The sequence below is a fragment of the Paraburkholderia sediminicola genome (genome assembly GCF_902859805.1).
GTDB lineage: Bacteria > Pseudomonadota > Gammaproteobacteria > Burkholderiales > Burkholderiaceae > Paraburkholderia > Paraburkholderia sediminicola.
This window is the reverse complement of the sequence record NZ_CADIKC010000008.1, coordinates 172,278-229,948: the sequence shown is the minus strand read 5'-3', so window position 1 is coordinate 229,948 and position 57,671 is coordinate 172,278. Positions and strand designations below refer to the sequence as shown.

46 protein-coding genes (2 of these 46 cut by a window edge) are annotated in these 57,671 nt (G+C 61.6%); 33 read left to right on the top strand and 13 right to left on the bottom strand.

The features are described 5' to 3' along the window. The 4 genes in view from R8871_RS26220 to R8871_RS26205 are tightly spaced (at most 58 nt apart) and all read right to left on the bottom strand, a layout consistent with a single transcriptional unit that may run on beyond the window. Window positions 1–195 carry the start of an LLM class flavin-dependent oxidoreductase gene (locus R8871_RS26220; protein ID WP_175053064.1) on the bottom strand. It extends 828 nt beyond the left edge of the window, so only the first 195 of its 1,023 coding nucleotides appear in the window; the start codon lies at window positions 193–195; its stop codon lies beyond the left edge, outside the window. Window positions 196–234: 39 nt separating this feature from the next. Further along, window positions 235–600: a VOC family protein gene (locus tag R8871_RS26215; protein ID WP_175053063.1), complete on the bottom strand. Its 366-nt coding sequence runs from the start codon at window positions 598–600 to the stop codon at window positions 235–237. Window positions 601–658: 58 nt separating this feature from the next. Continuing rightward, entirely contained in the window at window positions 659–2,320 is a 1,662-nt protein-coding gene (locus R8871_RS26210) for an AMP-binding protein (RefSeq protein WP_175053228.1), read from the bottom strand. A 37-nt stretch (window positions 2,321–2,357) separates the two neighbouring features. Continuing rightward, window positions 2,358–3,146: an enoyl-CoA hydratase/isomerase family protein gene (locus tag R8871_RS26205; protein ID WP_175053062.1), complete on the bottom strand. Its 789-nt coding sequence runs from the start codon at window positions 3,144–3,146 to the stop codon at window positions 2,358–2,360. A gap of 329 nt (window positions 3,147–3,475) precedes the next feature. Between R8871_RS26205 and R8871_RS26200 the strand changes: the two genes are divergently transcribed. From R8871_RS26200 to R8871_RS26180, 5 genes are all read left to right on the top strand, one after another. Further along, a complete protein-coding gene (locus R8871_RS26200) occupies window positions 3,476–4,483 on the top strand; it encodes a zinc-binding alcohol dehydrogenase family protein (RefSeq protein ID WP_175053061.1) in 1,008 nt (335 codons plus the stop codon). Between the two features lie 258 nt (window positions 4,484–4,741). Next, window positions 4,742–5,422, top strand: coding sequence for a TetR/AcrR family transcriptional regulator (locus R8871_RS26195; RefSeq protein WP_175053060.1), 681 nt, complete (start codon window positions 4,742–4,744; stop codon window positions 5,420–5,422). A gap of 193 nt (window positions 5,423–5,615) precedes the next feature. Continuing rightward, window positions 5,616–5,900 carry a DUF4148 domain-containing protein gene (locus R8871_RS26190; protein WP_175053059.1) on the top strand — a complete coding sequence of 95 codons (285 nt, stop codon included), beginning with the start codon at window positions 5,616–5,618 and terminating at the stop codon, window positions 5,898–5,900. A gap of 264 nt (window positions 5,901–6,164) precedes the next feature. Beyond that, window positions 6,165–6,764: an NAD(P)H:quinone oxidoreductase gene (gene wrbA, locus R8871_RS26185; protein ID WP_175053058.1), complete on the top strand. Its 600-nt coding sequence runs from the start codon at window positions 6,165–6,167 to the stop codon at window positions 6,762–6,764. 169 nt (window positions 6,765–6,933) lie between these two features. Then, a complete protein-coding gene (locus tag R8871_RS26180; protein ID WP_175053057.1) occupies window positions 6,934–7,911 on the top strand; it encodes an alpha/beta hydrolase in 978 nt (325 codons plus the stop codon). A 45-nt stretch (window positions 7,912–7,956) separates the two neighbouring features. Here the strand turns inward: R8871_RS26180 and R8871_RS26175 are convergent, their stop codons facing one another. After that, on the bottom strand, window positions 7,957–8,874 hold the full coding sequence (locus tag R8871_RS26175) for a LysR substrate-binding domain-containing protein (protein WP_175053056.1): 918 nt from the start codon (window positions 8,872–8,874) through the stop codon (window positions 7,957–7,959). Between the two features lie 214 nt (window positions 8,875–9,088). Here R8871_RS26175 and R8871_RS26170 point away from each other — a divergent pair, with 214 nt between their 5' ends. Beyond that, window positions 9,089–9,787: a pirin family protein gene (locus R8871_RS26170; RefSeq protein WP_175053055.1), complete on the top strand. Its 699-nt coding sequence runs from the start codon at window positions 9,089–9,091 to the stop codon at window positions 9,785–9,787. Between the two features lie 48 nt (window positions 9,788–9,835). Beyond that, complete coding sequence (locus tag R8871_RS26165) at window positions 9,836–10,258, top strand: DoxX family protein (RefSeq protein ID WP_175053054.1); 423 nt, start codon at window positions 9,836–9,838, stop codon at window positions 10,256–10,258. Window positions 10,259–10,359: 101 nt separating this feature from the next. Here R8871_RS26165 and R8871_RS26160 read toward each other — a convergent pair whose 3' ends face one another. Continuing rightward, entirely contained in the window at window positions 10,360–11,244 is an 885-nt protein-coding gene (locus tag R8871_RS26160) for a LysR family transcriptional regulator (RefSeq protein ID WP_175053053.1), read from the bottom strand. Window positions 11,245–11,346: 102 nt separating this feature from the next. Between R8871_RS26160 and R8871_RS26155 the strand changes: the two genes are divergently transcribed. From R8871_RS26155 to R8871_RS26110, 10 genes are all read left to right on the top strand, one after another. After that, entirely contained in the window at window positions 11,347–12,216 is an 870-nt protein-coding gene (locus tag R8871_RS26155; protein ID WP_175053052.1) for a pirin family protein, read from the top strand. A gap of 331 nt (window positions 12,217–12,547) precedes the next feature. Next, window positions 12,548–14,269, top strand: a complete 1,722-nt coding sequence (gene poxB, locus R8871_RS26150) for a ubiquinone-dependent pyruvate dehydrogenase (RefSeq protein WP_175053051.1) — start codon at window positions 12,548–12,550, stop codon at window positions 14,267–14,269. A gap of 134 nt (window positions 14,270–14,403) precedes the next feature. Then, window positions 14,404–14,643 (top strand): YtcA family lipoprotein, encoded by a 240-nt coding sequence (locus tag R8871_RS26145; RefSeq protein WP_200619118.1) that lies wholly within the window; start codon window positions 14,404–14,406, stop codon window positions 14,641–14,643. Window positions 14,644–14,664: 21 nt separating this feature from the next. Next, a complete protein-coding gene (gene mdtN / locus R8871_RS26140) occupies window positions 14,665–15,756 on the top strand; it encodes a multidrug transporter subunit MdtN (RefSeq protein ID WP_175053049.1) in 1,092 nt (363 codons plus the stop codon). Beyond that, window positions 15,753–17,969, top strand: coding sequence for an FUSC family protein (locus tag R8871_RS26135; protein ID WP_175053048.1), 2,217 nt, complete (start codon window positions 15,753–15,755; stop codon window positions 17,967–17,969). The genes mdtN and R8871_RS26135 overlap by 4 nt, the downstream gene beginning before the upstream one ends. Before the next feature lie 6 nt (window positions 17,970–17,975). Further along, window positions 17,976–19,649, top strand: a complete 1,674-nt coding sequence (locus R8871_RS26130) for an MdtP family multidrug efflux transporter outer membrane subunit (protein ID WP_246287727.1) — start codon at window positions 17,976–17,978, stop codon at window positions 19,647–19,649. Window positions 19,650–19,893: 244 nt separating this feature from the next. Then, window positions 19,894–20,298: a MucR family transcriptional regulator gene (locus tag R8871_RS26125; RefSeq protein WP_246287725.1), complete on the top strand. Its 405-nt coding sequence runs from the start codon at window positions 19,894–19,896 to the stop codon at window positions 20,296–20,298. Window positions 20,299–20,412: 114 nt separating this feature from the next. After that, window positions 20,413–21,003: a helix-turn-helix domain-containing protein gene (locus tag R8871_RS26120; RefSeq protein ID WP_246287724.1), complete on the top strand. Its 591-nt coding sequence runs from the start codon at window positions 20,413–20,415 to the stop codon at window positions 21,001–21,003. Between the two features lie 2 nt (window positions 21,004–21,005). Continuing rightward, on the top strand, window positions 21,006–21,404 hold the full coding sequence (locus R8871_RS26115) for a DUF3331 domain-containing protein (RefSeq protein WP_175053046.1): 399 nt from the start codon (window positions 21,006–21,008) through the stop codon (window positions 21,402–21,404). A gap of 192 nt (window positions 21,405–21,596) precedes the next feature. After that, window positions 21,597–23,357, top strand: coding sequence for a LuxR C-terminal-related transcriptional regulator (locus R8871_RS26110; RefSeq protein ID WP_175053045.1), 1,761 nt, complete (start codon window positions 21,597–21,599; stop codon window positions 23,355–23,357). Here R8871_RS26110 and R8871_RS26105 read toward each other — a convergent pair. Then, window positions 23,354–26,413 (bottom strand): ATP-binding protein, encoded by a 3,060-nt coding sequence (locus R8871_RS26105; protein ID WP_175053044.1) that lies wholly within the window; start codon window positions 26,411–26,413, stop codon window positions 23,354–23,356. The genes R8871_RS26110 and R8871_RS26105 overlap by 4 nt on opposite strands. A gap of 236 nt (window positions 26,414–26,649) precedes the next feature. Between R8871_RS26105 and R8871_RS26100 the strand changes: the two genes are divergently transcribed. From R8871_RS26100 to R8871_RS26070, 7 genes are all read left to right on the top strand, one after another. Beyond that, complete coding sequence (locus R8871_RS26100; protein WP_175053043.1) at window positions 26,650–29,751, top strand: ATP-binding protein; 3,102 nt, start codon at window positions 26,650–26,652, stop codon at window positions 29,749–29,751. Window positions 29,752–29,954: 203 nt separating this feature from the next. Continuing rightward, window positions 29,955–31,664, top strand: a complete 1,710-nt coding sequence (locus R8871_RS26095) for a thiamine pyrophosphate-dependent enzyme (RefSeq protein WP_175053042.1) — start codon at window positions 29,955–29,957, stop codon at window positions 31,662–31,664. 239 nt (window positions 31,665–31,903) lie between these two features. Beyond that, entirely contained in the window at window positions 31,904–32,803 is a 900-nt protein-coding gene (locus R8871_RS26090) for a LysR family transcriptional regulator (protein WP_175053041.1), read from the top strand. A gap of 138 nt (window positions 32,804–32,941) precedes the next feature. Beyond that, window positions 32,942–33,616, top strand: coding sequence for a histidine phosphatase family protein (locus R8871_RS26085; protein ID WP_175053040.1), 675 nt, complete (start codon window positions 32,942–32,944; stop codon window positions 33,614–33,616). Between the two features lie 22 nt (window positions 33,617–33,638). Then, the gene (locus R8871_RS26080; RefSeq protein ID WP_175053039.1) at window positions 33,639–34,658 is read left to right on the top strand and encodes a phosphotransferase; all 1,020 of its coding nucleotides are present in this window, start codon (window positions 33,639–33,641) and stop codon (window positions 34,656–34,658) included. A gap of 43 nt (window positions 34,659–34,701) precedes the next feature. Then, window positions 34,702–35,466, top strand: a complete 765-nt coding sequence (locus R8871_RS26075) for an SDR family oxidoreductase (protein WP_175053038.1) — start codon at window positions 34,702–34,704, stop codon at window positions 35,464–35,466. Window positions 35,467–35,545: 79 nt separating this feature from the next. Further along, a complete protein-coding gene (locus R8871_RS26070; protein ID WP_175053037.1) occupies window positions 35,546–36,790 on the top strand; it encodes an acyl-CoA dehydrogenase family protein in 1,245 nt (414 codons plus the stop codon). A gap of 51 nt (window positions 36,791–36,841) precedes the next feature. Here the strand turns inward: R8871_RS26070 and R8871_RS26065 are convergent, their stop codons facing one another. The 4 genes from R8871_RS26065 to R8871_RS26050 all read right to left on the bottom strand — a co-directional run bounded on the left by R8871_RS26065 (window position 36,842) and on the right by R8871_RS26050 (window position 43,563). Beyond that, window positions 36,842–38,116, bottom strand: a complete 1,275-nt coding sequence (locus R8871_RS26065) for an MFS transporter (protein WP_175053036.1) — start codon at window positions 38,114–38,116, stop codon at window positions 36,842–36,844. Between the two features lie 51 nt (window positions 38,117–38,167). Then, a complete protein-coding gene (gene poxB / locus R8871_RS26060; RefSeq protein ID WP_175053035.1) occupies window positions 38,168–39,889 on the bottom strand; it encodes a ubiquinone-dependent pyruvate dehydrogenase in 1,722 nt (573 codons plus the stop codon). 319 nt (window positions 39,890–40,208) lie between these two features. After that, a complete protein-coding gene (locus R8871_RS26055; RefSeq protein ID WP_175053034.1) occupies window positions 40,209–40,601 on the bottom strand; it encodes a DUF3331 domain-containing protein in 393 nt (130 codons plus the stop codon). Window positions 40,602–40,917: 316 nt separating this feature from the next. Next, a complete protein-coding gene (locus R8871_RS26050; protein WP_175053033.1) occupies window positions 40,918–43,563 on the bottom strand; it encodes a PAS domain-containing protein in 2,646 nt (881 codons plus the stop codon). 675 nt (window positions 43,564–44,238) lie between these two features. Between R8871_RS26050 and R8871_RS26045 the strand changes: the two genes are divergently transcribed. From R8871_RS26045 to R8871_RS26035, 3 genes are all read left to right on the top strand, one after another. Next, window positions 44,239–45,636, top strand: coding sequence for a sensor histidine kinase (locus tag R8871_RS26045; protein WP_175053032.1), 1,398 nt, complete (start codon window positions 44,239–44,241; stop codon window positions 45,634–45,636). A 298-nt stretch (window positions 45,637–45,934) separates the two neighbouring features. After that, complete coding sequence (locus tag R8871_RS26040) at window positions 45,935–46,570, top strand: response regulator transcription factor (RefSeq protein WP_175053031.1); 636 nt, start codon at window positions 45,935–45,937, stop codon at window positions 46,568–46,570. A 43-nt stretch (window positions 46,571–46,613) separates the two neighbouring features. Beyond that, on the top strand, window positions 46,614–46,979 hold the full coding sequence (locus tag R8871_RS26035) for a response regulator (protein ID WP_175053030.1): 366 nt from the start codon (window positions 46,614–46,616) through the stop codon (window positions 46,977–46,979). 21 nt (window positions 46,980–47,000) lie between these two features. Here R8871_RS26035 and R8871_RS26030 read toward each other — a convergent pair whose 3' ends face one another. After that, window positions 47,001–47,678 carry a TetR/AcrR family transcriptional regulator gene (locus R8871_RS26030; RefSeq protein ID WP_175053029.1) on the bottom strand — a complete coding sequence of 226 codons (678 nt, stop codon included), beginning with the start codon at window positions 47,676–47,678 and terminating at the stop codon, window positions 47,001–47,003. A 63-nt stretch (window positions 47,679–47,741) separates the two neighbouring features. On the opposite strand from R8871_RS26030, the gene R8871_RS26025 reads away from it, so the two are divergent. The 3 genes from R8871_RS26025 (at window position 47,742) to R8871_RS26015 (ending at window position 52,866) form a co-directional block, all read left to right on the top strand. After that, a complete protein-coding gene (locus R8871_RS26025; RefSeq protein WP_175053028.1) occupies window positions 47,742–49,874 on the top strand; it encodes an alpha/beta hydrolase fold domain-containing protein in 2,133 nt (710 codons plus the stop codon). Between the two features lie 25 nt (window positions 49,875–49,899). After that, on the top strand, window positions 49,900–51,642 hold the full coding sequence (locus R8871_RS26020; protein ID WP_322789526.1) for a long-chain-fatty-acid--CoA ligase: 1,743 nt from the start codon (window positions 49,900–49,902) through the stop codon (window positions 51,640–51,642). Between the two features lie 141 nt (window positions 51,643–51,783). Next, a complete protein-coding gene (locus R8871_RS26015) occupies window positions 51,784–52,866 on the top strand; it encodes a porin (protein WP_246287722.1) in 1,083 nt (360 codons plus the stop codon). A 55-nt stretch (window positions 52,867–52,921) separates the two neighbouring features. Here the strand turns inward: R8871_RS26015 and R8871_RS26010 are convergent, their stop codons facing one another. Beyond that, a complete protein-coding gene (locus tag R8871_RS26010) occupies window positions 52,922–53,689 on the bottom strand; it encodes a ParA family protein (RefSeq protein WP_175053026.1) in 768 nt (255 codons plus the stop codon). Window positions 53,690–53,952: 263 nt separating this feature from the next. On the opposite strand from R8871_RS26010, the gene R8871_RS26005 reads away from it, so the two are divergent. The 3 genes in view from R8871_RS26005 to R8871_RS25995 are tightly spaced (at most 46 nt apart) and all read left to right on the top strand, a layout consistent with a single transcriptional unit that may run on beyond the window. After that, window positions 53,953–55,596 carry a fatty acid--CoA ligase gene (locus R8871_RS26005; protein ID WP_175053025.1) on the top strand — a complete coding sequence of 548 codons (1,644 nt, stop codon included), beginning with the start codon at window positions 53,953–53,955 and terminating at the stop codon, window positions 55,594–55,596. A 22-nt stretch (window positions 55,597–55,618) separates the two neighbouring features. Continuing rightward, the gene (locus tag R8871_RS26000) at window positions 55,619–56,089 is read left to right on the top strand and encodes a MaoC family dehydratase (protein WP_175053024.1); all 471 of its coding nucleotides are present in this window, start codon (window positions 55,619–55,621) and stop codon (window positions 56,087–56,089) included. A 46-nt stretch (window positions 56,090–56,135) separates the two neighbouring features. Beyond that, window positions 56,136–57,671, top strand: the 5' portion of a protein-coding gene (locus R8871_RS25995) for an alpha/beta fold hydrolase (protein WP_175053023.1). The gene runs 171 nt beyond the window's last position; the window shows 1,536 of its 1,707 coding nt (coding positions 1–1,536); it begins with the start codon at window positions 56,136–56,138; the stop codon falls past the right edge of the window.

Sequence of the window (57,671 nt, the reverse complement as noted above, 5' to 3'; positions counted from 1 at the left end):
GGTGCGCTGCGCGGCAGCGGCAAGAAACACGCTTTGCGAGGGGCAAGCGCTCAGCGTAGTCGCATGGTGTTCCGACATGTGATAAGCATGGAAACCGAGCCTGTCGTAAAGCTCGATAATCTGCATCCTGTCTTCGTACTGCTTATGAATGGGCAGCCCATTGCGATCGTTTTGGTCGAATATACCGAATTTCATGGCTTTTTCCAGTAAGTGCGAAATGTGTGATCTTCTGACTTAACGAGTCGAAGATTTGCTGAATACCTGAAAGATGTTCTCTTCCGGATCCAGGTAGGTGGTAACGACGCCGTGCGTGCCCATGTCGCGCTGCGCGAGTTGCTGGCCGCCCGCCGACAGGATTTTCTGCCGGACCTCGTCCTGGGCCTCACCGGCGACCTGGAAGACGGGCACAGCCCCAACGGCTCCTTCTGCCGCTTCCTCTACCGAACTCAGTGCAAATGCGCTGCGTGGCAGACGAAATTGAGTCCACTTGTTCTCGTCGCGAAACTGGACAGGCATCCCCAGCGCCGACGCATAGAAATCTTCCAGCCTGGCCATATCCTTCGCGACGAAGTAGATGGTTTGTACGTCAACTTCTGCCATGGCGGCACTCCGGTAAATGGTTGTAGCGGGATTGATGTGATCTCATCGCTGAGACGCGTCACGCCGTGTGTTGTTCTTTCAGATCAAGCTCGTCGCTCATGATTTGCCGGATCACGTACTTCTGGATTTTTCCCGTCACGGTGGTCGGAAACGAGTCGACAAAGCGGATGTATTTGGGAACCTTGTAATGCGCTATCCGGCCCTTGCAAAAGTCGCGGACTGCTTCGTCGTCGAGAACCGACTCCGGCCTGACGACGATCCATGCGCAGAGTTCTTCGCCGAAATGCGGGTCCGGTACACCGACCACCTGCACGTCGAGCACGCCTGGGCAGGAGTACAGAAACTCTTCGATCTCGCGGGGATAAAGGTTTTCACCGCCGCGGATGACCATATCCTTGATGCGCCCGACGATGTTGACGTAGCCGTCCGGATCCATCGTGGCGAGATCGCCCGAATGCATCCAGCCTTCGGCGTCGATTGCGTCGCGCGTGCGGTCGGGCTGGTTCCAGTAGCCGAGCATGACTGAATAGCCGCGGGTGCAGAGTTCGCCGGTCTGGCCGCGCTCCACAGTCCGGCCGGTGAGCGGGTCGACAATCTTTACGTCGAGGTGAGGCAGCACCTGGCCGACCGTGGATACCCGCCGTTCGACCGGCGTATCCGTCATGCTTTGGCAGCTCACAGGGCTCGTTTCCGTCATGCCGTATGCGATCGTGATCTCGGGCAGATGCATTTCACCGACAACCCGCTTCATGATCTCGATAGGACAAGGCGAACCGGCCATGATGCCGGTGCGCAGACTGCTCATATCGAACTCTGCAAAGCGCGGGTGATTGAGTGCCGCGATGAACATGGTCGGCACGCCGTACAGCGCCGTGCATTTTTCCGCCTGTACGGTCTCCAGAACGGCTTCTGCGTCGAAGCGTTCGGCGGGGTAGACGATCGTCGAGCCATGGGTCAGGCAAGCCAGATTGCCCATGACCATACCGAAGCAGTGGTACATCGGAACCGGAACGCAGACTCGATCTTCGTGGGTGAGCTTCATGCACTCGCCCACGAAGAAACCGTTGTTCAGGATGTTGCGATGACTCAGCGTCGCGGCCTTGGGAAGCCCTGTCGTCCCGCTGGTGAACTGGATGTTGACGGCATCGTCCGGGCGCACCGTGCGGCGCACTTCCTGAAGCTTTGCGCTGTTTGCATCGCCGGAGCGGAGCAGGTCGGAGAAGCGTTGCGCGCCGGCTTCGTCCTGACAGTCCGCATCGTCGATCCACCAGATCGTCTCGAGGCTCGGCAGTCGCGCTTTTCCCAGCTCCCGCAACATGTTCAGGTACTCGCTCGACCGGTAGCGGACCATCGTCACGATGGCCTTGCATCCTACGAGGTTGAGCGCATGTTCCAGTTCCGACGTCCGGTAGGCCGGATTGATGTTGACGAGTATCAACCCGGCCTTCGCCGTGGCCAACTGCAGCAATAGCCAGGCGAGGTTCGTGTGGGACCAGATTCCGATCCGCTCGCCGGGCTTGAGTCCCGACTCTAGAAGCGCGGCCGCAAGCCGGTCCGACTTTTCACGAAGTTCACTGTAGCTTAGCTGCACCCCCTCATGCCGGCTGACTGCCGCGACGTGCTCGCCCATCCTGCTGGCGATCTCGTCAAATGAATCGCCAATGGTTTTGTCGATCAGTTCCGGAGAACGCGTTCCGCTCTGATATGAAAGTGTGTTCATCAGTGTCTTCCGTGCAATGGGCCTGACTGACGGCTTCTTATTTGCCGACAAATACGACCGGAGTCGGTTCTTCGCCTCGAGCGAACGCTTCTGCACGTGCCGTTCGCCCCTTCCTGGCGTCTTCCGTCATGTGCAGCCCCATGGTGAGATCGAGGATCAGCGAGTCGGCACCGGGCACGCCGCCGCCTGACCATGCCTTGAGGAGGGCGCGAATCGCGCCATACGAGCGCGTCGGGCCGTTCGCAAGCTTGATGGCGAGGTCATCGGCAACGTTCTCGACCTCATCTTCACCGACGACGAAGGCGGCAACGCCGAGCCGACCGGCGGTCGCACCGGACATGGGTTCGCTCAGCATCGCGTAGCGCGCGGCATATGCACGACCCGCTCTTTCCGCGAGGCGCTGCACGCCGCCCGCGACAGGCGCCGAGCCGACGGACGCTTCAATGCAACGGAAGGTGGCGTTCTCCGCCGCGACGATGAAATCGCAAGCGAGAGCGAGTTCGAATGCGCCGCCGAATGCCGCGCCGCGCACGGCGGCAACCGTCGGGATCTGGAGGGCTTCGATTGACCGATAGGTATGGTGAATCTGCGAGATGAACGTCCGCCAGTCATCGAAACCTTTGTCGATGAAATCGAGGACGTCGCCGCCTTTGCTGAAATCGGGGCCTTCCGCACGGATCAGGAGCGACCGGATATCGGTCTTGCTGGCTTCCCGAACGGCTTTCTCGAGGCAGTCGGCGAAATCAGCGGCAATGAGATTGGAGGGCGGGTTGGCCAATACGATATGGCCTACGTTCTGACGACGTTCAAAGTAGATGCTTTCCATTGAAAGGAATCCTTAATAAATGATGGCGATCGTAAAAACCACGATGTCTCCTGCCAGGCGCTGCACTGCGTATATTCAACAATAGTGAATGCGTGCAGCATTGTTGTATATTAGGATGTCGGCGGAGGTGTGTCAACCATTCGCTGATGACGTTCTGCCGTGCGCAATGGTGCATTGCCATTCAGGACACTGGCGAACGAGCGTTGTGGATATAGGATTCCAGGCGAGTCAAACCGCCGACTATTGGCTATTTCAGTGCCCGGCGATTTGAGCTGCGCTTCGCGCGGCGTGGCCGAAAGAGTTCGGCATGGACGACATTGGAGAATGTAATGAAGGCGATTGGCTATAAGGCAAAGGGTGGCGTCGAGGTTTTGACCGAGCTTGAACTTCCGATGCCGGAACCTGGCCCACGCGATTTGCGGGTCGCCGTGAGAGCCGTGTCGGTGAATCCTGTCGATGTGAAGCGCCGTCGCTGGGAAGATCCTTCGCAGAGTCCGCTTCCCAGAGTGTTGGGCTACGACGCGGCGGGCGTGGTCGTTGCGGTTGGAAGCGAGGTCACGCTCTTCAGGCCGGGCGACGAGGTCTTCTATGCGGGCGCGATGGATCGCCCGGGGACCAACTCGGAGTTCCACCTCGTCGACGAGCGGATCGTCGGGCCCAAGCCCACCTCATTGTCATTCGCCGAGGCGGCGGCCTTGCCGCTCACCTCGATAACTGCATGGGAAATGCTCTTCGACCGCATGAAGGTGCCGCGCGGCTCGCGCGCAACCGGCGGCACGCTGCTCGTTCTGAACGGAGCAGGGGGCGTTGGCTCCATGTTGATCCAGCTGGCGAACCGCCTCACGGGCCTTACTGTCATCGCCTCTGCGTCACGGCCCGAAACTGTCGAGTGGGTGAAGAAGCTAGGAGCGAAGCACGTTGTCGACCACAGCAAGCCTATCGACGAAGCGCTGCACGCAATCGGCTTCGATGGCGTGGACTATATCGGGGCGATCACGTCGATGCCCGGTAGCGCCCCCAGTCTGGCCCGTGCGTTGAACCCCCAAGGCCATATCACGCTGATCGACAACTTTGACGACAGCATTGCGCCGTTCAAGCCGAAGAGCATCACGGTTTCGTGGGAGATGATGTTTACCCGGTCGCTGTTCCAGACAGCGGACATGGATGCCCAGCACCGCCTGCTGAAAGAAGTGTCGGAGATGGTTGATGCCGGCCTGCTGCAGACGACGCTCACGCACGTGGAAGGTCCCTTGACGGCAGCGAACCTTCGCCGCGCACACGAACGGATCGAAACAGGAAAGGCTATCGGCAAGACCGTGCTGGAAGGCTTCCAGTAAAGATTGTCGAGTGTCTCCTCCGTTGGCGCGCTCAGGGCCGCTTTCAGCGCCGCTTCATGATTGCGGGGGTGTTAACCAGTCTTGACATTATATTTTCCATTCGTATAGTAATGTGCTGGGCGTGCATCGAGCGACACGGCTTACGAGGCGATGCTTCCAGAGTCGATCACGCGGGATTCGCAAAAATGCTTTGTTAGAAGAACCGCTGCAACAGTCTTTGATGCCGGTTCGGCTGCTGACACAGAGGATGGCTAAACGATGTGGAAAGCATTGGTGAATGAATTTGCTCAGCAAGATGAACGTGAGGCCGACTCGTTGCGAGTTGCGCGGTCCGCGATCCGTCGAAAGAACGGTAGACGTCCGGAGGCTGCAACGGGCGATCTCCGGAACACCATTCTTGAAGCCGCAGTAGCGCTTTTCTATCGCGAGCCGGTCGAGTCGTTGAATCTCGATCGTCTTGCCGATCAAACGGGGCTCGGTAAGCGGCATATCTATCGGGTTTTCGGCTCGCGCAAGGCATTTCTACAAGCTTATGCAGACCTGCTTTGCGATCGTCAGCGTGCGCAATGGCGGGAAGCTGGACATCGATCCGGCGACGAGCCTGTTCAACACATGCTCGAGCTCTTTATCGACGTTGCCGTCAAGCTCGCTTCTGATAGTCATCAGCCCGGGCAGCCGCAATTGCCGACGATACAGTTCTCGGGCGAGGATCATCCTGTCAACCTATCGCGTCTCAAGCTTGGCCGAGAGTTTCGAGCACTATTGATGCGACTGGCTATTGCCGCACACGCGGTGGATGCCGAGGCGTTGGTGGATACGTTGATGATGCTTTGGGAGAATGCAACAGGCAACGTCAGATCAGGCAGCGACGCCCGGCGGATCGCTCAGCGTTTGCCGACCCTGGTCGACCACATCATCAGGAGCTACGTGATGCAGTAAGCACGCAGGGTGGAGGTCGCATCATCCGCTCTTGCATGCTCAGCGGCGACGCCGGCCGATTGTTGCTGCGTCAGCAACAGAGAGTTAAAAAACTGGTACTTACCCTAACGATTTTTGCCCTTTAGACTGCGTGCAGCCTTGGCAGCGAAGCTGCTCTGTAGCGCAACTAAAACAATCGTTGAGGTAGGTCACCATGAAGTCGTTCACCAGGATGGTTCTTATTGCTGCTCTTATTGCAGCACCCGTGGCATCGTTCGCACAGTCCAGTCAGCCGGTAAGCCGCGAGCAGGTGCGCGCCGAGCTGGCCCAGCTCGAGAAGGCCGGCTACGACCCGCATGACTGGCTTCACTACCCCGAGAACATCCAGGCAGCTGAAGCAAAAGTCGCGGCGCAGAATGCCGCAGCCCAAGCCCCTGTTTCGGGTTACGGTGGTAGTGCTGACGGAACGTCCCGTTCGGGCGCAGCAAGCGGTCTGTAATGTCGATGTAAAAGCGCGATTCTCGAAGATCGCGTAAGTTGCGGCTGAGGCTTTCCACCTACGTAGGTGGGAAGCCTCAGCCGTTTTGCTTTATGGGCGTCTGGCAGCCATCATCCGGATGCGTTGACCAATTTTTGTCGTTCTGCAGAAAGCAACGTTTCATTGCAACCGCGGAGCTATGCGCCTAAGCATTCCGGTCGTAGCCTTCAGGTCGAGTCGTTATTTCCCACAGCGGTACCACGCAGATATAGGAAGGAGATCGAAATGTCGAAAGTTCTGGTTCTATATTATTCCTCGTATGGCCATGTCGAAGCGTTAGCGGATGCCGTTGCCGAAGGTGCGCGTTCCACAGGAGCCATGGTCGACGTCAAGAGGGTGCCGGAGACTGCGCCGGCGGACGTGGCCAAGGCCGCCTACTTCAAGCTCGACCAGCAGGCGCCGGTTGCGACCGTCGCCGAACTCGCCAACTACGACGCTATTGTGGTTGGCACGCCAACCCGATTCGGACGCATGTCGTCGCAGATGGCGTCATTCCTGGATCAGGCCGGCGGCCTGTGGATGAGCGGTGCATTGAATGGCAAGGTCGGCGGTGCGTTCACGTCGACAGCGAGCCAGCACGGCGGCCAGGAAACGACGCTGTTCTCGATCATTACCAATCTGCTGCACTTCGGCATGACGATCGTCGGCCTGCCGTATAGCCACCAGGGGCAGATGACGCTGGACGAAATCGTCGGCGGCGCGCCCTATGGCGCCACGACGATTGCCGGCGGGCAAGGCCAACGTCAGCCGAGCGCAATCGAGCTCGCCGGCGCTCGTCACCAGGGCGAACTGATCGCCAGAACGGCCAACAAGCTGTTTGGCTGAGCGTCAGGCCTGTTCGCACCGTTGGCGCGTGCATGAGACGGCCAGGTGGAAATCCGCCTGGCCGACACGGATCTGGAAAGCGAATGCACCGGGATACGGGATACAGCGGTCGTTCGACATTGGCCGGGAACCGGCGCCATTGACAACCATTTATTCGAAAGAGCTGAGCATGCAACGTTCGACAACTGAAGATGCGTTGAAGCATTTCGTCGTTACCCATCCGCTTGACCCGGAAGACGCGACGATCACCGCCGCCACGCGAACCATGGCGAGCCCCAGGAAAGGAAAACTGAGGGGCATCGAAGCACGCGAGCCTTTCGATGCCATGATGGAACGCGTTTCGCCACGCGATGACGTGAGCTTCGAAGCCGACACGGTTGGCGGCATTACGGGCCTCTGGGTTCATCCTGCGCATGCCCGGTCTGACGAAGCGATCCTCCATCTGCATGCCGGATGGTTCAACCTGGGAAGTGCCAAAGCCTTCCGTCACCTGGTTGGGCACATCGCCGCGAGGGCGGGAGCGAGCGCATTTATCCCGGACTATCGGCTTGCGCCCGAGCACCGTTTCCCTGCGGCTGTCGACGATGTGCTGGCGTCTTACCGCGGCCTGGAGGAAAGGGGAATCCGCCGGATTGCCATCACGGGCGACTCTGCCGGCGGCAATCTCGCCCTGGTACTCGCCGCACGCGTCTCTGCCGACGCGGCTTCCGCAAAGTCGGCGCTTGTTGGCGTGGCCGCACTATCGCCGGTTACCGATCTGACGCTCTTGAGCGAGACGTATGTGACGCGCGCGGATGCCGATCCATATTTCACCCTGCCGCAAGTCGCGGAACTGGTGCATGCCTATCTGGGGAGTGCCGACCCGAAGCTTCCGCTGGCGTCGCCTCTTCACGGGCAGCTTTCCGGCTTGCCGCCCGTTCGCGTTCACGTCGGAGACGACGAAGTCTTGCTCGATGATTCGCGCAGCTATGTCGAGCGTGCGATTGCCGCCGGAACCGATGCCCGGCTCGATGTCTGGATGGGGATGCCGCATGGCTTCGCCGGCAGCATTGGAAGTCTGAAGGCGTCGGCACAGGCGCTGGATGCCATCGGCGAATTTCTCACGGAGAAGCTGCTGGCAGGCGCCGACCCGGATACGGCACGCTGAAACCGCGCAGAAGGGCGGCCTCGTTGCGGGCCACTGCTCGCCGCGCTAGCGCCACCGGTTCTGACCTTCGAATCCTGCCACGAGCGCATCAAGCAAATGACGCACGGCCGGCACCATGCCCCGTCGCGTGGGAAAGATCGCATGCACAAGGCCCGGCGTGCTGGCCAGACCAGGCAGCAGGTGCTGCAGGCGCCCGCCCTGAATATCGGTCTCAACCAGTTCTCTCGGCAGCATGGCCACGCCGACGCCGGATATCGCCGCCATCCGAAGGCTCGCGAGGTCGTCGGTGGCGAGGCGAGGCTGGTGCGCCCATGAGGTCACGCGCCCCTCAGCGTCGACCAGATTCCACACAAATCGCTCGTTGCTGCTCGCCATGGAAAGGGTGGGCCATTCCTTGACCGATTCGATCGAGCCAGGCACCGGATAGCGCGCGGCCAGTTCGGGACTGGCAACCAGAATATGGATCGACAAACCCAGCTGACGGACGGCGAGATCGGTGTTCTCCAACGGCGGCAGCCTGACGCGAATCGCAAAGTCCAGGCCTTCCTCGACGACATCCACGCGGCGGTTGGTTGCATCGAGTAGCACCTGGACATCAGGGTTGTCTTGCACGTATCGCGCGATGATCGTAGAGATGCCGGACTCCAGCAAGGCCACCGGGCAGGCGATGCGGACAGTGCCTTGCGGCTTGGAACGCGTGCGCTCCACGATCTCTTTCGCGGCCTTGGCTTCCGCCACCAGCGCAAGGCAATGCTGGTGGAACTGCCGCCCGGTTTCCGTCAGGGAAAGGCTCCGGCTGGTGCGATTGAGCAGCCGAACGCCAAGCTCTTCTTCCAGTGCGCGAACACGCCGGCTGAGTTTCGACGTCTGCAAACCGAGGCCGCGCGCAGCCGCCGTGTAGCTCCCACGCTCGACCACCTCTGCGAAGAGCCGAAGATCATTGAGGTCAGTGATTGCGTTCATAGACGGCTTCAACTCCTTCTAATCGTTCTACTGGCGGCAATGAAACGTTTCATTGTAGGAGATATGCGTGGGTTCATTGCGAATATAGCATTCATCCCATCAACTGCATCACTTGTATCGGCGCCGAATTCGGTCGGTCGCACAGGTGACAAGCGTCGCATGGGCGGTGGCAGGAAACGGCTGCAAGAAACGATAGCGAGAAACGGAGTCTGAAATGCTTACACACAGGCGTTGGGAATCACTGGACACGGCGAACCGGGATTGGCTGCGCGCGAAATACCATTTCGCGGTGAGCGCCGACGGCAATCCCGATCATGCGGCCCTCGGTCCCCTGATTGTCTGGAACGACGACGAGATCGCGGTCGGCAGCGGTTTCCCCATGCACGGGCATCGTGACATGGAAATCGTTACCTATGTGCGCCAGGGCCTGCTTGGGCATCGCGACACGGTGGGATCCGAAGGAACGATCCACGCAGGCGATGTCCAGGTCATGAGCGCCGGCACGGGCATACGCCACGCCGAGTTCAACAAGGGCGACGTGCCGCTCAAGGTCTACCAGATCTGGCTGCTGCCTCGCAAGGCCGGTGGTGAACCCGCATGGGATACCAAGCCGTTTCCAAGAGGCGACCGGTCGGGGCGCTTTGTGACCCTTGCCAGCGGGTTCGCCGGCGACGAAGGCGCGCTGCCGATTCGCGCCAATGCGCGTGTGTTCGGCGCAATGCTGAAGGCAGGCGAAAGCGTTCGACACGAGTTGAGTCCGGCGCGCCGCGCCTATCTCGTCGTGGCCTCGGGACGCATCGAAGTGAATGGCGAGCCCGTTGGGCCGCTGGATGGCGTGGCGATCACGAAAGTCGCCGCGGCACAGATTTCTGCGCTTGAAGATTCCGAGCTGGTGATGGTGGACGCCGGCTAATTCCCTTTCTCTTAATCCACCTGCTTAAATTTATCTTAGGAGTTAGTCATGGAACGTTTTAAGTTTCTTCCGTTGTTGGGTCGTATTCTGATCGGTGCACCGTTTGTTATGAGCGGGCTGGGCAAACTCGCGGCGTATAGCGCGACGGTTGGCTACATCGCGGCCATGGGTCTGCCCGTGCCGCCACTCGCGTTCATTCTTGCCGTGCTGACTGAGCTGGGCGGCGGCCTGCTGCTGCTGTCGGGCTACCGGGCTCGCACTGTGTCGTTGGGCATGGCGGTTTTCTGTGTGGTCACGGCACTGTTCTTCCACCATAACTTCGCCGACCAGAACCAGATGATTCACTTCCTCAAGAACGTGATGATGGCCGGTGGTCTCCTGCAAATCACCTGGTTCGGCGCCGGCGCATTCAGCCTGGACGCGCTCACCGGCCGCACAGCTTTGCGTGTTGCGCCTGCGAACGCGAGCTAAAAGTCTGATCCGCTGAGACGACCGGCCAACCCGCTGACCGGCTGGCTCGTCTCACCGGTTTCGGCGCTCGCTGCAACGCCAGCGGGGCGCCGCCATATCGCTTACTTCCCCAACTGTGCAATGAAGGCGCGAGCGGCCGGCCCCGGCGGCGCGTCCTTGCGGTAGACAACCTTCATCGGCATCGCTACATCGCGCGGCAGGCCTTCAATGCGAATCGCCACCAGGGTGCCACTGTCGAGATCTTCCTTGACCATGTGCAGGGGCATATGCCCCCAGCCCAGACCGGCCTTCAGAAAAGCATACTTGGCCCCCAGATCCGCGAGCCTCCACGTCGAGGCGGACAGCACGCCGAACTCTCGTCCCTCGGACAACGCGGTTCGGTCGCTGAGTACGAGTTGCACGTGCTTCTTGATGGCGGCCGCGGAAACGACGCCCCGGTTATTTGCGAGCGGATGAGCAGGGCTGACAACCGTCACCAGTTTCAGCTCGCGCAGGGATTCGACCTGTAGTTCATCCGTCACGATCGGCAGCGTGCCGATCACGCCAATGTTGCAGATCCGGTCGACCACCAGCTTCATCACGCCGCCCAGCGCTTCGACGTAGAGCCGCAGCGGCGTGTGCGGATAATCCTTCTGGGATTGAGCTGCCGCGCGCGTCAGACTATCCATGGGATACATCACGTCCATCGCGACGGAGAGTTCGGGCTCCAGACCCTCTCGCATCGCGCGCGCTCGCGCCTTGAAACCATCGATCGTGTCTGCCACGGAACGGGCGTCGAGCAGCAAGCTCTTGCCCGCGTCGGTGAGCTGCGGGTAGCGGGCCGTGCGATCGAACAGCTTCACTTCCAGTTGTGCCTCGAGATTCGCAAGGGTCTGGCTAACCACCGATTGCGCGCGCCGGAGCTTGCGTCCGGCTGCTGAGAAGCTGCCTTCATCGACCGCGGCGATGAAGGTCCGAAGCTGGTCCAGCGTTACGCCGTCAAGCATATCCATCGCTCCAAACGATATCTGAAATCTAAAAATATAGGCTTTTCAGATGGAGTGCAAGCTCTTACCTTACGTGTATCGCGTTTTTCTTAAGGCAGAGCCATGAACACAGACACAGCCGTACTCACCCCGATTCCCGAAACAACGCTGGCCTCGCGCCGGGTCGCATTCCGCACCACTGGCAGTGGGCACGGCGGCATTACGCGTCTGGCCAGTCCCTCCGATATCGGCGAGTTGATCAAGCCTTTTGTGTTCCTCGATCACGCCGTGGTCGTGCCGACCGGCAAGCCGATGTTCGGGATGCACCCGCACTCGGGCCTCGCCACACTCACCACCGTGCTGAGCGGCGGAATTTCCTACGCGGACACGACTGGCAAGAGTGGCGAACTTCACGCCGGCGGCCTCGAATGGATGAAGGCCGGCAACGGTGTCTGGCACGACGGAAACGTATTGCCGGGTGAAGCCGTACGCCTCTTTCAACTCTGGGTCGCGCTGCCGCCCGCGCAGGAGAACTCGCCGGCGGAAAGCCAGTACATCGCGCCGGCCGAGGTTCAGCGGGATGGGCCGGTTCGCGTCATCATCGGCCGCCACGGATCGGCGACGAGCGATATCCGCGCGCCTGAAGGCATCAACTACTTCCATGTTGAACTGAACGCGGGGCAGACGTGGCGCTACGTGCCGCCTGCCGGACACAACGTCTCGTGGCTGGCGATCGACAAGGGGAGGCTCAACGCATCCGAGCCGATCGAGGCAGGGGAGCTCGCCATATTCGAGGAATCCGCCGACGGGGCGCCCATCGAGTTGCATGCCGAACAAGCCACCTCGTTCGTCATCGGCTCCGCGATCAAGCATCCCTATCCGCTGGTGCTCGGCCACTACTCGGTGCATACGAACGCTGATGCTCTTGCACAGGGCGAGGCTGAGATTCGCCGCATCGGTCGCGATCTGGCCGCGCAGCGCCGCGCGCGGTAAGCGCGGATACCGAAGGAACGCGTGCCCGCCGTAGAAGTGGATCCCCGTAGCGGCAGGTAAGCCACGGTATCCCCGGCGGGCACGATTTCCTTTCGAAATCGTTGCGCCGCCGGTTCACGCGATTTCGATACGTCACCGTGCGAATCCTAAAGCACGCCCGGACGAGCCGCGACACCATGGTCGAAGTCAAACCGTGGCCGCCGGCACATGTGCCTGCACGCCCCGTCACCGGGAGAAGGAGGCGCATCGTGAATTACCCCCACGCTCATTCAGTTTCGCTGCCCCCCAAGGGGGCGGCCAGGTCCGTTGCGGCACGTCGGCAGGAGGCATCATGACCACGGCAGCGGACTATCTGGTCGATGCCCTGGCACAGGCCGGCGTAAAGCGCATTTACGGCGTCGTCGGCGACTCGCTGAACGGCATCTCCGATTCGCTCAGGCGCTCCGGCGAGATCGACTGGATTCACGTGCGGCACGAGGAGGGCGCGGCCTTCGCGGCCGGTGCGGAAGCGCATCTCACCGGTCAACTGGCGGTATGTGCCGGCAGTTGCGGACCGGGCAATCTCCACCTGATCAACGGACTATTCGACTGCCACCGCAGCGGTGTGCCTGTGCTCGCGATCGCCGCGCACATTCCCAGCTCGGAAATCGGCATCGACTACTTTCAGGCGACGCATCCGGAAATCCTGTTCAAGGAGTGCAGCCATTACGTGGAACTGGTGTCGCACGTCGACCAGTTGCCGCAGATCCTGACCCGCGCAATGCGCGCCGCGGTCGGGCGGCGCGGCGTGGCGGTTGTCGTGATTCCGGGCAACGTCGCGCTGTCGCGGACTACGGCCAAGGTCGCGCCCTGGCTGGTGCCGTCGGCGCCGCCCGTGCTGCGTCCGGCGGACGAAGAGATCGCGCGCCTCGCCGATGTGTTGCACGCGGCATCGCGTGTGACGCTGATGTGCGGCGCGGGCTGCGCGGGCGCGCACGACGAAGTGGTCGAGCTCGCGAAGCGCCTGAAGGCGCCGATCGTGCACTCGCTGCGCGGCAAGGAGCACATCGAACATGACAACCCCTACGACGTCGGCATGACGGGCATGGTGGGGTTCGCATCGGGCTACGCCGCGATGAAAGCGTGCGACATGCTGCTTCTGCTCGGCACCGATTTTCCCTACCGGCAGTTCTATCCGGAGGACGCCACGATCGCACAGATCGACGTGCGTCCCGAAGCGCTCGGCAACCGCTGTTCGCTCGATCTTGGTCTTGTCGGCACGGTCAAGGACACGCTCGCCGCGTTGCTGCCGATCCTCAAGGAAAAGACCGATTCGTCGCATCTCGACAGCGCACTCACGCATTACAAGCAGGCGCGCAAGGATCTCGACTCGCTCGCGGAGAGCAATCCGTCGAGCACGACGATCCATCCGCAGTATGTGACGCGGCTCGTGAGCCAGCTCGCGGCCGACGACGCGATCTTCACCTGCGACGTCGGCACGCCGATCGCGTGGACGGCGCGCTATCTGAAGCTGAACGGCCGGCGCCGGCTGATCGGTTCGTTCAATCACGGCTCGATGGCGAACGCGATGCTGCATTCGATCGGTGCTCAAGCCACCTATCCTGGCCGCCAGGTGATCTCGATGTCCGGCGACGGCGGCTTCACGATGATGATGGGCGACTTCATCACGCTGGTTCAGGCGAAGCTGCCGGTGAAGGTGATCGTGCTGAACAACGGCACGCTGGGTTTCGTCGAGATCGAAATGCGTGCGTCGGGCTTCGTCGATACCGGCACCGACCTCATCAATCCGAACTTCGCGCGCATGGCCGAAGCGATGGGCGTGAAGGGCATTCGCGTCGAGAAGCCCCAGGAACTCGAAGGCGCGATCGCGGCAGCGCTCGCCCACGACGGACCCGCGCTCGTCGATGTCGTCAGTGCACGGCAGGAACTGATCATGCCGCCGAAGACCACCGTCGATGAAGCCTGGCATTTCGGCCTCTTCATGATGAAGGCGGTGATGGATGGACGCGGCGGCGAGCTGATCGATCTCGCGAAAGTGAACCTGACGCGCTGAAGCCTGGCATCCGGAATGTCCGGTGCGCCAGGATCGCGCGTGCAGTTGAGTCGTAATGCTTCATTGCCTGCCATCAGGGAGAGACGGCGATGTGGAGTGGTGTGCGCCGTAGGCGCCATGGATGGGCGGTTCTGATGTCGTGCGCGACGCTGACGCTGACTGCGTGTAGCGACGCGCCGTCGGTCGGCGTGCTGGGTGCGTATTTTCCGGACTGGCTGTTTTGTATCGTGGGTGGCGTGCTGCTGGTCGTATGCGTGCACGTGCTGCTTTCGCGAAGCGGCCGCGGCGCCTGGCTCACGCCGCCCGCGATCGTCTATCCGGCGTTGACGGTGCTGTTTTCCATCGCGCTCTGGGTAGCAGGCTTCAACCTTTAACTTCTGATCGACCGTGTGACCATGACTGCTGCTCAAAGCACGGACGCAGGAAAGCAGCGTCCGCGAACCTGGCCCGCCATCCTGCTGATTGTGCTGGCCGTGATCGCGATCATCGCCGTGATCTGGCGCGTAGATACCGTGCCGCGCACCGACGACGCCTATGCGTACGCCGATACGATCGGCGTCTCGCCCGAAGTCAGCGGCAAGATCGTGACGCTCGCGGTGCGCAACAACCAGGCGGTGAAGCAGGGCGATCTGCTGTTCGAGATCGACCCGCGGCCGTATCAGTTCGCGTTGCAGCGCGCCCAGGCGGCGCTCGCACAACTCGATGCGCAGATTCCGCTGACGCAACGCACCGTCAACGCGCAAGTCTTTAGCGCCGACGCCGCCAGGTCGGCGGTCGTGCGCGCGCAGACCTCCGCGAAGCAGACGGGAGACACGCTGGCGAGAATGGAGCCGCTGATCGGCAAGGGCTACATTTCCGCCGACGACCTGGACCGCGCGCGCACCGCATACCGCGCCGCGCAGGCCGAGCTCGCGGCCGCGCAGGCACAGGCGCGCCAGGCGGAGGCAGGCGTCAGCAGCGTCGCCGCGCTTGTCGCGCAGCGCGCGGTGCTGACGGCTGAAATCTCGACGGCGCAGCTCAACCTGGAATACGCGAGCGTGCGCGCGCCGTTCGATGGCCGCGTCGTCGAGTTGCGAACGTCGGTCGGGCAATTCGTGTCCGCGCAAAAGCCCGTCTTCACGCTGATCGATACGCGGCATTGGTACGTGATCGCCAATCTCCGTGAGAACGAGCTCGGCAACATCCGGCCCGGCACCCGCGCGACCGTGTACCTGATGAGCAATACGCGCATCCGTTTCAGCGGGTCGGTCGACTCGATCGGCTTCGGCGTCGATCCGCAGGACGGCAGCGGCACCGCGAACGGTCTGCCGAGCATTCAGCGCAGCATCAACTGGGTGCACGTCGCACAGCGCTTTCCAGTGAAGATTCTGGTCGATCATCCCGATCCGGAGATGTTCCGGATTGGTACGTCCGCGGTTGCGGTGCTGCAGCCCGAACGTCGCGACAATCGTGACAATCGTGCGACAGCCAATGGAGCGCCGTCATGAGCGGGCTCGACGGCGTCGGGCGTCATCTCGCCTGGCCGCGCCCGCTCGAACAACTGGCAGGCTTCCTGCGCGCGGAGCTTGGCGGGTTTCCGGGGCGCGCCAACGTGGCCATGCGCAGCGTGCTCAGCTGCGCGATCGTGACTGTCGTGTCGATGACCTTGCAGGTGCCGGAGCTGGCGTTGTCGCTGATCGCGGTGTTCTTCGTCACGCAGTCGAACATCGTGCTGACGCGTCTCGTCGCATTGCTGGCCCTGATCGGCACGACCTGCGCGATCGCCTGCATTATCGGCGTCTACCAGCTGACGTTCGACTACCCGCTGCTGCGCATCATCGTCGCAAGCGCCATCTTTTTTTGCAGCGCGTATCTGATGCGAGCCGTGGCGAAACTGGGGCTGGTGTTCTTTCTCGTTTCGCTGATCGTGATTTACGCGCAGACCTTTGTCGATCAGACCGATAACGCGGAAGCGTTGGTGCGTAACTGTCTGTGGGTGTGGGTGGCGGTCAACTACGCAGTTGTATTGGCGTTAATCATCAACACGCTGTTTTTGCCGGCCGAACCGGAGCAGCAGTTGCGCGCCGCCATGCAACAGCAGCTCGCGTCGGCCCGTGCGCGGCTCGCGGTCATGATCGACGCGAATGCGCCGGCCGTGCGCATCGGCTCGCTCGATCTCGAGCGCGGCGCACTCGCGTTGCAGAAGCTGTTGCGCTTTTCGACCATGCGTCACCACTACAGCGAGGAAGATGCCTCGGCATGGTTGGCCTGCGTGACCGTGGTATCGCGTATCTTCGAAGCTGCGGCGGTGCTGCCTGAGCATGCAGTCGCGCACGACGCGGGGCAGATCGATGCCATCCGCGTGGTGCAGGACGAACTCGTGTCGCTCGATCACGCGATCGGCGACAACCTGCAATGGCGGCATTGGGGCGCATCGCGCGAGGCGCCGGTGTTGACCTCCATACCCGCGCTCGACGCGATGCAACGTGCGCTCAACGTGTTCTCCGAGGCCGCGCGGGGCGCCGTCGCTTCGCCGCCGGATGACGCGGCCGCCGGCAGTGCAGCGGAGCAAAGGGAAAAAGCAGAAAAAGCGGACAAAGCAGAAAAAGCAGAGCAGGCGACGAAAGCGCCAGCGCATTCCGCGCAACCCGAACCGGACGTCTTCGCGAATCCGCGTTACGCGCGCTTCGCGCTGCGTACGCTGTTCTCTGTACTGATCTGCTACGTGTTCTACAACGCGGTGAACTGGCCGGGTATCCACACGATCATGCTGACATGTCTCGTCGTCGCGTTGCCGAGCCTTGGCGCGTCGAGCCGCCAGGGCGTGCTGCGGATCACCGGTGCATTGATCGGCAGTGCAGTGGCGCTGTTCATGGTCGCGTTCGTGATCCCACACCTGGAAAGCGTGACGGGGCTGTTGCTGATGAGCCTGCCCGTGATCGCAATCGGCGCCTGGGTGGCAGCGGGATCCGAGCGGATCAGCTATGCAGGAATCCAGATCATGTTCACGTTTGCACTGGCCTTGCTCGAATCGTTCTCGCCACCGTCGGATCTCACGGAGATCCGCGACCGGATCGTCGGCATCATCCTGGGTGTCGGCGTGGCCACCTTCATCCAGCTGTCGTTGTGGCCGGAACGCGAATCGGATGGCCTGCGTGCGCAACTGACGTCGATATTGCGCAAGATCGCCGCACTGGTGCGTATCGAGGCGACGACGGTACAGCGCGGCCCACGCGCGACGGATTCTGCAGCGGTGGTTGAAGCGTGGGCCATGGTCGCGGATTGCGAAATGGCGCTCGCGCGTGTCGCGCTCGAACCCGACTGGCGTGAGGGAGAAACAACACGTATTACCTTGCTGTCGCAGACAGTGCTCGCGCAGAGCCGGGCGATGCTTGTCGCGCTCGCAGCGTTTCACCATGAAGCGATGATCAATGCGTCGGCAGGCGCACAGATGGAGCGCGCAGCGAAGTTCCAGTCGGATGTCGCGGATGCGCTGGAGCGATACGCGTCGCAGCTCGCGGCTGAGCGACCGGCCGCTATGACGCCGGCACGGCTCGACCCGAGTGGATTGCGCACCGCGCTGCCGCCTGCCGGAGCAGCGGAGACGTCAGGCGGGCAAACGCTGGAGCGGCTCGCGCAACGGATCGATGCGGCACTCGCAGGGTTGCCACGCTGGTTGCCTGACGAGCGTGCGTCCGGCGAATTCGCGAGTGCGGGGTGATCGGCGATGACGCACTTCGCTTACATCCTGCGCCGCGTGCTGCGCTTACCGAGCTTATCGAGCCTGTGCCGCCTTGCGCGCATGCCGATCACGCGACTGGCCATTCGATTGGGCATGCAACCCGGCTCTCGACTCGCCATTCGTCTAGGCACGCAACCTGGCACGCAACCCACCACACGCTTGGGCGTACGTCCAGCCACACGACTACTCGATTTCCGGCTCGCGTCGCTCGCACTGCCGTTGCTCACCTTGTGCGTCACCTCGTGCGCGATCATTCACCACGATAGTCCGCCGGCCGCGATGATCGCGCCGCAGCAGATCCGTCTCGCCGACGACATCCATCTGGCCAACGAAGGCTGGCCATCGGCGCGTTGGTGGGAGCAGTATCACGATCCGCAGCTCAATACACTCGTCGACCTGGCGCTCGCCCACGCGCCTTCGCTCGCCATTGCGCGCGAGCATGTCGCGCAAGCCCACGCACAGGTCGAGCTGATCCAGGCGGCAGCTGGTCTGCAGATGTCCGCGTTGGCGGAAGCCGATCGTGAGCATGTCTCGGACCACGGGTTCCTCAGTGCGTACGCGTCGCACGATCCGGCGATCGGAGCCTATGGGCCGTGGTATTGGACGGGCCTGATAGGCGTCGACGCGCACTACGACATCGACATCTGGGGCAAGCAGCGCGACCTCGTGCGTGCGGCGATCGGCGAGCAGAACGCGCGGCGCGCGGAGGCGGCGCAGGCCGAGCTCGAACTCTCGGCAGGCGTCGCGCAGCTCTACTACAGCATCCAGATCACGTACACGAGCATTGATCTGTTGCGGCAGCTTCGCGAAGTGCGTGCCTTCGAACTCGACACGCGTTCAGCGCGGCACGGGCGCGGCCTCGAAGCGCTGACCCAGACCGCGCAGGCACGCTCGCAGGTGCTCGCGATCGACCAGCAGATCGCCTCGAGCGAGGAGCAGATCGTCCACGCACGCGAAGCGCTGCGCGCGCTGGCGGGCGTCGGTTCCGACGATCTGCCGGCAATCGCGCCGGTGCCCTTGCCGGCGCCATCGGGTTCGCTGCCGTCCACGCTGTCGTATGAGCTGCTCGCGCGGCGTCCGGATCTGCAGGCAATGCGCTGGCTGGTACAGGCTTCGTTCGACAAGATCGATGCGTCGAAGGCCGCGTTCTACCCGAGCTTCGACATCACCGCGTTCTTCGGTTTCAACGCGCTGCGAATGCGCGACCTGTTCCTGCATTCGAGCCAGCAGATCAACCTCATTCCCGGCCTCACGCTGCCGATCTTCGACGGCGGTCGCCTGAACGCGAACCTGCACGGCGCGCGCTCGGCCAGCAACACGCTGATCGAGCAATACGACCAGGCCGTGCTCGACGCGGTGCGCGACGTCGCGCAGGGCGGCAGCGCGATCGACGACCTCGATCATCGAGCGCACCTGCAGCGTGACCGGATCGACGCGTTGCGCTTCGCGAGCGACAGTGCCGAGGCGAGCTACCAGATCGGCCTCGGCGACAGGATGAGCGCGATGCAGGCGAAGGCGCCGGTCATCGCCGGGCGCCTCGAACTCGTGCAACTGACCGGCGACGAGATCGAGGCGGGCATCGTGCTGACTCGCGCGCTGGGTGGCGGCTATCGCAGCGACGACCTGCCGGGGGCGTCGGCCAGCACGAACAAGCCCTAGGCGGCGAGCACGCCGGCTTCTTTAATGCTGGCGGTTGCCCGCGCGAGCGTGTCGACCCGCCGTCGGGGGATGACTCGCTGTGCTTGCTGATGCAAACGCCGATGCAAACGCCAACGCTAACGCGACCGATGACCCGTCTGCCATGGAGCCAGGTCATGAAGAATCATGATGCTTCGGAAATCCGCACGCCACTTCGGGCCACGCCGCTGTTCCACCCGGAGCAATTGATCCGTCGAGGCGGATCGTGACGCAGGACATCAATCTGATTGAGCTCACCGCCGAAATCGTGGCGAGCTTCGTGTCGTGCAATCCGTTGCCTGCGGCCGATCTGCCGGAATTCATCTGGAGCACCTACGCGGCGCTGGCCGCATTGCACACGACGTCGGTACCGGCCGCGCGGCAGCGGGCGGCGGTGCCGATCGAGGAATCGGTGCGCGACGATTATCTCGTCTGTCTCGAAGACGGACGCAAGCTGAAGTCGCTCAAACGCTACCTGCAGCGCCACTTCGCGATGACCCCCGACGAATACCGCGCGAAGTGGGGCTTGCCCGCCGACTACCCGATGGTCGCGCCGGCCTATTCCGCGCTGCGCTCGTCGATTGCGAAGCGCCATCCCGCGGGCGCCATCAAGCCGCGTCGCGGCGCCTAAGATCGTACGAGCGAGGGATGGCGCTCCCGTCGTCCTCACCCAATGAGGGGATGTCGCGCCGCCGCCAGACTGCGCAAGATAGAGGCCGTCGACTTACGCCCCGCGGAGGCGCACATGTTCAGGCAGACACCGAATGCAGCGCGCGGCAACGAGGCAGCAGATTTCTCCGCCGACGGCGGGACCACGCTCGAGGAGGCCGAACCGGTTGCCGACGCGTCCCATCGGCTCCACTCAGGTAACGTCTGCGACGCGATCGTCGCGCGTTTCGTCGCACAGGCTGCGGAGCAAGCGCGGCCGTCTACACGGCGCGCGGCATCGCTGCCGCAGTGGCGTCTGCGGCGCGCGCTCGACTTCATCGAAGCGAATCTCGCGCAGCCGATCGGACTTGCCGATGTCGCCGCCAGCACCGGACTCACCCGCATGCATTTCGCCGCGCAGTTCCGCTCGACGACCGGCTATTCGCCGCATGCGTATCTGTTGCGGCGCAGGATCGAGCATGCGCAGATGCTGCTGCGCTCGTCGGCGCTTAGCGTGCTCGACGTCGCGCTCAGTTGTGGCTTCGGATCGCATGCGCACTTTACGACCGTGTTCGGGCGGATCGTCGGCGAGCCGCCCAACAGCTGGCGAACCCGCATGCGCGACGAGGAGTCGATCGTGGAGCGTGCAGCGGCTATCGACCGGCGCCGTGACGACAGGGGAGCTTGATCATGCAGACCGACCTGGTGGATGATGCATGCTGGTGCGCCGCGTTGCGCCTGCTCGACGGAGGCTCCTGGGCGTGGGCCGCGAGCCGGCTGGCGCCGCGCGTCGAAGCAGCAAAGGTGCGGGGTGCGCCAACCGACGCGTGCCGCGAATGCGTGGTGCGCGTGCTCGATCGCGTTTCGACGAAGGTGGTGGTCGTGTACTGGTGCGATGCAACGTCCTGCCGCTACGGCGACCAGTTGTGGCGGGTGGGCGTCTCGAGGCGACGTGGCCGCTGCGCGTTGTCGGGTGCGCTGATCAAGGCTGGCGACGTGGTCTATCGTCCTCGACAGGGGCGGCCGAGGCCCGTCAACGCGGCCGCAATGATGCTGGCCTCCGAGGTTGAACGCGTGTCACCCGGTTGAGCGTCCGGCGCATTACAAAACGCGGTATTGATCGCTTTCGTTTCGGTTGCAGTCCTGGCAATACCGGACAACAACCCATCCTTTACCAAAAAAGAACCGAATCATCACGCTTTTCCGGACGGTCATCTCTAGTCTGGGCGGTACTGCTTTCGTCCAGCGATTGTGACGATCAGGTGTCCGACGGAGCGAGGAATGAACGAGGCATTTGTCTGCGATATTCATCAGGAAGCGGGGCATCTTCAACCCCGCGCGGCGCCGCCGCGAGGGCAGTCCGACGCCCTCGTGACACGGGCGCTTCATGTCGTGCCGCCCGCGCCGGTGTTTGTCGACGACGTTCAACCATTGACGCGCGTCGGCCGGGAACGGCCTGCGGCAAGTGTAGCGCGCATCCATCCGGATCTTGCGCGTGCGTGGCAGATGGTGATCCGCGGGGAGGCCGCCGAAGCGCTGCTGAGCGCGCAGCGGATTGAAGGGCAGGTCGGCCCGCTAACGGACGCGGTTGCGGTGCGCTGCGAGATATCGGCTGTGCGGGCCGCGGCGCTCCTGCTGCAGGACGATGCGGGAGCCGCATTGGCTGCTGCGCTTTCCGCCCTGCGGCTCGGCACCACAACGCCCACCGCGCACGTCGCGCTGACGGTGTGCCGCTGCGCTTACCTGCGTCTCGGCGACGCCGAGAGTTTCTACGCGGTGGAACGCCGCGCCCCGGACGGGCAGCCGGGCCGGCTGCGCGCGATCACCGCGATGCTCGACCTGGCGCTCGATGCCGCGGTCGAATTCGCCCAGATGCATTTCAATGCCGCGCGCCTGCTGGCCGACGACGCGCTCGATGTCGCGCGCCGTTTCGGGGCCGGCCCGGCGACAATCGACGCGCTGCCCGCCTGCGTGATGGCGCAGGTGCTGTACGAGGAGGGCCGTGTCGACGAGAGCGAGGCGCTGGTCGCGGCGCGGTTGCCTGGAATCCGGCAAGGCGGTGCGATAGAAGGCGCGGTGCGCGCTTACGGACTGCTTGCTCGCATCGCCGCGAACCGGCGGCAACCGGGACAAGCGCTTCTGCTGCTGGCCGAAGCGGACGCGCTTGGGATCAAGCGCAACTGGCCAAGGCTGCGTGCTGCCAGCCTCGCGCAGCAGGTCGAGATCCACGTGGCCGCGGATCGCTTCGACGAGGCGACGCTCTGCGCACAACGGCTCGCCGTGCTGGCCGGGCAATGTGGCGCGGCGAGCAGCAGCGCGCGCTTCGAGATCGCGCGCTACCACGTGCTTGCAGAGGCGCGGCTTGCGCTCGCACGGACGCATTCACCAACCTGCGCGCCCGCGTTCCCTCAGGCACCTATCCAGATATCGGCCGCAGTCGATCTCGCAGCGCTGCGTCAACTCCATTGCGATACCGTTCTGAGGCGGGACCGATACGGCGCGGTGACGATTGCGCTGTTGCTGATCGAAGCGTTGCTGGTCGCCGGTCTGCGAGACGACGCGCTCGAGGCGCTCGTCACGCTGCTGAAGCAGGCGGCTTCGGCGGGACTGCAGCAGACGCTCGTCGACTGCAGCGAGCGCGTGGCAAAGCTGATCGACGGGATGGTGCGCGGGTCGATCGTGCCCGCCAGCGATGTCCGTGAACTGCTTCCCTACGCAGGCGCCTTGATGTCGCGTCGCCGTCGTAGCGCGGCCCATGCGCAACCGGCGTGCGACACGGTGCGGGATACGGTGCGGGACATCGCGCGGTCCGTGGCCGCGATGGGTCTGAGCGAACGTGAACGGGTAATCATCGGACTGATGGGGCGTGGGCTGACCAACAAGCAGATCGCGATCCGGCTGTGCATCGCGCCCGAAACAGTGAAGTCGCACGCCAAGCATCTGTACTCGAAGCTCTCGGTGAGGAACCGGATCGAAGCGGTGACGCTGGCGAGCCGTCTCGGTCTCGTCCGGCTATCCGGATGCGGGCATGCCGGTGATTAACCGGCTTCGAACGTTTCACGCAGACGATGACCCGACGGCAGCCTCGCGGCGAGCGCGTCTTTCATCGTCTTGCTGAGCGCCGCGTGGTAGTCGGCCGTTTGCATGTCGCCGGCCAACTCGCAGGCGCGGGCCGCCGTGCGATGGATGCGCCAGTCCGCGAGCGGTGTCTGGTAACCCCGCGTCGCGTCGAGCGCATGCTGCACGCAGCGCAACGCATGAGTTGCATCATCCTGTTCGCACGCGACCCGCGCGCGCATCTCCCATGCGAAACCCTGCCACGTGCGTTCTTCAATCGAGGTCGCCAGTTTGACGAGACGGTCGGCATGCGTGATCGCTGCGTCGAGATCGCGCTCCTCGAGGGCGACGCCCGCGAGCCCCCATTCGAGCGGCAAACGCCAGTACCAGTCGAAGATCACCGGCTGCGAGTCCATCCGTTGCCTCACCTGCGTGAGCGCGTCACGGGCGGCGCGCGTGTCACCAAGACCGAGTTGTGCGAGTCCGGTCAGCAACAGGCAGAGCCGGTATTCGGCTGGCAGGATGGATTTGCCGCTGCCTGGCTCAGGCGACTTGCCGGCCAGCACCTGTGTGCACGCCAGCAGCATCGCGTCGAAATCCATCGCGTGGAACTGCACCCAGCAGCGATAGAGCGTGAGCGTGTCCGCGCCGTACGGGTTGCCGTTGTGCGCGAACATGGTGATCGCCTTGTCGAACTCGCGCTGCGCGCGGTCGAATTCGCCGAGATAAAGCTGCGTCCATGGCACGCCCAGATGCACCATCCAGGTCGCGCGCGCCATGTTGAACTCGGGGCGGTTTTCATCGTTCTCGACGAGGAAACGGTAGTTCGCGACGATCGTGTCCTGGGCTTTCTGGTAGTGCGACGACACGAGGCAGACCATGGCGTATTCGCACAGCGACCAGGCGGTCGTGTAGGGATCGTCGCCGGCGCGCAGGGGGACGAGCGCGGCCTCGCACTTCGCGATGTCTTCGGCGCACCAGCCGCGCACCCACATTCGCCACACATAGCAACTGATGCGGGTGCGGGCTTGCTGTTGCGGGTTGGTCTGCCGGTCGCTGAGCGCGAGCGCTTCGTCGATGATCTGGTTGCAGCGCAACTGGTCGCGCCAGCTATACGTGTACGCGAGGCTCATCAGCGCCCGGCTTTGAATGTCGATCAGACCGTGCTGCGCGGCATGCTCCGCGAGCTGCTCGCAGGTTTCCCGCGCGCGGGAATCGTGGGCCGCCGCGAAGATCGAAGCACGGCCTTCGAGGAATTCCGTTTCCGCCGCGGCGCGGGCTTCACCAGGCAGGTTGGCCGCGAACATCAGCGCGCGGTCGAGAACCGCGAGCGCGTCGTTGTAGGCGAGACGTTTCTTCGCCGTCTGGATCGCCATGCGCAGATAGCCGAGCGCACGTTCCCAACGTTTCGCGGCGGCGAAGTGCTGGGCGAGTTCGGCGGCAACCCCGCCGCGCTCCTCGGGTGCGAACAGCGCCTCGAGCGCTTCGGCTACGTGCAGATGAGAGCGGATGGTGCGCAGCGGTCCTTGCCGTTCGTAGAAGGTCTGCCGGTACATCGTATGGCGGAACGCATAGGTGCTGGCGGCGAACCCGTCCTCGAGCGCAGACAACGGTTCGCGCCGGATGAAGCTTTCCTGGCGGCAGAGCGCCTCGCAGATATCTTCGAACAGCTCCTGGCTCAAACCGGCAGCCGGCGCCGCGGTGATGACGCTAAACGCGAGGCCGGCGACGCTCGCGCCTTCGAGCGCGCGTTGCTGGTCGTAGTTCAGCCGCTGGATGCGATGCTCGATGACCTGGTTCAGCGTGAGCGGCACTTCCAGCCGCACTTCCGAGGGCGACAGATGCAGCTTCCAGCCCTCGGGCGTCGATTGCGCGATGCCCTGTTCGACCAGGTGATCGAGCGTCGCGACCATGAACAGCGGGTTGCCGCCGGAGCGCTCGCGCACCAGCTGGGCAAAGCCGTTCGCGCTGTCGGGCCGGATATCGCGCGGGCCGCCCGTCAGATACTCGGCGATGGCGCTTTCGGTCAGCGGTTCCAGCACGATGTCGTGACACAGCTTCTGCAAGCCCAGATCGCGGTTCAGCCGGCACAAGGGGTGTTGCGCGAGTTCGGCGTCTTCGGGGCGGTACGTTGCGATCACCATCAGACGTGCGCCGCTGCGATGGCGGGCAAGCGCGGACAACATGTCGACCGTCGAATAGTCGGACCAGTGCAGGTCTTCGAACACCAGCGCGAGCGGCCGCTCCAGCGAGAGCGCTTCGAGGAATTCGCAGATCTCTCTCAGCATGCGCCCGCTTGCCGCGCCGATCACCTGATGCTGCAGTTCGGCGCGGTATTGCTGCGGCACCGATCCCAACATCTGGAGCGCCCAGGTCGGCGCGATCGATACGAGCGTGCGGGTGATCATCGGGCCGGCTTCGCCGCGGGTCAGTTGGGTCAGTGCGTCGAGCACCGGATAGTAAGGCTCGATGCCGCCGTAGCCTTCGACGCAGCGCCCGAGCGACGTCAGCACCGTGGCATCGCCATCGAGCGAGTCCAGGAAGCGATTGACCAGTGTCGTCTTGCCGATGCCCGGTTCGCCCGCCACGAACACGATGCGCGATGCGCCGTTGCGTGCCTCGTCGAACAGCGTCTTCAAACGGTTCAGTTGCTGCTTGCGGCCGACAAATCCGCCATGACTGCGCTGCTCCGCATCGCGCGGGCCGTTGCTGGAACTGGAACTGGCGGAGAGCGGTGCAATGAAGCAATAGCCGCGGCCGCGATGGGTTTCGATAAAGCTGGGACTTGCGGGATCGTCGCCGAGCGCCGTGCGGATGGTCAGCATGTGAGCCTTCAGCACTTCGGGCTGGACATGCACGTTCTGCCAGAGCGCATCGAGGAATTCCTCGTGCGTGATGAGCCGGCCGGCGTGATCGATCAGGTATTGCAGCATGTCGTAGGCGCGCGGCGCCAACGTGAGCCTGCGGTTCTTGCCGTCAGGCGCACATTGCCAGACGCATCGATTCACTCGATCCAGCCGAAAGGGTGGGAAATCGATCACGTAGGTTCTCCGACGAAGCCGCAACCCGGCTTGGTTGCCGCGATTTTATACTGCGCCTGTCGGTCATGCTGAGTGGAGCATTCCATTACACAATCAGGACCGGAAAATCACCCTTCCGGATTTCGAACACCTTACCCTGACGGGAAGCGTGTGCGTTTCGTCCCGGCGGGCGAGCGCGTTTGTTCTTCACAGGTGTTCTTCAGAGGGTTGGAAAAGGCATGAGGAGCAAGGTTGGCATGAAGGCTCATTCGAGCAGGCTGGCGTCCGTTAGTTTTGAAGGCTTTCGTCTGGATACGGTGAACGAATGTCTTTGGCGGCTGGATTCCTCCGGCGCGACAACCGGGCGGATCGACCTGACGCGCAAGACCTTCGGCGTGTTGCGGTTTCTGATCGAGAATCGCGGTGCGCTGATCACTCATGATGCGTTGCTCGAAGCCGTGTGGCCCGATGTGCATGTGCAGCCCGAAGTCGTGAAGAGCCACATACAGATGATCCGGGCGCGGCTCGGCGATAGCGCGCAGCACCCTCGCTACATCGAAACATTGCGCGGACGCGGCTATCGTTTCGTCGCGCCCGTCGAGATTCCTGTCACGGAACTTGTGCCGGCCGTGAGCGAAGAGAGCTTCGGTGGCTTTGCCGGGCGCAAGAGCGAACTGCAGCAACTGTGCGCCGCCATGGACCAGGCCCGATGCGGAAACACTCAGATCGTGGTGGTTACCGGTGAACCAGGCATCGGCAAGACAGCATTGCTCAGGCAGTTCGTTGCCGCACAACGGTTCGAACGTGACGACGTGTGGGTTGCCGAAGGGCATTGTGTCGAGGGCTATGGCGGCACGGAGCCGTTTTATCCGGTTCTGCAGGCGCTCGGCCAGCTTTGCCAGGGAACCCGCGGCAGCGAGGTCGTGAAAGCACTGGTGACGCTCGCGCCCACGTGGGCATGGCAGCTCCCGGGCCACGTGGCGAGTCAGGTGCGCGAGTCCCTGCACCGGCAGCTTCCTGGTGCGTCGCGCGAACGCATGCTGCGGGAGATCCGGGGCTTGCTCAGCGCTCTGACGCAAATGCAACCGCTGCTTCTGATATTCGAAGATCTTCATTGGGCCGACTATTCGACCGTCGATTTTCTGGCGGCGCTGGCGCGCCAGCCAGGCGCGTTGCGTTTGATGGTTGTCGTCACTTACCGGCCAGACGAGGCGGCGCTGACCGAACACCCCATCGAGCAACTGCATCACGAGCTTGCGCTGAGGGGGCAATGCCGTGAGTTGGCGCTGGGGCCGTTGCCTCGCGATGCGGTGGTTGCGTGGCTGACCGACCGCGATCACACCGACCCTGCCGAGGAAGAACTGTCTTATCTCATCGCGCAACGTTGCGGCGGCAATCCGCTGTTTATGCGGGCGACCCTTGCCGATCTCGTGGAGCGCGACATGGTCCGCAAGACGGCGACGGGCTGGCGGCCGCTGGCGCCGCTCGCGACGATCGGCGCGGCAGCGCCAGATACGATCACCCGGACGCTCGAGGGTCGAATCCGGCGCCTCGGCGCCGACGAACGGAATCTGCTTGAGGCCGCCAGCGTGGCGGGGCTCTACTTCACATCGGCGACCGTGGCCGAGGCCGCGGGTCTGTCGGCGGAGCAGTTCGACGATCTTTGCGAGGCGCTGGCCCGCACTCAACGCTTTATTCAACGTAGTGGCGTGAAGCGCTTCCCCGACGGGGGAGCGGCGGCGATGTTCTGTTTTGACCATGCTCTCATTCGCCACGCATTCTATGGACGTCAAGGGCTGACTCGCCGCTCGCGTTTGCACCGGCAAATCGCGGAACGGATCGAAGCTATCTATGCTCGCGATCAGCGCGCGGAAGTGGCCTATGAGCTCGGCCATCATTTCGCCGACGCGCGAGACTGGCTCAAGGCGATCGACTATCTACGCATTGCGCTGCAAACCGCGAAGGTTCGCTTTGCGTATCGCGAGGCGCAGTCGATTCTCGACTTTGCCGCTTCGCTCACCACGAAGTTGCCGGCTGATTTGCGTCCGCTGAAAAGCTTTGAGTTTGCCGAGGCGCGCGCGTCGCTTTACGCAGCGGCGCATGATCCGCGCGCCGAGGCCGCCTGGATCGAACTGGAGGAGCAGGCACGCACCATTGGACGGCTCGATGCGCAATTACGCGCCATGCTCGGCCTCGCCTACGTGTTTAGCTGGAGCGACAGGCAACGTTGCATCGAGATGCTGAACGAAGTGCTGACGCTCAGCGCGTCGCATCCCGACTTGCGCGTCAGTGCGCTGGTGCGCGTGAGTGCCTACGTACGCCGGATCTGGACCGACGGCTGGTCGCATGCCGATCTGATCGAGTGCGAGACGGCGATGCGTGCGCTGCGCGACACGGGGGATCCCTTGCTGATCGCCCGCGCGAATATGGAGCACAGCATGCTGTGCATCATTTCCACCCGCTATCGCGAAGCCCTCGGCACGGTGCGGGCGAATTACCAGATCCTCTTTGAGCATGCGGTGGAACATCCGGGCTTCGACCTCGCGCGGGCGACGTGGATGGTCCGCTTGGGTACGGCGTGGGCACAGCTTTTCCTTGGTGAGTTAGGGCGGTCGATGGAATCGTTCGACCAGGGTATGGCGTCGTTCCACGAGAACGGCGACTATTTCGCGGCTCGCACACTCGAGGTCTATCGGGGCTGGTTGTTCGTGCACACACTGGACTACGAGTCGATCATTGAAATGTATGAACGCTTCGTGCCGGCTTCGAACCCGTCCGATCGGGTGGTGGAGGCCGACTCAGGCGCACTGTTGCCCGTGCAACATCGTGCGTGCATCGTGCTCGCGGGGCTCGCGTATATCGGATTGGAGGACGGCGCACGGGCCTTGTCGCTGTTCGCTGAAGCACAACGTCAGATGGACGCCACGCCCATCATGTTCGACTGGTATTGGCGGCTGTCAATCGAATGGGGTACCGCCGAGGCCGCGATGATGGCGGGCGACCATCGCACCGCGAGATCGCACGCCCACGCGTTCCTCAAGCTCGCCCTCGCCACCGAAGACCGCACGTGGCAGGCGCTCGCCTGGGAAGTCGTTGCGCGAGAGGCGCTCGCGAGTGGTGATCCGGTCGTTGCGCGCGAACACATCAACGCCGCGTTCGCGGCTACGGAAGGCTTCGACACCCCGCTGGCGGACTGGCGGCTTCACCGCACGGCGGCCGCGATTCACGAAGCCTGCGGCGACGCCGAACAGGCGGATGCGCAACAGCGCCATTTCATGTCGACGCTCGAGCGGCTGTCGAATTCCTTACCGCGTGGTAGTCAGATCGGCGAGCGTTTGCTCGCTCTTTCAACAAGCTGACACGTGCTTCAGGCATGCGGCATGGGGGAGCCGTGACGGCGCTGATCCCCCCGCAGGGTGATATCGGCTGAGAAGGAGTCGATGCAAGATAAATGAATTCCCCACCGATGAAATCAGCGCGATCCGAAGTGACGAACTCCGGTCGCGCGGTTCATATCGGCAGCGGATCATTTCATGCATAGAGCACTTTCAGGAGAGCCGACATGAGCAGGAAAGTTGCCGAAATCATTGTGGATACGCTCGCTTCGGCGGGCGTCAAACATTGCTACGGGATCGTGGGCGACACGCTGAATCTCATTGCTCATCACATCAATGAGAGCGATATCGAGTGGGTTCATGTGCGCCATGAGGAGGCGGGGGCGTTCGCTGCCGAAGCCGAAGCCATGTTGACCGGCAACCTCACAGCCGTGGCGGGAAGCTGCGGCCCCGGCAGCCTTCACTTCATCAATGGCCTCGTGGACGCCAACCGCAATCGGGCGCCGGTCATCCTGATCGCGACCCAGGTGGCGAGCGAGGAACTCGGCTTCAACTTTCCGCAGGAAGTCGACTTCAAGGCAATCTACGGATCGTGCAGCGTGTTCTGCGACATGATCATTACGCCGGAGCAGGCGCGGCGCAAAACGGTGATTGCCTGTCAGACCGCGATTGCAAAGGGTGGCGTTGCCGTACTGATCGTTCCGGTCGACATCGCCCATGCTGATGCCAGCGATAACGTCCCGTATTCGGTCCACACGAATGTGCCGGTGGTTCGGCCGAGTGACGCGGACCTTGACCGTGTCGCTGACATCCTCAATTCGGGCGAGAAGATCGCGATCTACGGAGGCTCCGGATGCCGTGGCGCGCACGCCGAAATCATGGCGGTTGCCGAGCGGCTCAAGGCGCCCATTGCGCACACGTCCCGCGCAAAAGACGCGCTGGAACATGACAACCCGTACAACGTCGGCATGACCGGCATTATCGGCGGCGAAGCAGGCTATCTGGCCGTATCCGAATGCGAAACCTTGCTGCTGCTGGGCGCCGACTTCGCATGGCGGCAGTTCTATCCGGAGAAGGCCAAAATCGTTCAGATCGACATGGCGCCCGATCATCTCGGCCGCCGGCATCCGGTCACGTTAGGCCTGGTTGGCGATATCAAGTCGACGATGGAGGCGTTGCTGCCGCGCCTTAAACCGCGTACGTCGACCGAGTTCCGCGACAAGCTCGTCGAACGGCATGCCCGCGCGGTGGAAATCCACCGGTCGAAGGCCGTTGCATCCAACCGCGGAACGATTCCTCCCATCTATCTGACCGAGCTGATCAACCGCTACGCAGCGAGCGATGCGCTCTTCTGCGCCGACGATGGCACGCCCACGGTCTGGCTCTATCGCCATATCGACACCAACGGAAAACGCCGGGTGTTTTCGAGTCTGCTTCACGGCACGATGGCGGCGGCCTTGCCGATGTCAATGGGGCTGCAGAAGTGCCAGCCTGGACGCCAGGTGATTTCGATGTCTGGCGACGGCGGTCTCGCGATGCTGTTCGGTGAGCTCATGACGGTCGTGCAGGAGAAGCTGCCCGTCAAGGTGGTGGTGTTCGACAACGGCAAGCTGGGGTTTATCGACATCGAGCAGAAGTCCGAAGGCATGCTTCCGCTTTATACGGGTCTGCAAAATCCGGACTTCGGTAAGGTCGCTGAGGCGATCGGTTTGTGGGGGCGCACGGTGTCGAAAGCCGATGAGCTCGAAGAGGCTGTCATCGCATGGTTGAACGAACCGGGTCCCGCGCTTCTGAACGTCAAGGTCGACACGATGACGCTCGTGATGCCGCCGAAGATCGAATGGGGTTCCGCGTACGGAATGGTTCTGTATTCGGCGAAAGCCATGCTGCAGGGGCAGTCCGCCGATGTGTTCGCGATGATTCGCGAGAATCTATAGGACGTGCTGGGGTAGGGGCGGCGGTGGATGAATCGATCGCCGCCTTTACGATCGCGCGGAGCCTAAGGATCGGTGCGCGCGAAGCATCCTCATGTCCCTGTTTGGCTGTCTCGCACTGGCAGGAGTAGACTCGCCGGGGTTGCTCCGTGATACCACGCCGATCGTCGTCTTGCGCCGACAAGTGCGCGTGAACAGGAGGAGTCGAAAACACAGTTCGAGTGGCGTCGGGGAATTTGAAAATGCGTCTGTCAAAGGTTGATCTGAATCTCTTCGTTGTCTTCGAAGCCGTCTACCGAACACGAAACCTGACGCGTGCAGCGGAAATGCTGTTCATCACTCAGCCTGCTGTCAGCAATGCGTTGGCACGGATGCGCAAAACATTCGACGATCAGCTGTTTGTGAGCACGTCGGCCGGCATGATGCCGACGCCCGTTTCGGAAAACATCATTGGCCAGGTTCGTGAGGCGCTGCAGCTGCTCGACTCGAGTACGCATGTCGGCGGACGGTTCGACCCCGCCTCGTCCGAGCGTACATTCCGGCTCAGCATGACCGACCTGACGGAGGCGCTTCTACTGCCTGCGCTTGAAGAGGTGCTGCAGCGACTGGCGCCCGGCATTCGTATCGAGAGCTACTTCACGACGCGTAAAGAGGTTCCGGAAGCGCTAGCCAGCGGTGCGGTCAATCTCGCGATCGACGCGCCGCTGATTGACGATCCTTACCTCGAGCAGGAGCCGCTGGGCCGCGACCGCTATGCATGCATGCTGCGTCGCGACCATCCGTTTACCAAGAAGAAGCTGACGATCGACGACTACCTCAGCTTCGGTCATATTCACGTATCCAGCCGCCCCCAGGGATCGGGTCTCGTCGATGCGGAACTGACCAGGCTGGGCGTCAGGCGATCGATTCAGACGCGGGTTCAACACTATCTGGTCGCCCCGTTGATCGCGATGCGAACCGATCTCGTGCTCACGGCCCCCCTTGTGCTCCTCAAGCGCTACGACGCGCGAATCCTGGCGCTGCCGTTCGATCTGCCGGATCTTCAGTCTCATGGCTACTGGCATCGAAGCGTGACGGGGGACCCGGCTCATCGTTGGCTGCGCGAGCAGGTTGGCCGGCTTATGCTGGAAATGAACCAGTAGAGCGGTATGCGGGGATACAGGACATACGGGACACCCACGCCAGGTGTCACGAAAATCTATAGCCGACTATCACAACAATAAATTTCCTGAATGATGCGGCGCTGGGTATTCTGCTAGCCATGTTGAAGCGAGGATGGCATGGCAGAACTCTATCTTGTACGGCATGGTCAGGCGTCTTTCGGCGCTGACAACTATGACGAGCTATCACCCTCCGGTCGTACCCAATCAGGTTGGCTCGGCGAGTACTTCGCGCAGGCGGATTTGCGGTTCGATCGCGTTGTCATCGGCACGATGCAGCGGCATCGGCAAACCGCCGACGCTATTCTCGCCGCCATGGGCGGCCCGCAAATCGAGCTCACGCAAGACGCGGGTTTGAACGAATACGACTTCGAGGCATTGTTCGCGGCCTTGGGCGATGAGGGCTTGCCGTCAGGTTTGTCCGCCACCCGTTCAAAAAAGGACTTCTACAAAGGGCTCCGGCACGTGCTGCAACTCTGGGCCGACGACCGCTTGCCTGGCGCTGTTCCAGAGACATGGCAGCAATTCCAGACGCGTGTCCAGCGTGCGCGCAGCGATATCCAGCGGGCTGGCGGCAGGCGCGTTCTGGTGGTGAGCTCGGGTGGCCCGATCGCGGTCACCGCCCAGCAGGTTCTGCAGGCGCCCGCCGCGACCGCGATTGCACTGAACCTGCAGATTCGAAACAGCAGCGTTTGCCAATATGTCTTCAACGACGACGCGATGTCGCTCGTCAGCTTCAATTCCGTGCCGCATCTCGAACATGCCGAGAGGCGTGAATTTGTCACCTACGGCTGACCTCAATCCGGATTCCTGCTAGATGAACCACCCCAGCTTCCAATTCGACGTCGAAGATCTCACACGTTATCTGACGGCGCACGTGCCCGGCTTCCAAGGGCCGATGTCTGTCGAGAAATTCCCCGGCGGCCAATCCAATCCGACGTTTCTTCTGAAGGCGCAAAGCGGAAGCTATGTACTGAGGCGTCAACCTCCCGGCGACTTGCTCAAGGCGGCTCATGCGGTTGATCGTGAGTTCCGCGTGATATCGGCGCTCGGCCGGACACCGGTTCCTGTCGCCCGCGCGTATCACCTGTGTGAGGACCGCGAGGTTATCGGTAGCCTGTTTTACGTCATGAGCTACGAAGACGGGCGAATCTTCTGGAACCCGGCGCTGCCCGATGTGCCAGTCGAGGAGCGTGGCGCGATCTACGATGCACTGATCGGCACGATGGCCGCTCTTCACGACGTGGATATCGACGAAGCCGGATTGTCCGACTACGGCCGCCCGGGGAGCTATTTCGAGCGCCAGATCGACGTCTGGACCAGGCAATATCGCGCCGCGCAGACCGATACCCTGGAGGCCATGGAGTCGCTGATCGAGTGGCTGCCTGCGCACTGTCCGGCAGAAACGGGAAAGCCTTCGCTCGTGCACGGCGACTTCCGTATCGACAACATCATTTTCATGCGTGATGCGCCTCAAGTCCGTGCCGTTCTCGATTGGGAGCTCTCCACGCTCGGCAATCCTCTGGCTGACATCGCGTACTTCTGCATGTGTTTGCGGCTTCCGCCCGGCAGCCATATCGCGGGACTTGCAGGCCTGGATCGAAGCGCGTTGGGCGTGCCCGACGAGGCCTCGATCGTCGAGCGATATTGCGCGCTCCGGGGCATTTCTTCGATTGAGAACTGGAACTTCTACCTGGCGTTCAGCTTCTTCCGGCTCGCCGCGATCGCACAGGGCGTGAAGAAGCGGGCCTTGAGCGGCAACGCGTCGAATGAAAAAGCGCGGCAAGTGGGGGAGATGGCCGGAGCGCTTGCGAAGATGGGCATCGACCTGATCTGAAGACAGGCAGGAAACATGGAACGTAGAAATAGGAATGCAGATCGTGACTACTAATTTGTTTGACCTGAATGGAAAGATTGCGCTGGTGACGGGCGCGAGCCGGGGCATCGGCGAAGAGATCGCCAAACTGCTCGCGGAGCAGGGCGCCCACGTGATTGTGTCGAGCCGCAAGCTGGAAGATTGCGAATCGGTGGCAAACGAGATCAAGGAGGCGGGCGGGAAAGCTGAAGCGTACCCGTGCCACGTGGGGCGTCTCGAGGACATTCAGGCGATCTTCCAGCATATTCGGGCACGGCATGGCCGTCTGGACATTCTCGTCAACAACGCGGCGACCAATCCGTATTTTGGCCACATTCTCGATACCGATCTGTCGTCCTTCGAAAAGACGGTGGAAGTCAATCTGCGCGGTTACTTCTTCATGTCCGTCGAGGCGGGCAAGCTGATGCGGGAGAACGGCGGCGGCGCGATCGTCAACACGGCTTCGGTCAATGCATTGCAGCCTGGCGACAGGCAGGGCATCTACTCGATCACCAAGGCCGCCGTCGTCAACATGACACGAGCGTTTGCGAAGGAGTGCGGGCCGTTGGGGATTCGCGTGAACGCGCTGCTCCCCGGATTGACCAAAACGCGCTTTGCGGGCGCGCTGTTCGCAGACCAGGCCACATATGAGAGCTGGGTGTCGCAGATTCCGCTGCGACGCCATGCGGAACCGCGTGAGATGGCGGGTACGGTGCTGTACCTGGTGTCCGACGCTGCGAGCTATACCAACGGAGAGTGCATCGTCGTCGACGGTGGACTGACGATCTAGTCATGGGGTCGAGGCACGCTATAGGCCGCGCGTTTGACCCATGCCTCGACGACACTAATCAGATTATGGAAGAGTAAAAATGGACTTTGCATACAGCCCGAAAGTCGAAGCGCTGCGCACCCAGGTGCGTGCGTTCATGGACACGCACATCGTTCCGCGCATCCGGCAATGGCACGATGAAGTGAGTGCCGGTCAGTATCCGGTTTCCTTTATGGAGACCTTGAAGGACAAGGCGCGTGAAGAGGGTCTCTGGAACCTGTTCCTGCCGCATCTGCGCGATGACGAGCCCGGTACCCGCCTGACCAATCTCGAATACGCACCGCTCGCTGAGATCATGGGGCGGGTGTCGTGGGCGTCCGAGGTGTTCAACTGCAATGCGCCGGATACGGGCAATATGGAATTGCTCCATATGTTTGCCACGCCCGCTCAGCGCGAGAAGTGGCTCAAGCCATTGCTCGACGGCAAGATCCGTTCGGCGTTTGCGATGACGGAGCCGGCGGTGGCTTCTTCGGACGCGACCAATATCACCACGTCGATTCGTCGTGACGGGGACGACTATGTCATCGATGGCCGCAAATGGTTCATCACGAATGCAGCCCATCCGAATTGCCAGATCTTCATCGTGATGGGCAAAACGGATCCGGACGCGCCGAGCCACAGTCAGCAGAGCATGATTCTTGTGCCCCGCGATACACCCGGTGTCAAGGTGATCCGCAATATTCCGGTGGTCAATCACGTGGCGCCGGAAGGCCACTGCGAGATCGAGTTCAAAAACGTGCGCGTGCCGCGATCGAATCTTCTCGGTGAAGAGGGCAGTGGTTTTGCACTGGCACAGGCGCGTCTTGGGCCGGGACGGATTCATCACTGCATGCGCTCGATCGGCGCCGCGGAACTGGCGCTCGAATTGATGGTGGAGCGGGCCCAGGCGCGTACGGCATTCGGCAAAACGCTGTTCGAACATGGGACAGTCGCCGAGTGGATCGCGAAGTCCAGAATCGAAATCGACCAGGCAAGGCTGTTCGTTCTCAAGGCCGCGTGGATGATCGACAACGTGGGTGCGAAAGACGCACGCAAGGAGATCTCGATGATCAAGGCGCTCGTGCCGACTGTTCACACCGCCGTTTGCGAGCGGGCGATGCAGGTGTTCGGCGCGATGGGGCTGAGCCCCGACACGCCGTTGGCCGATAGCTGGACGTGGGGCCGTGCATTGCGCTTCGCGGATGGCCCGGACGAGGTCCACCTGCAGAGCATTGCACGGATGGAGCTCAAGACGCAGCCCTATGCGCCGGGCAAGGACAATCCTTACCTGACGCCGTCGGTGTAACGGATAGCGCCAGCTTCAAGGCTCGAGCTTGCTGAAGAACCTGGCGCGTCTTCACGCGTTCGCGCGTCCACGCGGTCCGGTCTCGCGTATGAATATAGCGAGCACCATGGCCAGCACGATGCCACCGAGCAGCCACGTACCGGCGTCCCGGAATGTGGACAGGTCCATTGTGCCGCCGTTCGCATGATGGGCGAGCAGTTTGCCGTACACGGGCGTGAGCAACGCGCTGAACGTGAACACCAGGAAATTGATCGCGCCGCTGGCGCTGCCTTTCACGTTGTCGGGGTTGACTTCCTTGATCACCGTGTAGGGCAGCATCGCCGCACCCGAGCCGATGCCGAGCAACAGGCCGAGCACGTAAGGCGGCGCCACGCCGGCCGGCAGATAGAAAATGCCGGTGGCCGACACCAGCATCAACAGCGCACCGCCGATCAATACCGGCTTGCGGCGGCCCAGACGGTCGGCCAGGTAGCCCAGCAACGGGCAGCCGATCACCCAGCCGAGCGGCACCATGCTCGCGCGATTGACGGCCTCTCCATAGCTGACGTTGAGACCGCTGTGCAGGAATGGAATGCCCCAGATCATGTCGCCAATCGTGGTCGGCAGGAACAGCAGGCCGGCGCAGAAGCCGCACAGGTAGGACTGCGGATTCGTGAGCACCTGCTTGTACGGCGCGAACATCTTCAGCCACGAGCCCTGGCTGGCCGGGCTGTCGTCATGGCCTGCCGGCGTCACGAATAGCACCAGTACGGCGATCACAAAGATCACGAGGCCGGACAGCCACCAGAATTGCTGCCATGTGATGAGGCCGTGAATCAGCGGCGCAACGGCGAACTGACCGGCGGAGCCGCCCAGCATGCCGAAGCATTGGGTGAACCCTACCGCCGTCGCAAGCGAGCGTGGAGGAAAGCCGTGCGTGGCGAGATACACCGCGCCGATAAAGCCGCACGCCGACCCCGCGCCTTGCAGCAGGCGCCCGACCTGCGCGGCCTCTACGCTGCCGAGGCCAAACAGCACCGCCCCCGCAGCCACGAGAACGATGCCGGCCGGAATGACCGCCTTGCCGCCGAGCCGGTCGAGCAGCGCGCCGCAAAGAATCGAGAACAGCGCATAGGTGTAGTAGTACAGGCCGACGAGTGCGCCCACACCCAGCGCATCACGCGCGAATGCCGCACTCAGCTCGGGCACCATCACGCCCGGCGCGGAGCGCAGCATGTACTGCATGAAGTAGAACGCGGCACAGAAAAGCCAGGCGATGACGAACCCCATGTGGATGGGCTCGCGCTCGGATGGAGCATCTACAGTGCCGGCGATTTTGCTGGACATGGTTCGCTTCCCATTGCGTAGATAACGGTCCCTACACGCGTGCGGACTGTCTTACCGGAACAGATTGACCTTGGCGAGGTCGATGAGCTGCTGACCGCGACCGTCCATGACGGCACGAAGCATGAACAAGCCAAAGTGGTAAGCCTGGTCGGCGCTGGTCGAGGGGGGCATCACGAGCTCCTGACGCGCGCTTACTACATCGACGAGCGCCGGGCCCGGATGGGCGAATGCTTCGCTTAGCGCGCCTTCCAGCTCCGCCGGGTGCTCGACCCGTATGCCTTTGATTCCGATCGCATTGGCCATCGCGGCGAAGTTCGGATTTTTCAGATCGCATCCCGTATCGACGAAGCCACTGGCCTTCATCTCCATTTCCACGAAGCCCAGCGTTCCGTTGTTGAGCACGACGACTTTGACCGGCAAGCCTGCCTGAATCAGCGTGAGAAATTCACCCATCATCATGGTGAAGCCGCCGTCGCCCGACATCGAAATCACCTGCCGGTCCCTGAAAGCGGCTTGCGCGCCAATCGAATGGAGGAGCGAGTTGGCCATCGAGCCATGATTGAACGAACCCACCAGGCGCCGTTTGCCGTTCATCTTCAGATATCGGGCTGTCCATGCGATGGGGGTGCCGACGTCGCAGGAGAAGATGGCATCCTCGTTGGCGAGTTCGCTGACGAGCCGGGTCACGTATTGCGGATGAATGGTGCTGCTGCCCGCTTCCGGCTCAGCCAGGGAATCCAGATTTGCGCGAGCCTTGCGATAGTCGTCGAGCGCGCGATTGAGGAAGCTGCTGTCCGTATTCTGCTGAACCATGGGGAGCAGTTCGGTGAGCGTATCCTTGACCGTTCCCAATACGCCAAGCTCGATCGGGCATCGATTGCCGAGGGCTTCCGCCCGTGTATCGACTTGCGCGATCGTCACGCCCTCCGGATAAAACTGCCGATAAGGAAAGTCGGTACCCAGCATCAGGAGCATGTCGCAGCTCTTCATCGCGGAATATCCGGAGGAGAATCCGACAAGGCCTGTCATGCCCACATCGAACGGGTTGTCGTATTCGATGTACTCCTTGCCTCGCAGCGAGTGCACGATTGGCGCCTGCAACTTGCGGGCGAGTTCTACGACTTCCGCGTGCGAATCCTTGCAACCCGCTCCACAAAGCAAGGTTACGCGCGACGACTGGTTCAACAGTAGGGCGAGTTTTGCGATGTCGGCGTCTGCGGGGCGAATCATCGGAGCGGACGGTGCGCTCCATTTCGGCGCAGGTTTTGTGAGCGGCCCGAGCGCCACATTGCCAGGTATCACGACAACAGCGACACCTTTACGTGCAACGGCCGTCCGGATCGCACGGCTCAGAATTTGCGGCAACTGGTCGGGATGGGTGACGAGTTCGACGTAGTGACTACATTCCTTGAAGAGCACTTCGGGATGAGTCGACTGAAAATAGTCGATGCCGATTTCCGAACTTGGAATATGCGCGGCGATAGCGAGCACAGGAACGCCGCTGCGTTGGCAGTCGAACAAACCGTTGATCAGATGCAGGTTCCCCGGGCCGCAGCTTCCGCAACAGACTGCGAGTTGCCCCGTGAGATGCGCTTCGGCGCCGGCGGCGAAAGCCGCGCTTTCCTCGTGGCGCATGTGAACCCATTCGATTGAACCTTCCCGGCGCAGAGAATCCGTGAATCCATTCAGCGAATCTCCCACCACGCCGAACACACGCTTTACGCCCGCATTGACCAGTGCACCAACCATGTAGTCGGCAGCTATCGTTGCCATTTCACATCTCCATAGATTAAGAATTGCTGCCGATCGGATGCGGTCAGAAGAGACGAAAGAAACGCATCCATCCTGCGTGAGCGCGTCGTCCATTTGAAAGGGGACGATGGAAACCCTGCTTCGTTATGCGACTTTCTGATGGTAGTTGGCCGCCCTGGAGGCGGCTATTACATGAAGCTGGTACGGGACTCGCGAGTCAATTCATATTCGATGTGCGCGAGAGGCGCGCAAGGCGGACAATGTGCGCGTCGAAGCGAAGTTCGGATGGCGACCGATGACAGAGGCGGGCCCGCTCAAGGCATTGACCGGATCTGAATCGTCAGAAGCCTTCTTCCAGAGAGACCGCTTCGAGGACCGTGGCCAGAATCATCGCTTCGATGTTGAGTGGTGTAGGTTGAACCCGCTTGGGTCGATATACGGCATGGCCTCTCTTAATGGCCTGGCCGCTCAGGGCGCAAACGCCGGCTTTCTTCGCGACGCAGCGCAGCCAATGCTGCTCGCCGTAGCAGCAGGACGTCGCGTCGCTCCACGCGACCGTTGCCGAGCTCCGCCCGCTGCGCTCCAGCACCCGGATAACGCATTTGCGGAAGTCGCTTTCGCCGCCCTGCCGACGCAGACAAGTGGACACAACCGGTGCCTGTATTTCGCTTTCATTCGAGAGGAGCGCCATGGTTGACTGCCACGTTCTGTCTGTTTCAAAGGGAGCTTGCATGATGCGGTTCCTCGATTCTCGTTAGACAAAAATGAGTGTCTGCAATGGAGCTGAAACGCAACAGAAAGCTCCATGTCATAGTCAAACGACCTTCATGCGCATTCCGGTCAGCCAGCGACGTCGAATGCCTGAAAAGATGCCGTGTGCGATCAATCTCTGGTCATGCAGCACCAGTGGATTGCCCTCAGGCTTATATGATTGGCCGGGGTTAGAGCTAACCCTCGACCTTGACTGGATGATAGGTAGCAGACTGGCAGGCCGCTATTACATGATTGTGGAGGGCGTCCCTTATTCGTCCTGCGCCACGATGCCCCGCTCAGATACCGGCTGCTCCGCTGGTCTCGACGTCCGGATACGCCGCGTCGTCGCTCAGGGCTGGCAGAACGACGCTAAAGGTCGATCCGTAGCCCGGGTTATTGGCGCCAATGAGATAACCCTCATGGGCTTCGATAATAGAGCGGGACACTGCCAGTCCGATGCCCATTCCCTTGCTCTTGGTCGTGACGAATGCGTCGAATATGCTGTCGCCACCCACGATACCTGAACCGTTATCGACCACCTCAAGCTGCACGGCGCCGTCCTGAAGCTCCCGTGCAGTAATGAGAATCCTGGGTGCGCGCCCTGAATTTTCCGTGGCCTCTATGCCGTTCGTGATCAGATTGAGCAGGACTTGCTGGATCTGTATCTGGTCGACGAACACTGGCGGCAGGCCATCAGGTAAATCGAGGTCGATGTCGGCGGCATGCCAGCTTACGTCTTCCCGTAGCAGCCGCACGGATTCGAGAACCATGTCTTTCACGTTACGTTTGCGCTTCTGGAATGATTGGCTCTTGAACAGCGCGCGGATGCTTTTCATCGTCTCGTCGGCGGAATGGGCATCCCGAACGACGCTTTCCGCTGAAGTCCTGGCTTCGCGCAAATTGGGCGGCGACGCCGCGAGCCACCGGTTGCAAGCCTGTGCGTTGGCGATAACGGACGTGAGAGGCTGATTGAGCTCGTGCGCGATGGAGGCGGAGAGTTCTGCAACCGTGGCAATCTGGGTTGCCCGGGCAAGTTCAGCCTGGGTGTGTCTGAGCCGGTCTTCTGCACGCTTGCGTTCGTCGATATCAAGACTGAGTCCATACCATTGAACAATGTTGCCGTCGGCGTCCCTCATTGCTTCACCCGTATGCTGGTGCCACCGGTAAGTCCCGTCTTTCCGGCGAAGCCGGGCAGCGTGGCAGTACGGTTCGCCGGTCTCGACCGACCGTTTCCACGACTGAACCATGGCGTCCACGTCGTCGGGATGACAGGTTTTCTGATAGCCGGGGCCCGCGAGCTGCGAAAGATCCAGGCCAACGAATTCGACGATTTTCCGGTTGATGTAAGTGAGCCCCCCTTGTGGGTCATTGCTCCAGAGCATGGCGGGAATGGTCTCGATCAGTTCGTGTAGCTGGTGCTCCCGCTGTTCGAGCACGGCTTCCGCTTGTTTGAGATCGTCGATGTCCGTACATACGCCGAACCAGTGCAGGATCCGCCCGTTTTCGTCGCGAAACGGTTCGCCGCGAGCGAGATACCAGCGCAGCGTTCCATCGGCGCCTGCAACCTGGTACGTGTCCTGGTACGACACACCTTCCTCAACGGCTTGCCGCCAGCGCGAGCGGACACGATGACGGTCTGCTTCAGGGATGCGGCGAAGTAACATTTCTCCGTCGAATTCTTCTTCGGTCGCTCCCATGAAGACGAGCATCTGCTGGCTCCATCTGTCGACTTTGCCTTCGGGTGTGGCGCGCCAGATCATCGCGGGCAATACATCGACGAGTCTTCGCAAATTGAGCTCTTCGGTGCGAAGAACTTCCTGAGCTAGCTGGCGCTCATGGATATCTGTCGACAGTCCATACCAGTTCACGATATCGCCGTTGGCATCGCGCATGGGCGTGCCTTTGCATTGAAACCAGCGATACGTGTTGTCGGCCGCGCGGAGCCGATGGACCGAGTCGTAAGGCCGCCCGCTGGCGAGGGAATCTTGCCAGACCTCAAGGATTGATGCAGCGTCGTCCGGGTGCACCAGCTCAAGCCAGCCACGTGCTCTCAGGTCTTCAAGCGCGAGGCCGGTGTAGTCCTCAGCGCGTTTGTTCACGTATTCCAGGCGACCATGAGCGTCCGTCCACCAGAGCAGGCTGGGAACATTTTCGGTCAGCCAGTTCAGTTGCGCTTCCCGTTCACGGATCAACTCTCTCGACTTGCATAGATCATCGATGTCGATGTTGACGGCGTACCACTTGTAGACGCTTCCGTCGTCATTGAAATAAGGCACGGAACGCGAGTGACGCCAGCGATAGTCGCTGTCATGATCGGCCCACCGGTAGGTTGTTTCGAATGTGCTCTTTTCCTGAATCGAGCGAAGATAGCCTTCCTTGATTCGCTCGCGGTCATCGGGATGAATAAATCGTAAAAAGCCGAGGTTCTGCATGCCTTCAAGCGTCGTTCCCGATTCCTCGAGAATCTGCTGATTGATGAAGTCGAAATCTTCCGCTGTGCGCGTTGCAAAACGGCCTGGTAGCCGGTCGAGGAGTTCTCTGGCTTCTCTCTCGCTTGCCGTTGGCACCTGGCGATCCTTGAGATCGAAATCATCACCCTTCGAGTGGGCCGTTGAGTCTGGCTGTTCGGTGTGGCGGGGGCGTCGGGAGACTAGTTCGGCACAAAGCCATGCCGCGCCGATTGCGATGGCGCAACGGCCGATCGAGCCGGAGGACAGAGGAGGGTAACCGGCAACCAGCATCGTGCCGGCGATCCCAAGCGAGACGAAACCTGCGGCGAGGCGCCCAAGGCTGCGGTCGAAGAAATGCGCGACCAGAACAACCAGTACGGGGCCGAGGCAGCTCGTGACGGGCTCGAGCAGGCCTGCCAATGTTGATGCGCCGGCTATGGCAACGCTGAGGGCGGCAACCCGGGACACGCGTGGTATCAACACGGTAAGCATGTCAACCTCGGAATTCGTCGACGTATTGGATAGTGGTACTCCGCATTTTCACATCAATACCGGGATTTTCCAGCGAAAAAACTCACTAGCTTGCAGGGTGAGTGGGAGGGTTGGCAGCTATTTCGTGTCGTACCGCGAGGTCTGGTTGCGCGCACTGTTGTGACGCGAGTCGAGTACGAGGCAATGGCGATAGGTCATACCATTGTGAATGGGGGCCTTTTCCTGAACTGCGAGGCAGGCAGTTCAGGAAAAAGATGAGATCAAAAGGGATCAATTTAAAACTTCGCATCGGAAGGCACCATTACATATTCATGTCGCATGGCTTCATGCATACGGCCAGGCTCGACCCGCGAGACCGAGGTTCCGTGCACGCTCAACCGCTCACGCGCATGTTTCAGTCGCCATTGTTTTGAGCCGGCCAATTATTGGAGGGTGTGCTTGCCGCCTCCCATTTATTGAAGCGATTCCCCAGGGTCGGGGGATGGTGGGCCTCTCCCCAATCCGGGGGATGGCAGGTAGCGTCGCGCCAGGCGACCATACGTGCACCGGATTGAGATTGAAACGTGCCTCGGGCCATAAGCCGTGGCTCCGGCGTGTCTTGTCTTTCGAAATCGTTCGTCCGTTCCTGATGGGTATCTATCCGTGTTAGCCAATGTTCCGCGAATCAGCGATTACATGCGGGAAAAAACCGTGTCGATCGCGGCCGATCTGACGCATGTTGTCGAGCGCACGCTGGCGATACTGACGCAGATGGACGGATACAGGATGCTCGCACCGGCGGCGCAACGGGACGTGCGCGAATCGGTCGGGCTGTCGGCCAAAGTCTGGTTCGAGACGCTGTTGTCGGGTGAACTTCCTTCGGCGCAGGACATGGACGTGTTTCGGGAAATCATCCAGCGACGTGAGCATCAACGCGTGCCGCTGCAGAGCCATCTGCAGGCATTGCGCCTGGGGTTGCGGGAAATCTGGCGCACCTACATCGCACTCGGCGAGTTGGACGAGCGGATTGCCAAAGAACTTCTGACTGACGTCTCGCTGTATCTGCTGGACCACTTCGATTTCATTGCGCAGACCATTGTGCGGGCCTATCTGGGTGAGCCATACCGCCAGCCGCGTTGGGCGGAGCTCGCCGTTGCCATCGAGGAGGGCGCGCGCCGTTCCGAAGGCGTGCGGCATCATCTCGTCGCGCTCCTCGAGCAGTTATTGGCCGAGCCGGACCTGCGCTCAAGGCTCGACGTCGAGCAGGTTCGCGAGTCTCGTGGTGCTGAAGGGGCGGGCGCGCAAGTGATGAAGTTCTTCGGCCTCGATGTGGACATCGACGACGGCGCGGAATTATCGAAGGCCTTGCGCGACGCGCAGGAGAGGCTCGCGCAGGCATCGCGCCTCGCGGCTGTGGCTGAACTCTCTGCCTCGATTGCCCACGAGCTCAACCAGCCGCTCCAGGCCATCGTGGCGCATGGGCAGGCCTGCGTACGATGGCTTGCTGCAACGCCGCCCAGACTCGACGAAGCCCGATACTCCGCTGAGCAGGTTGTGCGCGACGCGAATGCCGCGGCAGACGTTGTAAGCCGCATTCGCGCGCTTTTCAGGCACACGGCTCCGCAAAAGGTCGATCTCGATGTCAACAAGCTGATTCTTCAGGTATGCACACTGATGGCCGACGACATCCAGCACAACGCGGTTTCGCTCGAGACAGTGCTCGGCGAGGACGTGTCGAAGATCAGCGCCGACGCGGTTCAGATTCAGCAGGTGATCGTCAACCTCGTGCGCAATGCAATTGAAGCGTTGGCGGCAACGGAGGAGCGACCGAGGCTGCTGGTGATCCGCTCACGCCGCGATGCCGGCAATGTGGTGGTGGAGGTGGAAGATCACGGTGCGGGGCAGGTGAACTTCGAGAAAATCTTCGAGCCGTTCTTTACCACGAAGAAAACAGGTATGGGCATGGGTTTGGCAATCTGCAAGTCGATCGTGGAAGCACATGCGGGCCGGATTGGGGCCGTGCGCAATGTGTCTCGCGGCGTGACCTTCAGCTTCAGCCTTCCGATAGAGAGATCGAACGCAAGCTCACGTTGACGGTAGCCGAGGGTATTGTCAGCCGCGTCCGGCAATTAGCGTGATCGGCTGCGGTGTTATCGCGGCGTGACGGCAGCGCGCTGTATTCAGAAACCTTCCAAGCCTACCGTTTCACATCGGGCCGTGACATTACATATTTATGTAATGCCGAACACGGCTGCCAATTCTTCCGGGCAACGATTCCGGCGACTATAATTTTTTGTCGGCAGGACCACGTAAGAACAACATTCAGCGGCATTATCGTGGACCATCCGTGCCGACGTCAGACTGGGTTTTCACCAGGCAACGGAGAGGGCGCATGAAATCCGCAAGTGAGGTGGTGTATGTGGTCGACGACGACAGGCGCGTGCGGGAAGCACTCACCTCGTTGCTGCGCGCAAACGGAAGAGATGCCCGCGCATTCGATTCCGGCAGGGAGTTTCTCGAAACACCGCGCCAAAATGTTATTTCATGTCTGATTCTGGATTTGCGAATGCCTGGCATGAGTGGGCTGGAAGTTCAGAAACTCGTCAGGGACTCGCAGATTCCCGTCATTTTCATTACCGGCAAGGGCGATGTGCCTTCCACGGTCCTTGCCATGAAGGGTGGGGCGGTTGACTTCCTCACCAAGCCTCTCGATGAAGATGAGTTGATGCGCGTGGTTGCTGCGGCGCTCGCGCGGGCGCACGTTCTTCGCAAGGAGGCGGAAGATGCGGCGATGCTTCATGCGCTTTATCAAACGCTCACGCCGCGCGAGCAGGAGCTCCTGCCGCTACTCGCCAGCGGCCTGCTCAACAAGCAGGCGGCAGCAGTACTTGGGATTACCGAATACACGGTGCAGGTCCATCGCGGCCACATCATGAGAAAGATGCGAGCGGATTCGTTTGCCACGCTGGTCAGGCAGGCGGGAAAACTGCAGCTCGAAACATCGCCCATAACCACTTTCTGCGCCTGACCCAACGCCAATTCGGCGTTGGACCCGATGACCGGAGAAAAAAATGTCCACGCCTCCGGCTCGAACCGTTGCCGTGATTGATGATGACCGACGCGTTCTGACGTCTCTGGCGAATCTGCTGGCCTCCGGCGGGTACGGAACACGGGCCTACGAATCCGCTCTGGATTTTTTTGCCGACGGCTACGCGGGTCTGGTATGCGTCATTACCGATCTGGGAATGCGGCCCATTGACGGCATTCAGGTGCTCGATAGAACGGTTCATTCGGGCGTAGCCACGCCGGTCATCATTATCACGGGCAAGCCGAGCCAGCATACGGAAGACTATTACCTGCGCAGAGGCGCATTAGGTTTCTTCCGCAAACCGGTTGATGGAAATGCGTTGCTGGACATGCTGGATAGCATTGCTTAGTAATGCCGATGGCACTCGCCGTCAAATTTCCCCCAGCAGCGACCGTGTTTCTTCCGACGGCTCTGCGGTGAGTATGCTTTCAAAGCTGTCCATCAAGTTCGATACGGCGTATTGCGGGGACCAGAGCCCTCCCGAATCGCCACTGTCCCGGCTCGCTTCCCACGCTGCCAGCGAGGCATTGCCGTAGATGCCCACGAGCGACAGCCGGTGATCGACGATTGCCGGCGGAATATCGGCAAGCAGCTTCCTGAGCAGGGCGTTGCAACGCTGATAACCCAGATTCCACTTGTTTTCCAGCGCTTCCCGCAAGAACGCGCGGTCGTTCAACTGCAAGTTGGCGATCATGCGGATATACGTCGCCTGACCCGTGCGATCCGCCAATTCAAGCATCGGAAAGAGCAGCGCGCCTAATACCGCGCGCACGGTTATCCCTTCCTCCGCCTCCAGTCTGTCGAGCCGAGCCTGACGGTCTTCGTCGATCAGGCGCGCACCGTCGACGACCAGCTCACGTGCCAGTTCAAGTTTGTTGCCGAAGTAGTAGCGCAGCGAGGCGCTGTTGCGTTGTCCTGCGGCGGAAATGATGTCCTGCACAGAAACCCCATCCAGTCCGCGCAGCGCGAACAGGCGTTGAGCTTCCTCTTTTAAGCGAATTCGTGTCTCCGCTCCATCCGAGCGAAGGGTTTTCCCTAGCGTCGTCATTACTTTACCGTGTCGGGTTAATTAACTACACTGCAATAACTAACTCGGCAGGAGAAACTTAGCATGAAAGTCATAGTTGTTGGAGGAGGCATTGGTGGACTCACGACCGCTCTGGCGTTGCTGCGCCACGGTATCGAGCCGATTGTACTGGAGCGCGCCCCGCAATTGACCGAGGTCGGAGCGGGCGTCCAGATCGCTGCGAACGGCACGATCGTGTTGCGGGAACTGGGGCTCGAGCCGGCGCTGGCGAGCATCGCGACCGTGCCGGCGCGCTTTGACTACCTCGAATTGTCGACAGGGCGTCTCCTGTACGTGGCTCCTCTGGGCAAGGAAGCCGAGGCACGCTACGGCGCGTTGCTTTACAACGTCCACCGCGCCGACCTGATCGACCTGCTCGCGAAAGCCGTGCCGCCCAATGTGATCCGGCTGGGAGCGGAGGTTGCGTCGGTGTCCCAGGACGACGAAGGTGCTTACGTCACGCTGCAAAACGGCGAAGTGATTCGTGGCGACGCCGTGATCGGCGCGGATGGCATTCACTCTGCCGTTCGGACGGCTCTTCGGGGACCCGAAGAGAAGCAGTTCGCCAACATCCTGATGTGGCGCTCGCTTATCCCTGCTGACCGGCTCGCGGGCCTGAGGTTGCCGGTGGCGGGGAACAACTGGTTCGGCGTGGGCAGGAATATCGTTTCGTACTGGGTGCGCAAGGACCTCTACAGCATTCTTGCGTCGGTGCCAGCAACCGAAGTGAGCCGCGAGTCGTGGACGCAGTCCGGGGACGTGGCGCAACTGCGGCGCTCGTTCGAGGGGTCCGAACCGACCGTCCAGAAGTTGCTGGAAGCGGTGGACTCAACGTTCATCACGGGGATGTACCACCGGGACCCGATCGAGCACTGGAGTACCGGACGCATCGCGCTGCTCGGCGACGCCGCGCATGCAATGGTGCCGTACCTGGCGCAAGGCGCCTGCCAGGCAATCGAAGACGCCTGGGTCCTCGCCACCTGTCTCGGGAACCATGGCCCCGCCGGCGTTCAGGACGCGTTGCTGGAATACGAACGGCGCCGCCAGCCGCGTACGACGCGGATTCAGGCGGGCGCGCGCTTTGTCGTCGATTGGGCACACGAACCTGACGAGGCGCGTGTGCGTCAGCGTAACGGACGCCTGAAGGGACTCTCGCGCATCGATCCGCTCGCTGAGGCATCGTGGTCGTTCGCGTGGGGGCACAACATCCTCGAGGCCGTCAAGCTGCCGCCGGGCGAGGTCGTAGGTTTGAGCGCGGCACGCGAAGGAAAGCGGATGGCGCGCCCCGAGAGCCAGCGTGCTTTCGATCTCTGGAAGGGCGTGTTCAAGCCGGATGACATTGCGCGTGGCGACCGGGGGCAGCGCGCAGCCTATGAACGGTTTCTTCTGGAGCAGTTCCCCGCGCCGGCAAGCACCGAAGTGACGGACGTCGATCTTCACGGGGTGAGCGCGTTGCGCGTGGTTGCAGCGGGAGCAGGGCACAAGGCGACCGTGTTGCACTTTCACGGCGGCGGCTATGTGCTGGGAACGGCCAGAAGTTCGGTCGAATACGCAAGCCGTCTCTCACGCGCGCTGAACGGTCCGTGCTACACGGTCGACTATCGCCTCGCGCCCGAGCATCCGTATCCGGCGGCATTCGATGACGCATTCAGCGCCTATCGCGGCTTGCTTGCAGCGGGTGTCGATCCGTCGACAGTGTTTCTGAGCGGTGAATCGTCCGGGGGCGGCCTCGCTTTGGCGCTTGCTGCCGCGTTGCGTCGCGCGGGGCTGCCGTTGCCGGGCGGCGTCATTGCAATCTGCCCGCTCACTGACCTCACGCTTGGCGGACCCTCCGTCATGGCGAATTCCGGCGACGACCCGGCCGCGAATCGCGAGACGCTTTCCAATCTTGTCGCGTCGTACTTTCAGGGCCACGAGCCGACCGATCCAATGGTGTCGCCGTTGTTCGCGGACCTCGCAGATCTTCCGCCGGTGTTTCTTTCGGCAGTGGAGGGCGAAGTACTGGAAAGCGACACGACTCGTTTTGCGGAGCGGGCAAAGGCAGCCGGCGCGAACGTGACGTTGAAGATGGTGATCGATTCGGTTCACGTCTTCACGCTCTTCCCATTCTTGCCGGAAACCGCCGAGACGCTCGAAGAAATCGGCCAGTGGAGTCGCGAGCTCGCGATTTTCGCGTGACGCCGGCACCCGGTTTCAAGTCGCTTTGCCCTATCAGAGCATTTGGTTTTTCACGCCCGGAGTAGACATGACGGCAACATCAACGCGTCGGCGGGTCGACGTGCCGCGGCAACTGTCCGCGCCGCAGACATCGCTGTACACGAATCTCGAAGTCTCCTCGGACCGCGATCCGGAAAAGGCCGCAATCCTTTACTACGGCAGCACCGTCAGCTACGGGCAGTTGCGGCGCGAAGTCGATGCGATGGCCGGATTTCTGCAGCAGCACTGCGGCATCGCCCGGGGTGAGCGCGTCGTCCTGTATATGCAGAACAGTCCGCAGTTCGTCATCGCTTTCTATGCGGTGTTGCGCGCGGATGCGGTAGTGGTGCCCGTCAATCCGATGAACCGGACGGCGGAGCTGCAACACATACTTGAAGATAGCGGGGCTAGAGTCGCCTTTGTGGGCGTTGAACTCATGGAGCACGTACGGCCGCTGTCGGGTCGTCACGTGGACTATGTGATCTCTGCACGTTATGCCGACTATCTTCGTGAGGAGACCGATCTGCCGCTGCCTGACGTTCTGACATCGTCCGGCGCGCAGCCTCATGCAGATTCTGTAGACGGCGAGGCTGCTCCAATCGGCTGGAATGAGGCGCTTTCACGTGCGTGTGTTCCGCGCGGCCACGAATCCGGGCCCGAAGATCTGGCGGTCATTCCGTACACGTCCGGCACGACCGGTCGCCCCAAGGGGTGCATCCACACTCATCGTAGCGTGATGCATTCAACGGTCTCGTGCGCTGAATGGCCGAGTCTCGCGAACGGGAGCGTGATGCTGTGCTCCGTGCCCTTGTTTCACGTCACCGGCATGCAGAACTGCATGAACATGCCGCTATACATCGGCGCGACGATGGCGATCATGACGCGCTGGGACGCGAAATGCGCCGCGCACGTAATCGAACGCCACCGCGTCAGCACATGGGTCACGGTTCCGACGATGCTGATCGACCTGCTGAACCTGCCCGATATCAACAGGTTCGACCTGAGCTCCATTGCGTACCTGAGCGGCGGCGGTGCCGCGATGCCGCAGGCTGTCGCGCGGCAGATAGAGAAGCGTTGGGGCATTCCGTATGTGGAAGGCTACGGCCTCACCGAGACGATGGCAGCGACTCACATCAATCCGCCGAAGCACAGCAAGCAACAGTGCATGGGAGTGCCGGTCTTCAATACCGATTCACTCATTGTCGATCCCGAGACGCTCCAGCCCCTCGGTGAAGGAGAAACAGGCGAGATTCTCGTCAGCGGGCCTCAAGTGTTCGACGGGTATTGGAAGTCACCGGAAGCCACGCAGGAGGCATTCGTTCTGATCGACGGGAAGCGCTACTTGCGCACGGGAGATCTCGGCTATGTAGATCGGGACGGGTACTTCTTCATCGTCGACCGGCTCAAACGCATGATCAACGCCTCCGGCTACAAAGTCTGGCCGGCCGAAGTCGAGGCCATGCTGTTCGAGCATCCCGCCATACAGGAAGCGTGTGTCATTGCGACTCAGGATCCGCGACGCGGCGAGTCGGTCAAGGCGGTCATCGTGCTCCGGCACGGCGAGTACGTGACAGAAGATGAAATTGTGTCGTGGGCCCGCGAGCGCATGGCGTCCTACAAGGTCCCGCGTGTTATTCAGTTTGCCGCCAGCCTGCCTCGTACGGCGAGCGGAAAGATCCAGTGGAGACTGCTGCAGGAAGAGGAAGCGCGGAGTCGAAACGCACAATCCGAAGTCCGCCGGCTGGATTGATCTGTTGCCTGAAGGGCTGCAAGTTCGATTAATGAAATTCGTAGTGCGACATAATAATACTGGAGTTCGTCAATGAGGAAGGTAAGGAGATTGTTTGGGAAAGAGCGGCATCGATGCAAGGCTCGCGTGGTTGCTGCCATCATGTCCACTGCGACGCTGTACGCTGTCTCAGCAGCCGCGCAGTCGTCGGTAACGCTTTACGGCCTCGTCGATACGGGAATTCGCTACACGACTCATGCAGATTCGCAAGGCGATTCTCTCGTTCGTCTCGCCAGCGGCGCAAGCGAGAGCCACTTCGGATTCAAGGGAGTGGAAGACATTGGTGGAGGAACGAAGGTCATATTCGATCTTGAGAATCGATTCTTTCCGAATTCCGGAGCGACCGACCCCGCTTATCCGTTCTTCAATACGGCCTACATTGGCGTGCAGTCGAGCCGTTACGGAAAGTTGACCATGGGGCGTCAGATCAACCCACTAGCCGACGCAGTGCTGAGCGCGTACGTGACTAATCTCTGGCTCCCGACCTTCTACCAGTTTCGGCCAGAAGTCATGATGGCTCAGGGCGTGTGGACAAGCAACATGGTCAAATATGCGGCGCGCTGGCAATACCTGACGGCCGAGGTGTCGTATGCGTTTGGTGGTAATGCAGGCGCATTTGGTTCTGGAAGTCAGATCGGGGCATCGCTTCTCTATTTGCCCGGCGAACCATTGCGCCTCGCTGCGGCGTACCTCGACTCGCGCGATGCCGTGAACACTTCCGCGCACCTCAAATCCTGGACGGCCGGTGGATCCTATACGTTCGAAAATACGACGTTCACAGCCGGCTGGGCCGGGAACCGGCAGGACGCCGGGTTTGTCGGCAATTTCCCTAACGGGCCATTCAGCGCGCCGGAATTGTCCGCGCTTAAATTCAACACGTTCAGTGTCCGTCAGATGTTTTTTGGCGGGGTGACGCAGCAGGTCGCGGACGTGATTCACCTTTCTGCGAATGTGTGGCGCACGATTCAGACCGGAAAAACGCAAGCGGCCGACGGGAACGCGACGCAATTCCAGCTGCTCGCGGACTACAACTGGTCGAAACGCACGGATACCTATCTGGAGGTCGACTATTCGCTGTACCGCGGCGGAATGGTTGGCGCCCAGTTCCAGGGCATCAACGCGCTGAGCTCGGCATATGGCACAACCCAGCTAGGCATCATGGCTGGCTTGCGGCATATGTTTTAGGGCCTGTTATCAGCGTGAACAGGCCCCAAGCGTCCTGCGGGACGCTGCGCTCTTCCTATCCAGCCAGCTCGCGATGCAATGCCATGAATTCCAGCGCAAGCTTATGCCGCGGATCGAGGTGAACCATCGGCTTGGCGTGCTGATGCGATTCGCGAATCCTCACGGAAGAAGACAGTCGTGACTCCAGCACCGGCAAGCCCTCGCTGACCAGTTCCTCAACCAGTTGGACAGGCAGGCTCGCGCGAGGCTGGAACTGGTTGATCACAATCCCTTCGACTGCCAGATCGGAATTATGGTCCTGCTGAATTTCCTTGACGTTGTCGAGCAGCGTATAGAGCGCGCGGCGAGAAAAATCGTCGCAGTCGAACGGGATCAGGCAGCGTTCGACCGCAATCAATGCGGAGCGGGTGTAGAAATTCAGGGCCGGTGGTGTGTCGATATAAATCGCGTCGTACGCATCGTCCAGTTCATTCAGCGCGTCGCGTAGCTTGTAGATTTTGTAGCGGGACTCGAGCTTGCCGTGCAAAGCGTCAAGCTCCGGATGAGAGGGCATCACATCGAGGTTCTCGAACGGCGTGGGGTGGATAAAGGTCGAGACCGGTGTGGGCTTGAAGCTGAAACTCAGGGCCGTTTCGAAGAAGTCCGCCACGCTGGGCTTGAGGCCGCTCGCCTGCTCGCCGAGAAGGTATTGACTGGAATTGCCCTGAGGATCGAGATCGATGACCAGGGTGCGCAAACCCTCGCTGGCACTGATCGCCGCCAGGTTGCATACGATGGTCGATTTACCCACGCCACCCTTCTGATTGAAGACGACACGCCGCATCTGGTTTGCCCCTTTTTGCGAGAACTGGCGAAAACTTGCGAAAGGCACAGCTTACCCTGGCGGCCCCCCGTAGCCCTGATTCGATGGCCGTTCCCGCGTCGCGGCCCTTGCCCCGCGGTCACTTCCTGACAGTTCCCCTGTTCGGGGGATGGCTCCCCCTTGGCAAACACCCGATGATGGCTTCACTCGGGATGCCACCGTGCGCGACAAGCACCGACTGACCTGTGTCAGCCCGATCCATTTCTCGACTTGAGGAGACGTAGATGCAGGACGCCGTGCAGGGATCGACACCATCCCCTTATGCCTATCCGCTGCTGATCAAGCAACTGCTGCACACGCCGTTCGTTCAGGCACCGGATCAGGAAATCGTGTACCGCGGCCAGCTGCGGATGACCTATACCACGCTCAGAGAACGCATTGCGCGGCTCGCCAATGGCCTTCACGAACTCGGCGTACGGCACGGCAGCACCGTGGCCGTGATGGACTGGGACAGCCACCGCTATCTGGAATCGTATTTTGCGGTGCCGATGATGGGCGCCGTGCTTCAGACGGTCAACGTGAGGTTGTCGGAGGCGGAGATCGCCTACACGATCAACCACGCTGGCGCCGAGGTGCTGTTTGTCCACACCGATTTTCTGCCCGTGGTCGAAGCGATCAAGGATCAGCTTGAAACGGTCCGCACCTTCGTGTGGATCGACGAGCCGGGCAGCGACGTGACCGCGCACACCATTGGCTTCGCCACGGAATACGAGGCGATGCTTGAAGCGAGCGCGACGAGCTACGATTTTCCCGACTTCGACGAGAACACCCGGGCCACCACTTTCTACACGACAGGGACCACCGGCTTGCCCAAGGGCGTGTATTTCTCGCACCGCCAGCTGGTCCTGCACACCATTACCTTGATGGGGGCGCTGTCGAGCCCGGTATCGGGCCAGCGCTTTCATCGCGGCGACGTGTATATGCCGCTCACCCCGATGTTCCATGTGCACGCGTGGGGCATGCCCTACATCGCGACGGTCATGGGTGTGAAGCAGGTTTATCCGGGCCGTTATGTGCCGAATCGTCTCGTGCAACTGATCCGCGAAGAAGGCGTCACGTTTTCGCACTGCGTCAGCACGATCCTGCACATGCTGCTCTCCTGCGATGACGCGAAGCACGCGGACTTCAGCAAATGGAAGGTGATCATCGGCGGCGGCGCGTTGCCGCACGGTCTCGCGCGCGCCGCGCTCGATCGCGGCATCGACATCTTTACCGGCTATGGCATGTCCGAGACCTGTCCCGTGTTGAGCCTTGCGCAACTTCCGCCGCACAGCGAGCCGCTCGATCTCGAAGAAGAGGTACGCCTGCGCTGCAAGACCGGTTTCCCCGTTCCGCTCGTCGACTTGCGCATCGTCAATGAGGACATGGAAGACATCGTGCACGACGGCCGGGCCTACGGCGAGATCGTTGCGCGTGCGCCGTGGCTGACGCAGGGCTACCTGAACAATCCGGATGCGTCCGGGCAACTCTGGACAGGCGGATACCTGCATACGCAGGACATCGCGAACATCGACGCGACCGGCAACATCCAGATCACGGACCGTATCAAGGACGTCATCAAATCGGGCGGAGAGTGGATATCTTCGCTCGAAATCGAAAGCCTGATTTCACTGCACCCGGATGTCTCGGAAGTCGCGGTGATCGGGATCAAGGACGAGAAATGGGGCGAGCGGCCGGTTGCACTGGTGGTGCGCAAACCGGGCGCCGCAGTCACCGAAGACGACGTCAAGGCGCACGTCATGGGCTTCACCAAAACCGGACGAATCTCGAAGTACGCGGTGCCGCAGATCGTCAAATTCGTCGATGCGCTGCAGAAGACCAGCGTCGGCAAGATGAACAAGAAGTGGTTGCGCGAGCAATTCGCCTGACCCGTCGCCAGGAGCAAACACGATGAGCATCAAAGGATATAGCGTCGCCACGATTGACGACTTCGTTGGCCGCGAACTGGGTGTGTCGGACTGGGTTCTCGTCGATCAGGCACGTATCGACGCCTTCGCAGCATGCACGGGCGACAGGCAGTGGATTCACGTGGATCCCGAGCGCTCGAAACGCGAAAGCCCGTTCGGCGGCACGATCGCGCACGGCTATCTGACGCTGTCGCTGCTGGCGTCGCTCGCCATCGAGATCGGACTCATTCCTGAGGACGCATCAGCCGGGTTGAACTACGGGCTGGACAAGGTGCGCTTCATGACACCGGTGAAAGCGGGAGCGCGAGTGCGAAACCGCGTCACGCTGATTTCGGTGGAAAAGAAGGGTGGCGGCCGGATCATCGTGAAGACGATGAACGAACTGCAGATCGAGGGCGAGGAGAAGCCGGCGCTCATCGCCGAGACATTGGCGATGCTGGTCTCGCAAGCGTAAGCAGCGCTGTTGACGAAACGGATAGAGATGTTTGAGGAGCAGCAAGATGGCGGCAAATGACGAAAGCAAGGCACGCAGCGAGCAGACGAACGACCTTGCGGCGTCTGCCGCGGAAGGCATGCTCGGACCGAATCCGTTCGTCGGATTGCGGCCGCAAGACATTATGGCGACTGCGCAGCAGATCGGCGCCCAGGCGCTGCGGCAACCCACCCTGGTCATGGAGCAGGAGGCGGCGCTCGTCCGCGACCTGATCGCCGTGCTTGGCGGCAGTGCGGACAGTACGCCGCCGCAGGGCGACAAGCGCTTCACCGACCCGGCGTGGCAGACCAATTCGCTCTACCGTATGACGCTGCAAGCCTACGTAGCGTGGCGTAGTGCGCTGACCGGGTTTGTCGATCGCTCTGCGCTCGACGCGAAGAGCAAGGAACGCGCGCAGTTTGTGCTGTCGCTCTTCACCGACGCGCTGTCGCCGACGAATACGCTGCTCGGCAATCCCGCAGCACTCAAGAAAATCATCGATTCGGGCGGCGCCAGCCTGCTTGGCGGCATGCGCAATCTCGTGACGGACATGCTGCAGAACCAGGGGATGCCCGCGCAAGTCGACCGCTCTGCGTTCAAGGTGGGCGAAAATCTCGCCACGTCGCCGGGCTCGGTGGTCTTTCGCAATGAGGTGCTCGAGCTGATCCAGTACGCGCCGGCTACCGAGCATGTGTATGCCCGCCCGCAGCTGATCGTGCCGCCTCAGATCAACAAGTTCTACGTGTTCGACCTCTCCGAAGGCAAGAGCATCGTCGACTTTCTGGTGAAGAGCGAGTTCCAGGTGTTCATGGTGAGCTGGCGCAATCCCACCGCCGCGCAAAGTCACTGGGACCTCGATACCTATGTGACGGCGCTCCTCGAAGCGATCACGGCCGTGCGCGACATTACCGGCAGCGACGACGTCAACCTGCACGGCGCCTGCTCGGGTGCGATGACGATTTCGGCGCTCCTCGGCCACCTCGCAAGCCGGGGCGACACGAGCGTCAATGCCGCCACGCTGATGGTGGCGGTGCTGGACAACACGGCTGATTCGCAGCTCGGTCTCTTTGCAACGCCGGAAGCCATCGCGGCCGCGAAGCAGAACAGCACATCGAAGGGTGTGCTCGCCGGTGAAGAAATGGGCCGTGTGTTTGCGTGGATGCGACCCAACGACCTCGTCTGGAACTACTGGGTCAATAACTATCTGCTCGGCAAGGCGCCGCCCGCTTTCGACATCCTGTACTGGAACAACGACGCGACCCGGCTGCCCGCGGCGATGCATGGGCAACTGCTCGATATTTTCACGGGCAATCTGTTCAGCAAGCCTCACGCGCTGACGGTGCTGGGCACGCCGATCGATCTCTCGGAAGTGGCGTGCGACAAATACGTCGTCGCCGGCATGACCGATCACATCACGCCGTGGAAGGGCGTGTACAACACGGCGCGCACGTTCGGCGGCAAGACGCGCTTCGTGCTGAGTTCGAGCGGTCACATCCAGAGCCTGATCAACCCGCCGGGCAATCCGAAAGCGAAGTTCTTCCTCAACGCCGATTTACCCGCCACC

What these genes read in the sequence shown, in the direction of transcription:
- R8871_RS26175 (WP_175053056.1), bottom strand. Translation starts at nt 8,874, where the DNA reads ATGAACGCAATCACTGACCTCAATGATCTTCGGCTCTTCGCAGAGGTG.
- R8871_RS26130 (WP_246287727.1), top strand. Translation starts at nt 17,976, where the DNA reads ATGACGCACTTCGCTTACATCCTGCGCCGCGTGCTGCGCTTACCGAGC.
- R8871_RS26070 (WP_175053037.1), top strand. Translation starts at nt 35,546, where the DNA reads ATGGACTTTGCATACAGCCCGAAAGTCGAAGCGCTGCGCACCCAGGTG.
- R8871_RS26015 (WP_246287722.1), top strand. Translation starts at nt 51,784, where the DNA reads ATGTCCACTGCGACGCTGTACGCTGTCTCAGCAGCCGCGCAGTCGTCG.
- R8871_RS26205 (WP_175053062.1), bottom strand. Translation starts at nt 3,146, where the DNA reads ATGGAAAGCATCTACTTTGAACGTCGTCAGAACGTAGGCCATATCGTA.
- R8871_RS26170 (WP_175053055.1), top strand. Translation starts at nt 9,089, where the DNA reads ATGCTTACACACAGGCGTTGGGAATCACTGGACACGGCGAACCGGGAT.
- R8871_RS26145 (WP_200619118.1), top strand. Translation starts at nt 14,404, where the DNA reads ATGTCGTGCGCGACGCTGACGCTGACTGCGTGTAGCGACGCGCCGTCG.
- mdtN (WP_175053049.1), top strand. Translation starts at nt 14,665, where the DNA reads ATGACTGCTGCTCAAAGCACGGACGCAGGAAAGCAGCGTCCGCGAACC.
- R8871_RS26155 (WP_175053052.1), top strand. Translation starts at nt 11,347, where the DNA reads ATGAACACAGACACAGCCGTACTCACCCCGATTCCCGAAACAACGCTG.
- poxB (WP_175053035.1), bottom strand. Translation starts at nt 39,889, where the DNA reads ATGGCAACGATAGCTGCCGACTACATGGTTGGTGCACTGGTCAATGCG.
- R8871_RS26050 (WP_175053033.1), bottom strand. Translation starts at nt 43,563, where the DNA reads ATGCTTACCGTGTTGATACCACGCGTGTCCCGGGTTGCCGCCCTCAGC.
- R8871_RS26065 (WP_175053036.1), bottom strand. Translation starts at nt 38,116, where the DNA reads ATGTCCAGCAAAATCGCCGGCACTGTAGATGCTCCATCCGAGCGCGAG.
- R8871_RS26055 (WP_175053034.1), bottom strand. Translation starts at nt 40,601, where the DNA reads ATGCAAGCTCCCTTTGAAACAGACAGAACGTGGCAGTCAACCATGGCG.
- R8871_RS26040 (WP_175053031.1), top strand. Translation starts at nt 45,935, where the DNA reads ATGAAATCCGCAAGTGAGGTGGTGTATGTGGTCGACGACGACAGGCGC.
- wrbA (WP_175053058.1), top strand. Translation starts at nt 6,165, where the DNA reads ATGTCGAAAGTTCTGGTTCTATATTATTCCTCGTATGGCCATGTCGAA.
- R8871_RS26080 (WP_175053039.1), top strand. Translation starts at nt 33,639, where the DNA reads ATGAACCACCCCAGCTTCCAATTCGACGTCGAAGATCTCACACGTTAT.
- R8871_RS26005 (WP_175053025.1), top strand. Translation starts at nt 53,953, where the DNA reads ATGCAGGACGCCGTGCAGGGATCGACACCATCCCCTTATGCCTATCCG.
- R8871_RS26165 (WP_175053054.1), top strand. Translation starts at nt 9,836, where the DNA reads ATGGAACGTTTTAAGTTTCTTCCGTTGTTGGGTCGTATTCTGATCGGT.
- R8871_RS26200 (WP_175053061.1), top strand. Translation starts at nt 3,476, where the DNA reads ATGAAGGCGATTGGCTATAAGGCAAAGGGTGGCGTCGAGGTTTTGACC.
- R8871_RS26035 (WP_175053030.1), top strand. Translation starts at nt 46,614, where the DNA reads ATGTCCACGCCTCCGGCTCGAACCGTTGCCGTGATTGATGATGACCGA.
- R8871_RS26195 (WP_175053060.1), top strand. Translation starts at nt 4,742, where the DNA reads ATGTGGAAAGCATTGGTGAATGAATTTGCTCAGCAAGATGAACGTGAG.
- R8871_RS26115 (WP_175053046.1), top strand. Translation starts at nt 21,006, where the DNA reads ATGCAGACCGACCTGGTGGATGATGCATGCTGGTGCGCCGCGTTGCGC.
- R8871_RS26190 (WP_175053059.1), top strand. Translation starts at nt 5,616, where the DNA reads ATGAAGTCGTTCACCAGGATGGTTCTTATTGCTGCTCTTATTGCAGCA.
- R8871_RS26180 (WP_175053057.1), top strand. Translation starts at nt 6,934, where the DNA reads ATGCAACGTTCGACAACTGAAGATGCGTTGAAGCATTTCGTCGTTACC.
- R8871_RS26085 (WP_175053040.1), top strand. Translation starts at nt 32,942, where the DNA reads ATGGCAGAACTCTATCTTGTACGGCATGGTCAGGCGTCTTTCGGCGCT.
- R8871_RS26090 (WP_175053041.1), top strand. Translation starts at nt 31,904, where the DNA reads ATGCGTCTGTCAAAGGTTGATCTGAATCTCTTCGTTGTCTTCGAAGCC.
- R8871_RS26135 (WP_175053048.1), top strand. Translation starts at nt 15,753, where the DNA reads ATGAGCGGGCTCGACGGCGTCGGGCGTCATCTCGCCTGGCCGCGCCCG.
- R8871_RS26215 (WP_175053063.1), bottom strand. Translation starts at nt 600, where the DNA reads ATGGCAGAAGTTGACGTACAAACCATCTACTTCGTCGCGAAGGATATG.
- R8871_RS26000 (WP_175053024.1), top strand. Translation starts at nt 55,619, where the DNA reads ATGAGCATCAAAGGATATAGCGTCGCCACGATTGACGACTTCGTTGGC.
- R8871_RS26045 (WP_175053032.1), top strand. Translation starts at nt 44,239, where the DNA reads ATGCGGGAAAAAACCGTGTCGATCGCGGCCGATCTGACGCATGTTGTC.
- R8871_RS26160 (WP_175053053.1), bottom strand. Translation starts at nt 11,244, where the DNA reads ATGCTTGACGGCGTAACGCTGGACCAGCTTCGGACCTTCATCGCCGCG.
- R8871_RS26210 (WP_175053228.1), bottom strand. Translation starts at nt 2,320, where the DNA reads ATGAACACACTTTCATATCAGAGCGGAACGCGTTCTCCGGAACTGATC.
- R8871_RS26025 (WP_175053028.1), top strand. Translation starts at nt 47,742, where the DNA reads ATGAAAGTCATAGTTGTTGGAGGAGGCATTGGTGGACTCACGACCGCT.
- R8871_RS26100 (WP_175053043.1), top strand. Translation starts at nt 26,650, where the DNA reads ATGAAGGCTCATTCGAGCAGGCTGGCGTCCGTTAGTTTTGAAGGCTTT.
- R8871_RS26120 (WP_246287724.1), top strand. Translation starts at nt 20,413, where the DNA reads ATGTTCAGGCAGACACCGAATGCAGCGCGCGGCAACGAGGCAGCAGAT.
- R8871_RS26095 (WP_175053042.1), top strand. Translation starts at nt 29,955, where the DNA reads ATGAGCAGGAAAGTTGCCGAAATCATTGTGGATACGCTCGCTTCGGCG.
- poxB (WP_175053051.1), top strand. Translation starts at nt 12,548, where the DNA reads ATGACCACGGCAGCGGACTATCTGGTCGATGCCCTGGCACAGGCCGGC.
- R8871_RS26110 (WP_175053045.1), top strand. Translation starts at nt 21,597, where the DNA reads ATGAACGAGGCATTTGTCTGCGATATTCATCAGGAAGCGGGGCATCTT.
- R8871_RS26010 (WP_175053026.1), bottom strand. Translation starts at nt 53,689, where the DNA reads ATGCGGCGTGTCGTCTTCAATCAGAAGGGTGGCGTGGGTAAATCGACC.
- R8871_RS26030 (WP_175053029.1), bottom strand. Translation starts at nt 47,678, where the DNA reads ATGACGACGCTAGGGAAAACCCTTCGCTCGGATGGAGCGGAGACACGA.